Annotated in this window: 49 protein-coding genes (2 of these 49 only partly in view); 23 read left to right on the top strand and 26 right to left on the bottom strand. The window is 66.4% G+C overall.

Going from position 1 to position 57,081, the window contains the following annotated elements:
• From N5D45_RS04025 to N5D45_RS04000, 6 genes are all read right to left on the bottom strand, one after another.
• Positions 1–91: the 5' end (the start) of a hypothetical protein gene (locus tag N5D45_RS04025; protein ID WP_010480403.1), read on the bottom strand. The gene continues 335 nt to the left of window position 1, outside the view; the window shows 91 of its 426 coding nt (coding positions 1–91); the start codon lies at positions 89–91; its stop codon lies off the left edge, out of view.
• Between the two features lie 106 nt (positions 92–197).
• Positions 198–803, bottom strand: coding sequence for a hypothetical protein (locus N5D45_RS04020; RefSeq protein ID WP_279938479.1), 606 nt, complete (start codon positions 801–803; stop codon positions 198–200).
• 30 nt (positions 804–833) lie between these two features.
• Positions 834–1,721, bottom strand: a complete 888-nt coding sequence (locus N5D45_RS04015) for a DUF2807 domain-containing protein (RefSeq protein ID WP_010480407.1) — start codon at positions 1,719–1,721, stop codon at positions 834–836.
• A 25-nt stretch (positions 1,722–1,746) separates the two neighbouring features.
• Complete coding sequence (locus tag N5D45_RS04010) at positions 1,747–2,775, bottom strand: ABC-2 transporter permease (protein ID WP_019337361.1); 1,029 nt, start codon at positions 2,773–2,775, stop codon at positions 1,747–1,749.
• Positions 2,772–3,647, bottom strand: coding sequence for an ABC transporter ATP-binding protein (locus N5D45_RS04005; protein ID WP_049455479.1), 876 nt, complete (start codon positions 3,645–3,647; stop codon positions 2,772–2,774). The genes N5D45_RS04010 and N5D45_RS04005 overlap by 4 nt, the downstream gene beginning before the upstream one ends.
• On the bottom strand, positions 3,647–4,006 hold the full coding sequence (locus tag N5D45_RS04000; RefSeq protein ID WP_006453095.1) for a GntR family transcriptional regulator: 360 nt from the start codon (positions 4,004–4,006) through the stop codon (positions 3,647–3,649). The genes N5D45_RS04005 and N5D45_RS04000 overlap by 1 nt, the downstream gene beginning before the upstream one ends.
• A gap of 612 nt (positions 4,007–4,618) precedes the next feature.
• Between N5D45_RS04000 and N5D45_RS03995 the strand changes: the two genes are divergently transcribed.
• The 5 genes from N5D45_RS03995 (at position 4,619) to N5D45_RS03975 (ending at position 8,582) form a co-directional block, all read left to right on the top strand.
• The gene (locus N5D45_RS03995) at positions 4,619–5,206 is read left to right on the top strand and encodes a glutathione peroxidase (RefSeq protein ID WP_019337359.1); all 588 of its coding nucleotides are present in this window, start codon (positions 4,619–4,621) and stop codon (positions 5,204–5,206) included.
• 96 nt (positions 5,207–5,302) lie between these two features.
• Entirely contained in the window at positions 5,303–6,280 is a 978-nt protein-coding gene (locus tag N5D45_RS03990) for an FKBP-type peptidyl-prolyl cis-trans isomerase (protein ID WP_010480420.1), read from the top strand.
• 23 nt (positions 6,281–6,303) lie between these two features.
• Entirely contained in the window at positions 6,304–7,653 is a 1,350-nt protein-coding gene (locus tag N5D45_RS03985; protein ID WP_279938478.1) for a UDP-glucose/GDP-mannose dehydrogenase family protein, read from the top strand.
• Positions 7,646–7,885, top strand: coding sequence for a SlyX family protein (locus tag N5D45_RS03980; protein ID WP_019337356.1), 240 nt, complete (start codon positions 7,646–7,648; stop codon positions 7,883–7,885). The genes N5D45_RS03985 and N5D45_RS03980 overlap by 8 nt, the downstream gene beginning before the upstream one ends.
• Positions 7,886–7,895: 10 nt before the next feature.
• Positions 7,896–8,582 (top strand): DUF2058 family protein, encoded by a 687-nt coding sequence (locus N5D45_RS03975; RefSeq protein ID WP_010480426.1) that lies wholly within the window; start codon positions 7,896–7,898, stop codon positions 8,580–8,582.
• Positions 8,583–8,630: 48 nt separating this feature from the next.
• Here N5D45_RS03975 and N5D45_RS03970 read toward each other — a convergent pair whose 3' ends face one another.
• The 4 genes from N5D45_RS03970 to N5D45_RS03955 all read right to left on the bottom strand — a co-directional run bounded on the left by N5D45_RS03970 (position 8,631) and on the right by N5D45_RS03955 (position 14,615).
• Complete coding sequence (locus N5D45_RS03970; RefSeq protein WP_049455476.1) at positions 8,631–9,818, bottom strand: MFS transporter; 1,188 nt, start codon at positions 9,816–9,818, stop codon at positions 8,631–8,633.
• Positions 9,819–9,897: 79 nt separating this feature from the next.
• Positions 9,898–12,582, bottom strand: coding sequence for a methionine synthase (gene metH / locus N5D45_RS03965; protein ID WP_279938477.1), 2,685 nt, complete (start codon positions 12,580–12,582; stop codon positions 9,898–9,900).
• Positions 12,579–13,673 (bottom strand): homocysteine S-methyltransferase family protein, encoded by a 1,095-nt coding sequence (locus tag N5D45_RS03960; protein ID WP_010480431.1) that lies wholly within the window; start codon positions 13,671–13,673, stop codon positions 12,579–12,581. Before N5D45_RS03960 ends, metH begins: the two co-directional genes overlap by 4 nt.
• A 12-nt stretch (positions 13,674–13,685) precedes the next feature.
• The gene (locus tag N5D45_RS03955) at positions 13,686–14,615 is read right to left on the bottom strand and encodes a metalloregulator ArsR/SmtB family transcription factor (RefSeq protein ID WP_010480432.1); all 930 of its coding nucleotides are present in this window, start codon (positions 14,613–14,615) and stop codon (positions 13,686–13,688) included.
• A 153-nt stretch (positions 14,616–14,768) separates the two neighbouring features.
• On the opposite strand from N5D45_RS03955, the gene N5D45_RS03950 reads away from it, so the two are divergent.
• Together N5D45_RS03950 and N5D45_RS03945 are read left to right on the top strand one after the other, a co-directional pair.
• On the top strand, positions 14,769–15,917 hold the full coding sequence (locus N5D45_RS03950; RefSeq protein ID WP_010480433.1) for an acyl-CoA dehydrogenase family protein: 1,149 nt from the start codon (positions 14,769–14,771) through the stop codon (positions 15,915–15,917).
• A 157-nt stretch (positions 15,918–16,074) separates the two neighbouring features.
• Entirely contained in the window at positions 16,075–16,338 is a 264-nt protein-coding gene (locus N5D45_RS03945) for a hypothetical protein (protein WP_019337351.1), read from the top strand.
• A gap of 183 nt (positions 16,339–16,521) precedes the next feature.
• Here N5D45_RS03945 and N5D45_RS03940 read toward each other — a convergent pair whose 3' ends face one another.
• From N5D45_RS03940 to N5D45_RS03930, 3 genes are read right to left on the bottom strand one after another with little or no spacing between them, the layout of a single operon-like run.
• Positions 16,522–19,695: a multidrug efflux RND transporter permease subunit gene (locus tag N5D45_RS03940; protein WP_197617287.1), complete on the bottom strand. Its 3,174-nt coding sequence runs from the start codon at positions 19,693–19,695 to the stop codon at positions 16,522–16,524.
• A gap of 15 nt (positions 19,696–19,710) precedes the next feature.
• Positions 19,711–20,979 carry an efflux RND transporter periplasmic adaptor subunit gene (locus N5D45_RS03935; protein WP_010480436.1) on the bottom strand — a complete coding sequence of 423 codons (1,269 nt, stop codon included), beginning with the start codon at positions 20,977–20,979 and terminating at the stop codon, positions 19,711–19,713.
• Entirely contained in the window at positions 20,979–21,635 is a 657-nt protein-coding gene (locus N5D45_RS03930) for a TetR/AcrR family transcriptional regulator (RefSeq protein WP_010480437.1), read from the bottom strand. Before N5D45_RS03930 ends, N5D45_RS03935 begins: the two co-directional genes overlap by 1 nt.
• A 250-nt stretch (positions 21,636–21,885) precedes the next feature.
• Here N5D45_RS03930 and N5D45_RS03925 point away from each other — a divergent pair, with 250 nt between their 5' ends.
• The 3 genes from N5D45_RS03925 (at position 21,886) to N5D45_RS03915 (ending at position 28,923) form a co-directional block, all read left to right on the top strand.
• Entirely contained in the window at positions 21,886–26,862 is a 4,977-nt protein-coding gene (locus N5D45_RS03925) for an NAD-glutamate dehydrogenase domain-containing protein (RefSeq protein ID WP_010480438.1), read from the top strand.
• Between the two features lie 295 nt (positions 26,863–27,157).
• Positions 27,158–27,931, top strand: a complete 774-nt coding sequence (locus N5D45_RS03920; RefSeq protein WP_010480442.1) for an NAD kinase — start codon at positions 27,158–27,160, stop codon at positions 27,929–27,931.
• A 47-nt stretch (positions 27,932–27,978) separates the two neighbouring features.
• Positions 27,979–28,923 carry a 5'-nucleotidase gene (locus N5D45_RS03915; protein ID WP_010480444.1) on the top strand — a complete coding sequence of 315 codons (945 nt, stop codon included), beginning with the start codon at positions 27,979–27,981 and terminating at the stop codon, positions 28,921–28,923.
• A 136-nt stretch (positions 28,924–29,059) separates the two neighbouring features.
• Here N5D45_RS03915 and N5D45_RS03910 read toward each other — a convergent pair whose 3' ends face one another.
• From N5D45_RS03910 to asnS, 12 genes are all read right to left on the bottom strand, one after another.
• The gene (locus tag N5D45_RS03910; protein ID WP_279938476.1) at positions 29,060–29,611 is read right to left on the bottom strand and encodes a DUF2939 domain-containing protein; all 552 of its coding nucleotides are present in this window, start codon (positions 29,609–29,611) and stop codon (positions 29,060–29,062) included.
• Positions 29,612–29,653: 42 nt separating this feature from the next.
• Complete coding sequence (locus tag N5D45_RS03905; protein WP_164191377.1) at positions 29,654–30,634, bottom strand: aldo/keto reductase; 981 nt, start codon at positions 30,632–30,634, stop codon at positions 29,654–29,656.
• Complete coding sequence (locus N5D45_RS03900; protein ID WP_049436750.1) at positions 30,634–31,320, bottom strand: DUF2461 domain-containing protein; 687 nt, start codon at positions 31,318–31,320, stop codon at positions 30,634–30,636. The genes N5D45_RS03905 and N5D45_RS03900 overlap by 1 nt, the downstream gene beginning before the upstream one ends.
• A complete protein-coding gene (gene sbcB / locus N5D45_RS03895; RefSeq protein WP_164191380.1) occupies positions 31,317–32,756 on the bottom strand; it encodes an exodeoxyribonuclease I in 1,440 nt (479 codons plus the stop codon). Before sbcB ends, N5D45_RS03900 begins: the two co-directional genes overlap by 4 nt.
• Positions 32,756–34,123, bottom strand: a complete 1,368-nt coding sequence (locus tag N5D45_RS03890; RefSeq protein ID WP_049412943.1) for an NAD(P)/FAD-dependent oxidoreductase — start codon at positions 34,121–34,123, stop codon at positions 32,756–32,758. The genes sbcB and N5D45_RS03890 overlap by 1 nt, the downstream gene beginning before the upstream one ends.
• Positions 34,124–34,155: 32 nt before the next feature.
• Complete coding sequence (gene kynU, locus N5D45_RS03885; RefSeq protein WP_010480455.1) at positions 34,156–35,430, bottom strand: kynureninase; 1,275 nt, start codon at positions 35,428–35,430, stop codon at positions 34,156–34,158.
• 138 nt (positions 35,431–35,568) lie between these two features.
• Positions 35,569–36,090 carry a 3-hydroxyanthranilate 3,4-dioxygenase gene (locus N5D45_RS03880; RefSeq protein WP_029379697.1) on the bottom strand — a complete coding sequence of 174 codons (522 nt, stop codon included), beginning with the start codon at positions 36,088–36,090 and terminating at the stop codon, positions 35,569–35,571.
• Between the two features lie 19 nt (positions 36,091–36,109).
• Positions 36,110–36,772, bottom strand: coding sequence for a carbonate dehydratase (can, locus tag N5D45_RS03875; protein WP_010480460.1), 663 nt, complete (start codon positions 36,770–36,772; stop codon positions 36,110–36,112).
• 72 nt (positions 36,773–36,844) lie between these two features.
• Positions 36,845–37,483: an FMN-binding negative transcriptional regulator gene (locus N5D45_RS03870; RefSeq protein ID WP_279938475.1), complete on the bottom strand. Its 639-nt coding sequence runs from the start codon at positions 37,481–37,483 to the stop codon at positions 36,845–36,847.
• A 7-nt stretch (positions 37,484–37,490) separates the two neighbouring features.
• On the bottom strand, positions 37,491–37,805 hold the full coding sequence (locus N5D45_RS03865) for a hypothetical protein (protein WP_164191385.1): 315 nt from the start codon (positions 37,803–37,805) through the stop codon (positions 37,491–37,493).
• 7 nt (positions 37,806–37,812) lie between these two features.
• Positions 37,813–38,112, bottom strand: coding sequence for a hypothetical protein (locus N5D45_RS03860; RefSeq protein WP_010480464.1), 300 nt, complete (start codon positions 38,110–38,112; stop codon positions 37,813–37,815).
• A 29-nt stretch (positions 38,113–38,141) separates the two neighbouring features.
• The gene (gene asnS, locus N5D45_RS03855; RefSeq protein ID WP_043398473.1) at positions 38,142–39,536 is read right to left on the bottom strand and encodes an asparagine--tRNA ligase; all 1,395 of its coding nucleotides are present in this window, start codon (positions 39,534–39,536) and stop codon (positions 38,142–38,144) included.
• A gap of 128 nt (positions 39,537–39,664) precedes the next feature.
• Between asnS and N5D45_RS03850 the strand changes: the two genes are divergently transcribed.
• The 6 genes from N5D45_RS03850 to zipA all read left to right on the top strand — a co-directional run bounded on the left by N5D45_RS03850 (position 39,665) and on the right by zipA (position 46,019).
• Positions 39,665–40,003 carry an iron-sulfur cluster assembly accessory protein gene (locus N5D45_RS03850; protein ID WP_049428383.1) on the top strand — a complete coding sequence of 113 codons (339 nt, stop codon included), beginning with the start codon at positions 39,665–39,667 and terminating at the stop codon, positions 40,001–40,003.
• Positions 40,004–40,237: 234 nt separating this feature from the next.
• On the top strand, positions 40,238–40,675 hold the full coding sequence (gene rpsF / locus N5D45_RS03845) for a 30S ribosomal protein S6 (RefSeq protein ID WP_006452997.1): 438 nt from the start codon (positions 40,238–40,240) through the stop codon (positions 40,673–40,675).
• Positions 40,676–40,686: 11 nt separating this feature from the next.
• Positions 40,687–40,917 (top strand): 30S ribosomal protein S18, encoded by a 231-nt coding sequence (gene rpsR, locus N5D45_RS03840; RefSeq protein WP_002804494.1) that lies wholly within the window; start codon positions 40,687–40,689, stop codon positions 40,915–40,917.
• A gap of 105 nt (positions 40,918–41,022) precedes the next feature.
• Positions 41,023–41,472: a 50S ribosomal protein L9 gene (gene rplI / locus N5D45_RS03835; RefSeq protein WP_043398478.1), complete on the top strand. Its 450-nt coding sequence runs from the start codon at positions 41,023–41,025 to the stop codon at positions 41,470–41,472.
• Between the two features lie 259 nt (positions 41,473–41,731).
• Positions 41,732–45,235 (top strand): chromosome segregation protein SMC, encoded by a 3,504-nt coding sequence (gene smc / locus N5D45_RS03830; protein ID WP_164191387.1) that lies wholly within the window; start codon positions 41,732–41,734, stop codon positions 45,233–45,235.
• A 46-nt stretch (positions 45,236–45,281) separates the two neighbouring features.
• A complete protein-coding gene (zipA, locus tag N5D45_RS03825) occupies positions 45,282–46,019 on the top strand; it encodes a cell division protein ZipA (protein ID WP_010480476.1) in 738 nt (245 codons plus the stop codon).
• 118 nt (positions 46,020–46,137) lie between these two features.
• Here the strand turns inward: zipA and N5D45_RS03820 are convergent, their stop codons facing one another.
• Complete coding sequence (locus tag N5D45_RS03820; protein WP_279938474.1) at positions 46,138–47,268, bottom strand: pyridoxal phosphate-dependent aminotransferase; 1,131 nt, start codon at positions 47,266–47,268, stop codon at positions 46,138–46,140.
• Positions 47,269–47,498: 230 nt separating this feature from the next.
• On the opposite strand from N5D45_RS03820, the gene ligA reads away from it, so the two are divergent.
• From ligA to N5D45_RS03785, 7 genes are all read left to right on the top strand, one after another.
• On the top strand, positions 47,499–49,970 hold the full coding sequence (gene ligA / locus N5D45_RS03815) for an NAD-dependent DNA ligase LigA (RefSeq protein ID WP_193390886.1): 2,472 nt from the start codon (positions 47,499–47,501) through the stop codon (positions 49,968–49,970).
• A gap of 50 nt (positions 49,971–50,020) precedes the next feature.
• A complete protein-coding gene (locus tag N5D45_RS03810) occupies positions 50,021–50,506 on the top strand; it encodes a GNAT family N-acetyltransferase (RefSeq protein ID WP_057503335.1) in 486 nt (161 codons plus the stop codon).
• Positions 50,503–51,459, top strand: coding sequence for an EF-P lysine aminoacylase EpmA (gene epmA, locus N5D45_RS03805; RefSeq protein ID WP_164191392.1), 957 nt, complete (start codon positions 50,503–50,505; stop codon positions 51,457–51,459). The genes N5D45_RS03810 and epmA overlap by 4 nt, the downstream gene beginning before the upstream one ends.
• 142 nt (positions 51,460–51,601) lie before the next feature.
• Entirely contained in the window at positions 51,602–52,330 is a 729-nt protein-coding gene (locus N5D45_RS03800; RefSeq protein ID WP_010480486.1) for a DUF3011 domain-containing protein, read from the top strand.
• A gap of 47 nt (positions 52,331–52,377) precedes the next feature.
• Positions 52,378–53,442, top strand: a complete 1,065-nt coding sequence (mtnA, locus tag N5D45_RS03795; protein ID WP_010480489.1) for an S-methyl-5-thioribose-1-phosphate isomerase — start codon at positions 52,378–52,380, stop codon at positions 53,440–53,442.
• 261 nt (positions 53,443–53,703) lie between these two features.
• Positions 53,704–56,418, top strand: a complete 2,715-nt coding sequence (gene gyrA / locus N5D45_RS03790) for a DNA gyrase subunit A (protein ID WP_279938473.1) — start codon at positions 53,704–53,706, stop codon at positions 56,416–56,418.
• Positions 56,419–56,549: 131 nt separating this feature from the next.
• On the top strand, positions 56,550–57,081 hold the beginning of the coding sequence (locus tag N5D45_RS03785) for a membrane-bound PQQ-dependent dehydrogenase, glucose/quinate/shikimate family (RefSeq protein ID WP_197656971.1). 1,997 nt of this gene lie beyond the right edge of the window; 532 of the gene's 2,529 nt are visible here — the first part of the coding sequence; its start codon is at positions 56,550–56,552; its stop codon lies beyond the right edge, outside the window.

Genomic DNA, 57,081 nt, shown 5'->3' with positions numbered 1-57,081 from the left:
CGCGCTCGGCACGGTGGTTGCGGTATTCCTGGTCACAGCCGACCAGGCCGAGGCAGAGCAGGGCGGTCAGCAGCAGAAACAGCTTCTTCATGACATTCGGTTCGGGGGCGTCCGGGGCCGCCATTGTAAGCCGGACGGCGCACTACGGCCGGCAGCCGGACGCCGCTGCCGGCCGGGTGCGCTGATCTGTCACAGGCCTAGCGCTGGACCACGGTGTCCTTGCCGCAGTCGTCCACGTCGCCCTGGTCCATGGTCGCGTAGGGCTTGAACGCCGGCAGTTCGCGTGCGAGCGCCTGCTGGCTGGCCAGCATCGCCGGAAGGCGGTCGCAGATGCGCTTGGCCTGGGCTTCGATCTTCTCGGCTTCGGCATTGATGCGCTTTTCGACACCTTCGCTGTCGCCGCTGAAAATGCCCTTCAGCGCTTCGCCGGCCGCGCTGGCACCCAGTTTGGCGCCTGCCAGACCGACATCCATGCCGTCCATCGCGATGGCGACCACGTGGCCGCGGTAGTCCTGCAGATGGCGGCGCTGGATATCGTTGGCAGCGATCTCCTTGCCCGCGATCAGCAGGCGGCCATCCGGGGTGATCTCCGCACGCGGCTGCTTGTCCGCCGAGATCTTGATGTTGCCCTGGGCGATATCCTTGCGGGCATCGTCCATGGCGTTTCTGACGGCCTCGCCAACGCCACCTGTGGCTTCGGCGACGCTTTTGCCGACGGTCTTGTCGGGCGCGGACGACGTGCCGCCGCAGGCGATCAGCGGCAGGGACAGCAGCACAGCGGGCAACAGGCGCAACAGGTTCATGGTGTTCCCCTGATAGTGTCTGGAAGAGGGTTACTTGCTGCGCGGCAGAGTGACCCGCCCGCTGACGTTGCGATGATCGACGTCACCGCTGCCGCTGTGATCGACGGTCAGGGTGCCGCGCACGCCGTCGACGTGGATGTCGCCCGAGCCGTGGCTGCGGACGTGCACATTGCCGCCGATGTCGGCCAGGTCGACGCCGCCGGAGCCGACCACGCCCACTTCAACGTTGCCCTGCACGCGCTTGAACTCGATGTCACCCGAGCCCACCGTGTCCAGCCGCGCGTTGCCACGTACATCGGTGATCTTCAGGTCACCGGAGCCGACGGTACCGGTGCTGGCGTCGCCGCTGATGTTGCGTACGGTGACGTCGCCGGAACCCAGCGACAGCAGGTTCAAGGAACTTCCGCCATCGATGTTGAGGTCGCCGGAACCCACTGCAGCGTGGATGCTGCCGCGGGTGCCGCGGGCCACCGCGTCACCTGAGCCGACGTCCACGCTGAGGGACTGTGCGTTTTCCACGCTGGCATCGCCCGAGCCGACCTTGAACTGCAGCGGCAGGTTGTCCGGCACGCTGCCGCGGATATCCAGCCAGGCGTAGCTGTTGCCCAGACTGATGCCACTTTGGCGGCCGTCGCGGCGCAGGCTCACCACCAGCTTGTCGCCCACCTTGCGCTGGTCCAGTACCAGCTGGTCCAGCCATTCCTGGCTGGACGCGCAGGCGCGGCCGTCCAGCTGGCCGCCGCCAGCGCTGGCGACCACCTTCAGGTCATGCTGGTTGACCTCGAACACCACCGTCTTGGCACCGGCCACGTCCAGCTTCAGCGCGCGGGCAGCAGTGAACTTGCAGTTCGGAGCATCGGCGGCCAGCGCCGACAACGGCAACAGCAACAACGCAGAACAGGCGAGCAGGGAACGCATGGGTAATGCCTCCGGATGAATGGGATCAGATCTCGCCGGCGCGCTTGCGCAGGCGGATGGCAAGGAAGATGAACACTGCACCGACGACGGCGCCGATCCACAGTTCCGGCATCGCCAGCGACTTCAGCTGCGAGGCGGGGGACATCAGACTGACGACCGAGTCCAGATCGCGGCGCGAGGCTTCGTCGGCGCCGAGGCGATACAGCAGGTCCATGCCGGGTACGCCCCCCAGCAGCAGGCGGCCGACGATGTTCTGCCAGAACCAGCCGGTGGTCAGGCCGAACAGCGGCATCATCTTGGTGGAGCTGACAATGATGCCGGCAAACAGCGGCAGCATCACCGCCCACAGGAACGGCTTGCTCCTGGCCCATGCCGAGCACAGCAGCAGCCAGCCGGCGGTGGGCAGGGCCCACAGGGCATAGACCGGAATCCAGGCCAGGTGCCCAGCGGCAAGGGTCAGCGGGCTGGCCGGGCCCCAGATCAGGGTCATCGGGCTGCCACCGTGCAGCAGCGCGACGGCACTGATGATCAGCATGAAACCGAACATGGTGAGGATGCCAGCGATCACCGCGATCAACGGTGCCACGATCAGTGCGCTGATCACCTTGGACAGCACGGTCTGCGTGTCCGACAGCGGCAACGACTTCCAGAACAGGATGCTGCGGTCGCGGCGATCGTCGTACAGGGCGCCCAGGCAGTAGAAGAACACCACGAAGGCCAGCACCAGGAAGGGCCAACTTGAACTGAGCACCAGGGTCAGGTCCAGGCCGTTGCCAAGATCAGCAAGGTCCTTGGCACTGATGTCACGGGTGAGCAGGGCCAGGTCCAGGCCATTGATGTTCACGTTCTCGCCATCGATGTGCAGGCCACCGTCGCGCGCTGCACGGTTCAGTGCGAAGAGGCCGAAGGCAATGCCGGCGATGCTCATCACCAGCGAGATCAGGCCGGCGATCAACGGGGCATACAGGAAACCGCCGCGGTTCTCCCAGTACTCGCGCTTGAGCAGCCAGCGCAGGGTGCCGATCGGGCTGACGGGGTGGTTGACGGCATTCATGCGTAGGTCCCCTTCATGATGGCGACGAACAGGTCGGCCAGGCCCGGGATGCGGGTCTCGCCGAGGGAGGAAAGCTGGGCGCGCGGCACGCCATCGAACAGCATCACGGTCTTGCCGAACGCCAGGCTGCGCTCGTCGATCGGCTTCAGGGCGCGGGCGGTGTCCAGCTGGTCGGCATTGACCAGCAGCTCGGTGTAGCGCTGGCCGATGTCGTCCATTTCCGCGTCGAGCACGATGCGGCCGTCGCGGATGAACATCACGTCGCTGAGGATGTGCTCGATCTCCTCCACCTGGTGGGTGGTGACGATGATGGTCTTCTGTTCGTCGAAGTAGTCTTCCAGCAGGCGCTGGTAGAACTCCTTGCGGTACAGGATGTCCAGGCCCAGGGTCGGTTCGTCCAGCACCAGGATGCGGGCATCGATGGCCATCACCAGCGCCAGGTGCAGCTGCACGATCATGCCCTTGGACAGCTCGCGCACGCGCTGCTTCGGCTGCAGCTTGGTGTTGGCCAGGAAGCGCTCGCAACGGGCGCGGTCGAAGCGCGGGTGGACGCCGGCGACGAAGTCGATCGCCTCGCGGACCTTCAGCCAGCGCGGCAGTACGGCGACGTCGGCGATGAAGCAGATGTCGTTCATCAGTTCGTCGCGGTGCAGTCGCGGGTCGCGGCCGAGCACGCTCAGTTCACCCTCCACCGAGGTCAGGCCCAGAAGGGCCTTCAGCGCGGTGGTCTTGCCGGCGCCATTGGGCCCGATCAGGCCGACGATACGCCCGCTTGGAATGCTGAAACTGGCATTGTCGAGGGCGACCGTGGTCTTGTAGGCCTTGCGCAGGCCTCGGGCGGTGATGACCGACTCACTTGCAGTGCTATTCATCAGACTTTCCCCTGGGGCAGCAATTCGTCGAGGCTCAGGCCCAGGCGCTGGATGCGCTCCAGAACCGCGGGCCATTCTTCGTTGAGGAAACGGTCGCGCTCGCTGCTGCGCAGCTGCGTGGCCGCCTGCTCGGTCATGAACATGCCCAGGCCGCGGCGCTTCTCGACCAGGCCTTCGTCGGCCAGTTCCTGGTAAGCGCGCGAAACGGTGATGGGATTGAGTTGATAGTCGGCGGCCACCTGGCGCACCGAAGGCAGGGCATCGCCCGGCTTGAGGATTCCGTCGAGCATCATGGCGATCACGCGCTCCTTCAACTGACGATAGATGGGAGCGCCGTCGCTCCACTGGATGTCGCTCATATTCAGCTCCGTGGGGTCAGCGGCTGGGCGAACGAGAAGTACGGCATGGACAGCGCGCTGTGCAGCCGACGCGGGGGAGGGGGGGAGGAGGGGGCGTTCCCTGCCGGGGAGAGCGTCGCGTCCTGCGCGCTTTCAGCAGCGGCAGAAGCAGGGGCGGTGGGCGTGGCCCACCAGGCCAGCACGAGCAGGGTCGAAACAGCGACGGCCGCAGGTGCGGTGAGGTTGCGACGGATCCGGACGTTCATGGCTTCCCCCTGTCTCAGGTGACTGGTGTTGTATGCAACTATAACACCGGCACGCCTACGTGCAACCCCTTGCCGCCCCCAACTGATGGCAGGGGTGGTCAGATTGCTGAAATATCCCTTTATTTGATTGATTTAAAAGGGAAATAAAACTGGCGCAGGGGTCTTCCCGGGGCCGCCTTCCATTCAGTGATGTCCATGCTATGTCATCGCTGCGCCATCGATGGCGCCCGGGCAGCGCATCCGCCACGCAGCGCAAAGCCCGTGTGGGCCTGTGCCATCAGGGGTGCCGGAGCCCGGTGCTATAGTTCGGCCGATTCCCGGCCAGCGCTGGCCGGGCCTTGTGAATGGCTACCGCGGACCGCCTCTGATGCCCCTGCCGACCGTTTCCCCGTGCCGCCTGCGCGGCCTGTCCCTGCTGGCCCTGATGGTGGCCGGTGCCGCCGGTTCCGCCAGTGCGCTGGCGGCCGACCTGCTCGATCTGGAATACCGGCCGTTGGCCAGCAAGCAGCAGGTGAATCTGCAGCAGCGCTATCACGGGCAGGTGCTGCTGGTGGTCAACACCGCCAGCAAGTGTGGCTACACGCCGCAGTACGAAGGGCTGGAGGCGCTGCAGAAGCGCTATGCCGGCCGCGGTTTCGCGGTGCTGGGCTTCCCTTCCAATGACTTCAAGGGCCAGGAACCGGGTGACGAGAAGCAGATCCAGGACTTCTGCACCCTGACCTATGGCGTCAAGTTCCCGATGTTCGAGAAGGTGCATGTGGTCGGTACCCAGGCCACGCCGCTGTACCAGCGCTTGACCGCAGCGACCGGCGTTGCGCCGGCCTGGAACTTCCACAAATACCTCGTGGGCCGCGATGGCAAGGTCATTGCCCAGTTCGCCAGCAAGGTGACGCCGGACGATCCGCAGCTGACCGCGGCCATCGACAAGGCGCTGGCGGCAGCCGCCACGCATTGATATCCGGCACGCATGCCTCGACATCGACGGCATGCGTGCGACAATGCTTCTTTTCGCGCCGACGTCGGCGCCCAGACACTTCCAGGAATGCAGCGAATGAAGATGGGAATGCGCGGCGCCGCGGCGTCGGTTCTGATTCTGGCGATGGGCACTTCGGGTGTCGCTCTGTCGCAACAACCGGCTGCCCCCGCAGCCGCCAAGGAGACCGCAACCTTGAATTCCCCCAAGCAGAAGCTCGGCTATGCCATCGGCCTGGACGTGGCCAAGTCGTTCACCCCGATCGCCGAAGAGATCGATGTGGCCGCCCTGCGCACCGCCGTTGAGCGCTCGTTCGAGGGCCTGCAGCCGCAGATCACCCAGGAACAGGCCAAGGCCACCGATGCCGCCCTGCGCCAGGTCGTGATGGCCCGCAGTGGCCAGCAGGTGCCGGGCGTGGCACCGGGTTCGCAGCCGCCGAAGGTCGACCGCGTCAAGGTGTCGCAGATGATCGGCTCCTACTCGGTGGGCCCGTCGCTGGCGCAGCTGAAGGACGATATCGATGTCGCCTCGCTGTTTGACGCGATCAGCACCGGCCTGACCAAGGGCCAGCCGAAGATGACGGAAGCTGACGCGACCGCCACCATCCAGGCCTTCATGGGTGCCAAGCAGGCTGAAATGCAGGCCAAGGCCGCCCAGGCTGCGCAGACCAACCGCACGGAAGGCAACGCATTCCTGGCCAAGAACAAGACCCAGCCGGGCGTGGTGACCACCTCGTCGGGCCTGCAGTACCAGGTGATCCGCCCGGGTAGCGGCGAGCGCCCTCTGCCGAGCAGCAAGGTGCGCGTGAACTACGAAGGCAAGCTGCTCAACGGCACCGTGTTCGACAGTTCCTACGGCCGCCAGCCGGCCGAGTTCGGCCTGGACCAGGTGATCAAGGGCTGGACCGAAGGCGTCGCGCTGATGCCGGTCGGTTCGAAGTACCGCTTCTGGATCCCGGGCGAACTGGCCTACGGCGAGAACGGCACCCCGGGCGGCCCGATCGGCCCGAACGCGACGCTGACGTTCGACGTCGAGCTGCTGGGCGTTCTGCCGTAAGTCATTCAGGAGCGAATACGGATATGCGCGTTGCGATTTTTGGTACCGGTTACGTTGGACTGGTGACCGGTACCTGCCTGGCCGACGCAGGCCACCAGGTGGTCTGCGTGGACATCGATCAGGCCAAGGTCGATGGCCTCAACCAGGGCATCATCCCGATCTATGAGCCGGGCCTTGAGCCGATGGTGAAGGCCAACCATGCCGCCTCGCGGCTGGCGTTCACCACCGATGCGGCGGCCGCCATCGAGCATGGCCAGGTGGTGTTCATCGCCGTTGGCACGCCACCGGACGAGGATGGCAGCGCCGATCTGCAGTACGTGCTGGCCGTGGCCCGCACCATCGGCCGGCACATGAGCGTGCCGACCGTGGTGGTCAACAAGTCGACGGTGCCGGTCGGCACCGCTGACAAGGTGCGTGCAGCCATCGCTGAAGAGCTGGCCGCGCGGGGCGCGGACATCGCCTTCGACGTGGTGTCCAACCCGGAATTCCTGAAGGAAGGCGACGCAGTCGCCGACTGCATGCGCCCGGACCGCATCATCATCGGTGCGACCAGCGAGGAGTCGGTGGCGGTGATGCGTCGCCTGTACGCGCCGTTCAACCGCAACCACGACCGTGTGGTGGAAATGGACGTGCGCTCGGCCGAGCTGACCAAGTACGCCGCCAACGCGATGCTGGCGACCAAGATTTCGTTCATGAATGAAATCGCCAACATCGCCGAACGCGTGGGTGCCGACGTCGAGCAGGTCCGCCGGGGCATCGGCTCGGACCCGCGCATCGGCTGGCACTTCATCTATCCGGGCGCCGGCTACGGTGGCTCGTGCTTCCCGAAGGACGTGCAGGCACTGGCCCGTACCGCCCAGCAGTATGGCCTGGAGCCGAAGCTGCTCAATGCGGTTGAAGCGGTCAACGATGCACAGAAGGGCCACCTGTTCGCCCTCATCCAGCGCCATTACGACAAGGGCGAGGACGAAGGCGTGCGCGGCAAGACGTTCGCCGTATGGGGCCTGGCCTTCAAGCCGAACACCGACGACATGCGTGAGGCCTCCAGCCGTCGCCTGCTGGCCCAGCTCTGGGAAGGCGGTGCCATGGTGCGTGCCTACGACCCGGAAGCGATGCATGAATCGCAGCGCATCTTCGGTGAGCGCGACGACCTCACGTTCTGCAGCACGGCAGGCGAAGCACTGCAGGGCGCCGATGCACTGGTGGTGGTCACCGAGTGGAAGCAGTTCCGCAGCCCCGACTTCCAGAAGCTGCGCGAGCAGTTGAAGGACGCAGTGGTGTTCGACGGCCGCAACCTGTATGAGCCGGGCGAAGTGGAAGCTGCAGGTCTTGCGTACTACGGCATTGGCCGGGGGCGCTCGTTGCATGTCTGATATGCCCACTGAACGCGAGCAGGCGCTGGAAGCGCGCCTGGTCGAGCTGGAAATGCGCGTGTCCTTCCAGGAACAGGCGCTGGCCGAACTGAGCGATGCGCTGGCTGATGCCCGCATGCAGGGCATGCGCAACGCCGATGTGCTGCGCGTGCTGCTGGAAGACCTGGGCAAGGTCCGCAACGCACTGAATTCTTCTGATCCGGCGAGCGAACCGCCGCCGCCGCACTACTGATCCGAATCCTATGAGCGATACCCTCCGCGACCAGCTGATGGGCCTGGGCTTCAAGCCCGCGCCCAAGCCCGAGCGCAAGAATGATGGCCCCCGTCGTGATGGCCGCCCGCAGGGCAAGGGTGGCAACGGCAATGGAAAGCCGCAGGGCGCAGGCAAGGGCGAACACAAGCCCGGCGAGCGTCGCGGGCACGGTCATGGTGGCGCGGGCAAGCCCGGCGGGCATGCGCGTGGTGGCCAGGGACAGCAGGGCCCGCGCAAGCCGCGCAGCGCCGAAGAGATGGACCTGGCCAAGGCCTATGCCATCCGCGCGCAGCGGGAGAAGGAAGAGCGCATCGAGACCGAGCGCCTGAAGCAGGAAGAAGCACGCGTTCGCCGTGAGGCGAAGGCCAAGCTGGAAGAACTGCTGAAGGACAAGAGCCTCAACGCCGAGGCGGCGGACATCGCCCGCCACTTCCCGTACGGCGGCAAGATCAAGCGCATCTACGTGACCGCCGAACAGCTGACCGCGCTCAATGCCGGTGAGCTGGGCGTGGTGCAGCTCAATGGCCGTTACCTGCTGGTGACTGCCGAGGTGCTGGCACAGTCCGAAGCGGTGTTCGCCGCCTCGGTGGCGCTGAAGGTCGATCCGGATGCGCCGACCGAGGAAGATCCGTACGCGGACCCGCAGTACCAGGTGCCGGACGACCTGGTCTGGTAACTACACCTGCTGCACGATGAAAACGCCGGGCATTGCCCGGCGTTTTCGTTACCGGGCGCGCGCAATGCTACGGCGTGCACGGATCAACGGCAGGCTCAGTGCGAAGAAGCACAGCAATGCGCCGACCAGGGCAAACCCGCTCCCCGCCAGGAATGCGGTGCGGCCATCGTCGATCTTCCACAGCTGGCCGGCAATGAGTGCGCCCAGCACGCCGCCGACACCGGACGAGAAACCGTACAGCAGGCCCTGGCCATGGCCGTTGAGGCGGCCCGGGAAATAGGTCGCCAGCATCTGCATGGCTGCGGCGAAGAAAGCAGCAAAGCCGAGCGCATGCGCGGTCTGGGCCAGCAGCATCACCGGCAGGTTCTCCGGGAACAGCGCGGTGACCGCCCAGCGCAGGCAGGAACTGACCAGCGCGATCAGCAGCATCCAGCTGGCGTCGTAGCGACGGAAGAAACGGCCGATGGTGAAGAACACGCCGACCTCGAACACCACGCCGATGGTCCACAGCAGGCCGAGCGTGGATGTGCGGTAGCCGTGATGGTCCATGTAGACCGAGAAGAACGTGTAGTACGGTCCGAACGAAAGCTGCTCCATGAAGGCAGCGAGGAAGAACGCGAGTACCGGAGGGCGGCGCACGATCTGCCAGAAGCCGCTGGCGTCGCCTTCGGTCCGGCCGATGCCGCGCGCGTAGTGATTGCTGAAGGCGGAAGCGACCAGCAGGACGAACAGCGGCAGCATCATCCACGGCAGCAGCCCGGCGCGGCTGGAGGTGCCGTCACCTTCGATCAGCCAGCCGAACAGGGTCACGATGGCGATGAAGCCCAGTGAGCCCCAGACCCGGATCAGGCCGTAGCGATGGCTGTCGCTGCCGAGATGGGTGAGAGTGATCGACTCGAACTGTGGCATTACCGCGTTGTAGAAGAAGCAGAACACCACCATTGCCGGATACATCCACGGCTGCGGCAGAGGAAGCAGGAACGCGGCGAAGCTGATCAGGGTCAGCAGGCAGCCGATACGCAGCAGGCGGATCGGCCGTGGCGAGGCCGCCGCCAGCGAGGTCCAGGTGCTGGGCGCAACCACGCGCGTTGCATACCACAGGCCCATCATCACGCTGATCGCGGTCACGCTCATGCCGCGCGCAGTGAGGAACAGGCTCCAGTACGGAGTGAACGCACCGAGCGCTGCGTAGTAGAACAGGTAGAAGCTGGAGAGGCGGGCAACGGGGACAGTCATCGCGGGAATCATGCACGGTAGCGCCGGGCCATGCCCGGCGGACGGGAGATGACGCCGGGCATGGCCCGGCGCTACCGCCTCATTCGGGATCGTAGTCGAGGTTGGAGGCCAGCCAGCGCTCGGCCTGGGCGCGGTCCACGCCCTTGCGGCGTGCGTAGTCGCCGACCTGTTCGCGGCTGAGCCGGCCGACCACGAAGTACTGGCTCTGCGGGTGGCTGAAGTAGTAACCCGATACCGCTGCGGTGGGCAGCATCGCGAAGCTCTCGGTCAACGCCATGCCGGCGTTCGCTTCGGCTTGCAGCAGGTCGAACAGGCAGCGCTTTTCGCTGTGCTCCGGGCAGGCGGGATAGCCCGGCGCGGGGCGGATACCGCGATACTGTTCGTCGATCAGTGCCTCGTTGTCCAGCGTCTCGGCGTGGTCGTAGCCCCAGAATTCCGTGCGTACGCGCTGGTGCAGCCGCTCGGCCAACGCTTCGGCGAAGCGGTCGGCGAGGGCCTTGAGCAGGATCGCGTTGTAATCGTCATGGTCGGCCTCGAAGCGCGCCACGTGGGCGTCGATGCCGATGCCGGCGGTCACCGCGAAGGCGCCGATCCAGTCCTGCTGGCCACTGTCGGCCGGCGCGATGAAATCGGCCAGGCAGAAATCGGGGCGCTCGGCCGGCTTGTCCACCTGCTGGCGCAGGAAGTGCAGCGTGGTCTCGCCCTGCGGGTGCTGCACGCGCACGTCGTCGCCGACGCTGTTGGCCGGCCACAGGCCGAACACGGCCTTGGCGGTCAGCCACTTTTCGCCGACGATGCGCTCGAGCATCGCGCGGGCATCCTTGTACAGATCGCTGGCCTGAGTGCCGACGATCTCGTCGGTGAGGATCGCCGGGAACTTGCCGGCCAGCTCCCAGGCCTGGAAGAACGGCGTCCAGTCGATGTAGTCGACCAGTTCGGCCAGCGGGTAGTCGTCGAATACGTGCAGGCCGGGCTGGTTCGGGGCCGGCGGCGTGTAGCTGTCCCATCCTCCCTGGAATTTCTGCCCGCGTGCATGTTCCAGCGTGACCAGGCGCTTGGCATCGCCGCGATTGCGGTGGCGCGCGCGGATCTCGGCATAGTCGGCCTCGTTGGCGGCAACGAAGGCGTCACGCAGGTCACGCGAGATCAACGACTGGGCCACGCCGACCGCGCGCGAGGCATCTTTCACCCACACCGTGGGCGCCTTGTAATGCGGGTCGATCTTCAGCGCGGTATGCGCACGCGAGGTCGTGGCGCCACCGATCAGCAGCGGCAGCTCGAAGCCCTGGCGCTGCATCTCGCGGGCGACGTGGCTCATCTCCTCCAGCGACGGAGTGATCAGCCCGGACAGACCGATCAGGTCGGCGTTGTGTTCACGGGCGGCATCGAGAATCTTCTGTGCCGGCACCATCACGCCAAGGTCGACTACTTCAAAGTTGTTGCAGGCCAGGACCACGCCGACGATGTTCTTGCCGATGTCATGCACATCGCCCTTCACCGTGGCCATGATGATCTTGCCGTTGCTCTTGGCGGTGTCGCCGCTGCGCGCCTTTTCCGCTTCGATGTACGGCAGCAGGTAGGCCACCGCCTTCTTCATCACGCGCGCGGACTTCACCACCTGCGGCAGGAACATCTTGCCGGCGCCGAACAGGTCGCCGACCACGTTCATGCCGTCCATCAGCGGGACTTCGATCACATCCAGCGGGCGGCTGGAGGCCTGGCGGGCCAGTTCGGTGTCCTCTTCCACATAGGCGTCCAGGCCATGCACCAGCGCGTGCGCCAGGCGCTGCGCCACCGGCTTCTCGCGCCAGGCCAGGTCCTCGGTCTTTGCCGCGCCCTTCTTGCCCTTGTAGCGCTCGGCGATTTCCAGCAGGCGCTCAGTGGCGTCGCTGCGGCGGTTGAGGATCACGTCCTCCACGCGCTCGCGCAGTTCCGGCTCCAGCTCGTCGTAGATCGGCATGGCGCCGGCGTTGACGATGCCCATGTCCATGCCGGCGGCGATGGCGTGGTACAGGAACACCGAGTGGATGGCCTGGCGTACCGTTTCGTTGCCACGGAACGAGAACGACACGTTGGAGACACCGCCGGACACATGGCAGTGCGGCAGCGTCTGCTTGATGATGCGGGTGGCTTCGATGAAGTCCACTGCATAGTTGTCGTGCTCTTCGATGCCGGTGGCGACGGCGAAGATGTTCGGGTCGAAGATGATGTCCTGCGGCGGGAAACCGATCTCGTCGACGAGGATGCGGTAGGCGCGGGTGCATATCTCGACCTTGCGCGCGCAGGTGTCGGCCTGCCCGCTTTCATCGAAGGCCATCACCACCGCGGCGGCGCCATAGCGCAGGACCTTGCGTGCGTGTTCGCGGAACAGTGCCTCGCCTTCCTTCAGCGAGATCGAGTTGACCACGCTCTTGCCCTGCAGGCATTTCAGGCCGGCCTCGATCACGCTCCACTTGGAGGAGTCGACCATCACCGGGATACGCGCGATGTCCGGCTCGGACATGATCAGGTTGAGGTAGCGGGTCATCGCCGCTTCCGAATCGATCAGGCCCTCGTCCATGTTGACGTCGAGGATCTGCGCGCCGCTGGCCACCTGCTGGCGGGCCACGTCCACCGCTTCTTCGTAGCGGCCTTCCTTGACCAGCTTGCGGAACTGCGCGCTGCCGGTGACGTTGGTGCGTTCGCCGACGTTGATGAACAGCAGATCCGGAGTAATGACCAGCGGTTCCAGCCCGGACAGGCGGGTGTAGGGCGAGGTGCTCATGCGGCCTGCTGCTCCTGGGAACCGGGCAGGGCGCGCGGCGGCAGCCCGGCCACGGCCTCGGCAATTGCACGGATATGGTCCGGGGTGGAACCGCAGCAGCCGCCGACCAGGTTCAGCAGGCCATCTTCGGCGAAGCCTCGCAGGGTACTGGCCATGTCCTCCGGCGTTTCGTCGTACTCGCCGAAGGCATTGGGCAGGCCGGCATTGGGGTGTGCGCTGACATAACAGCCGGCGACCTGTGCAAGGGTTTCCACGTGCGGGCGCATGGCATCGGCACCCAGCGCGCAGTTCAGTCCGATCGACAGCGGTCGTGCATGCGCCAGCGAGGCATGGAAGGCTTCCGCTGTCTGCCCGGACAGGGTGCGTCCGGACGCGTCGGTGATGGTGCCGGAGATCATCACCGGCAAGCGCGCGCCACGCGCATCAAAAGCCTCTTCCAGCGCATACAGCGCCGCCTTGGCGTTGAGCGTGTCGAAGATGGTCTCGACCATGAGGGTGTCGGCACCGCCGTCGATCAGGCCCTCGATCGCTTCGCGGTAGGTGTCGCGCAGCTCGTCGAAGCTGGTGTTGCGGAAGCCCGGATCATTGACGTCGGGACTGATCGAGGCGGTGCGGCTGGTGGGGCCGATCACCCCGATCACGAAGCGGGGCTTGCCCGGCGTGGTCGCAGCCACTGCATCACAGCAGGTTCGCGCAACTGCGGCACCGGCCTTGTTCAATTCGTACACCAGGTGTTCGAGGTGGTAGTCGGCCTGGCTGACCGACGTGGCGTTGAAGGTGTTGGTCTCGACCAGATCCGCGCCCGCTTCCAGGTAGGCGGTGTGGATGTCGGCGACGATCTGCGGCCGGGTCAGCAGCAGCAGATCGTTGTTGCCCTTCAGGTCATGGCCTTCCGGTGTTGCGTGATCGCAGCCGGGGCCATGCAGATGGTCGTAGCCATCGGCGAAGCGCTCGCCACGGTAATCGTCTTCCTGCAGGCCATGGCGCTGGATCATCGTACCCATCGCGCCGTCGATGATCAGGATCCGCTCGCGCAGGGCGTCGAGCAGGGCGTTGGCACGATCAGGATGCAACCAGGGCAGGGCAGGCATGGCGGTCTCGGCTCAGGGCTTGTTGGCGATCAGTGAAATCACTTCAAAGTGCGGCGGACGCTTTTCGCGGGTGACCGTCTCCAGGCTGGACACCTGCAGGCCGGCCTTGTCGACGAACCTGCGCAGTTCCTTGTCACTGAAACCGAGGTTGACGTGGCCGTAAGCCTCCACTGCTGCCTTGTGCTCGTGGCGGGCGAGGCTGCACAGCAGCAGGCGGCCACCGGGGCGCAGCACGCGTGCGGCTTCGGTCACCGCCTGCGCCGGTTTGCTGGCGTAGGTCAGCGCATGCATCAGCACCACCAGGTCGAAGCTGCCGTCCTTGAACGGCAGGGCGTGCATGTCGCCCTCGCGCACTTCCACATTGGGCAGGCGGCGCAGGCGCTCGCTGGCGGCGGCGACCACGCGTGCGCTGGTGTCGATACAGATGTAGCGCTTGGCATGCGGGGCGACGAGTTCGGCCAGCACGCCATCACCGGAGGCAATGTCCAGCACGTCGCCGGTTTCCAGCAGTGGCAGCGCGGTGCGCGCAAGGGCCTCCCAGGTCCGGCCTGGAGAATAGTGGCGCTCCATGTCGCCGGCCACGCTGTCGGCCCAGTTCTGGTCGGAGGCGCGGTGGGCCAGCACGGCGGCGACGCGTTCGGCGTCCTGGCGAAGCAGCGGGTCGTCGCTTCCATTGCTCAAGGCATGCCACAATGCACGCTGCGCCGGGTCCAGCTGGGCCTCGTCGAAGCGGTAATAGGCCGACACGCCGGCACGGCGGTCGCGAACCAGGCCGGCTTCCTTCAGGCGCGCCAGATGGGTGGACACCCGCGGCTGTGCCAGCCGGGTGATCGCCGACAGTTCGGCCACGGTCAGTTCCTCCTGCTCCAGCAGCGCCAGCAGGCGCACGCGGGTCGCATCGGCGAACACCTTCAGGCGGGTCGACCAGTCTTCAAGATCCATAAATATCTACCTATCGCGATATAGAGATATATTCGCTGAGAAGGCCTGCCGCGGTCAAGTCGCTGGCGTACGGAAGCCGCCGGGCCCCGGTACAATCGGGGCACCTGGGCACGCCGTGCGCGGCCCATAACATCATGTACCCGGGAGGGTGTTGTGGATTTCAGCTTTACTGAAGAGCAGTTGATGTTGCAGGACGTGGCGCGGCGGATCGCGCAGGAGAAGATCGCTCCGAGCGCGGAGCACCATGACCGCACCGGCGAGTTCCCGCTGGACAACATCCGCCTGCTCGGCGAGAACGGCCTGATGGGCATCGAAGTGCCGACCGAATACGGCGGCGCGGGCATGGACCCGATCGCGTACGTGCTGGCGATGGTGGAGGTCGCCGCCGCCGACGCAGCCCATTCGACCATCATGTCGGTGAACAACTCGCTGTTCTGCAACGGCATCCTCACTCACGGTACCGAAGCGCAGAAGCAGACCTACGTGCGTGCGATCGCCGAAGGCGAGGCCATCGGTGCATTCGCGCTGACCGAGCCGCAGTCCGGCTCGGACGCGACCGCCATGCGCTGCCGCGCGGTGAAGCAGGCTGACGGCACCTTCGTGATCAACGGCAAGAAAAGCTGGATCACCTCCGGCCCGGTGGCCAAGTACATCGTGCTGTTCGCGATGAGCGAGCCGGACAAGGGCGCGCGTGGTATCACCGCCTTCATCATCGATACCGACAAGGCGGGTTTCGGCCGCGGCAAGACCGAGCCGAAGCTGGGCATCCGTGCTTCGGCCACCTGCGAGATCGAGTTCAACGATTACGTGGCGCAGGCCGAAGACGTGCTGGGCCAGGAAGGCGAGGGCTTCAAGATCGCCATGAGCGTGCTTGATGCTGGCCGCATCGGCATCGCCTCGCAGGCCATCGGCATCGCCCGTGCCGCCTATGAAGCGACCCTGGAATACGTGAAGGAGCGCAAGGCGTTCGGCGCGGCCATCGGTACCTTCCAGATGACCCAGGCCAAGATCGCCGACATGAAGTGCAAGCTGGACGCAGCGCTGCTGCTGACCCTGCGCGCCGCATGGGTGAAGGGCCAGGGCAAGCGTTTCAGCACCGAAGCCGCGGTGGCCAAGCTGACCGCTTCGGAAGCCGCGATGTGGATCACCCACCAGGCGGTGCAGATCCATGGCGGCATGGGTTATTCGAAGGAAATGCCGCTGGAGCGCTACTTCCGTGATGCCAAGATCACCGAGATCTACGAAGGCACCTCGGAAATCCAGCGCTTGGTGATCGCCCGCAACGAGACCGGACTGCGCTGAGTGGCAAGGGCCGCGCCGCTGCAACGGCGGCGCGGCCGGTAGATCCACGCCATGTGTGGATCTACACGGTCTTCCTGGCCGGGCGATACCCGATCTGTTCCAATACAGGTCGTTTATTACGCGGTCTGCAAAGATGATCTATCGAGGTTGGGGATTCATGACGCTGGTGACGCCGATCGCAGCCATCCTGCTGCTGGCGTACTTCTTCCCGCATGAAGGCTCCAAGGGCAACACTCCACTGCCCCAGGTGCTGCTGGGTGCAGGCATCGGCGCAGCGGTGAACGTACTGCTGGGCCTGTGGCTCAATCGTGTGCCCCGGCAGAAGGGCGAGGCCGCACCCCATCACTTCTTCTTCCTGCCGATGCAATGGCCTGCGCTGGCTCTCGTGGTGGTGTGCGTGGTGATTGCGCTGCTGCGCTGAGACGTGGCCCGAACGGCGCCAACCAAGGTTGGCGGCTACCGGGCATGCCGCAGCTCTGGTGATTGCCAGCCGTCGGGCATGTCGTTGCTCTGGTAGATGCCAACCTTGGTTGGGATGCATTCAAAAGCAGAAAAAAGGCCCCGGATCGCTCCGGGGCCTTTCTCGTTTCAGCTCACCACCGGATCAACGATCCGGGCGGTGTGCAGCATCCGCATCACGCTGGCGTTCCATGAACTCCTTGGACGGTTGATCCAGCTTGTCGCCCAGCATGCGGCGCACGACCACGAAGAACACCGGGATCATCAACAGGCCGAGCAGGGTGGCGAACAGCATGCCGCCGATCACGCCGGTACCGATGGCGTGGCGGGAGTTGGCGCCGGCGCCGGTGGAGATCGCCATCGGGATCACGCCCATGATGAACGCGAACGAGGTCATCAGGATCGGTCGGAAACGCAGGCGTGCCGCCTCGATGGTGGCATCACGCAGGGTCTTGCCAGCTGCGCGCTGCTCCACCGCGAACTCGACGATCAGGATCGCGTTCTTCGCCGCCAGGCCGATCACGGTGATCAGGCCGATCTTGAAGAACAGGTCGTTCGGCAGGCCACGCAGCATGGACAGGCCGAGGGCGCCGAGCACGCCCAGCGGCACTACCAGCAGCACCGCCACCGGGATCGACCAGCTTTCATACAACGCGGCCAGGCACAGGAACACCACTACGATCGACAGCACCAGCAGCAGCGTCGCCGCGTTGCCGGCCAGGATTTCCTGGTAGGACATGCCGGACCAGTCGTAGCCGAAACCGGCCGGCAGGTCGTCGTTGACGATCGCCTCCATGGTCTGCATCGCTTCACCCGAGCTGGTGCCCGGTGCCTGCGAACCGACGATGTTGATCGCCGAGTAGCCGTTGTAGCGGCTCAGCGACGGCGGTGCCGACACCCATTCGGACTTGACCACCGTGTTGAGCGGGATCATCGCGTTGGTACCGTCGGCATTGGTGGTCAGGCTGGACGGGCTGTAGAAGCTCTTCAGCGACTCCTGGCCGGTGCGGTACGGGCCATCGGCCTGCATGGTCACGCGCTTGATGCGGCCTTCATAGAAGAAGTCATTGACGTACACCGGGGCCAGCATCAGCTGGATGGTGCTGTACACGTCCGACACCGACATGCCCATCGACTGCGCCTGCACGCGATCCACGTGCAGCTGCAGCTGCGGCGCGTTTTCCAGGCCGTTCGGGCGCACACCGACCAGGTGGTCCGGTTTCTGCGCGGCCTGGCCGAGCAGGATGTTGCGGGCCTGGGTCAGCTGCTCGTAACCGGCACCGCTACGGTCCTGCAGCCACATGTCGAAGCCACCGAACTGGCCAAGGCCCTGCACGGTGGGCAGGTTGACCACGAAGATCTGCGCTTCCTTGATGCCATAGAACGCGCCGTTCATGTTCTGGATGAACTCCGGCGCGGTGAACTTGCGTTCCTCCCACGGCTTCAGGCGGATGAAGCCCATGCCCACGTTCTCGCCGGAACCGACGAAGCTGAAACCGGCCACCTGCAGCATGCCTTCATAGCCATCCTGCTTTTCCAGGATGCCACGCATCTGCGCGAACACTTCGTTGGTCTGGCCCTTGGTCGAGCCCGGCGGCAGCTGCACGATCGCCAGCGCATAGCCCTGGTCTTCTTCCGGCAGGAAGCTGCCCGGCATGCGGGTGAACAGGAAACCGCACAGAGCGGTCAGCACCACGAACAGGATCATCCAGCGCGGCGCATGCCGCACCGCCGAGGTGATGTGCCCCACGTAGGTGTGGCTGATCTTGTCGTAGTACTTGTTGAAGGTGCGGTAGACGATGTTCGGGTTGTCGTTGTGCGTCGGCTTGAGGAAGGTCGCGCACAGCGCCGGGGTGAAGCCCAGCGCCAGGAACGCCGAGAACGCCATCGAGATGGCGATGGTCAGCGCGAACTGCTTGTAGATCTCGCCGGCGGCACCGCCCTGCAGGGCGGACGGGATGAACACCGCGGCCAGCACGACGGTGATCGCCACCACCGCGCCGGTGATCTGGGTCATCGCCTTCTGCGTGGCCGGCTTCGGCGCCAGGCCCTCCTCGGTCATGATGCGTTCGACGTTCTCGATCACCACGATCGCGTCGTCGACCACGATGCCGATCGCCAGCACCATCGCGAACAGGGTCAGCTGGTTGATCGTGAAGCCGATCATCCACATGCCCAGGAAGGTACCGAGCAGGGCCACCGGGATGACCAGGGTCGGGATCAGGGTGGCGCGGAAGTTCTGCAGGAAGATCAGCATCACCAGGAACACCAGGAACACCGCCTCGAACAGCGTCTTGACCACTTCCTGGATCGAGATCTTGACGAAGGTGGTGCTGTCGTACGGCGAGAACCAGGTGACGCCGGCCGGGAAGCTGGGCTGCAGTTCGTCCATCTTGGCGCGCACCGCATCGGCCACGTTCAGGGCATTGGCGCCCGGCAGCAGCTGGATGGCGAAGGCGCCGGTCGGCTTGCCGTTGTACTGGGTGTCGAAGCCGTAGTTGTTGGCACCGAAGGCAACGCGGGCGATGTCCTTCAGCAGCACGCGCGAACCGTCAGCATTGGCGCGCAGGATGATGTTCTCGAACTCCTGCGGCGAACTGAAGCGGCCTTCGGCCGAGACCGTGGCGGTGAAGTGCTGGCCTTCCGGCGACGGGTCCGAACCCAGCGCACCGGCGGCGAACTGCACGTTCTGCGCGCGCACCGCCGCCAGCACCTGGCTGGCCGACAGGCCATAACCCTGCATCTTTTCCGGGTTCAGCCAGATGTTCATGGCGTACTCGGAACCGAACTGCTGCGTGCTGCCGACGCCGGGGATACGCGAGACCTGGTCGAGCACGCGCGAACCGACGATGTCGTTCAGGGCGTCACGGTTGATGGCGGGGGTATCGGACTGCAGCGCCACCACCATCAGGAAGCCGGCGTTGGCCTTGGCCACCACCACGCCCTGCTGGGTGACTTCCGAGGGCAGGCGTGGCGTGGCCAGCGAGACCTTGTTCTGCACCTGCACCTGGGCGATGTCCGGATCGGTACCGGTCTCGAAGGTCAGGGTGATCTGTGCACGGCCGTTGGAGGCGGACGAGGAGCTGAAGTACAGCAGGTGATCGATACCGGTCAGCTGCTGCTCGATCACCTGGGTGACCGACTTCTCCGTGGTGTCGGCACTGGCACCCGGGTAGGTGGCCGAGACGGTGACCTGCGGCGGGGCGATGTTGGGATAGGACTCCACGCCCAGGTTGAGGATCGCGATCACGCCGCTGAGCGAGATCAGGATCGCAACCACCCAGGCGAAGACTGGATGTTCGATGAAAAATTTAGGCATGACGGAAGGTTCCCGTTACTGCTTGTTCGAATCGGTGGCTGCCGGCTTGGCCGCATCGGCCTGCTCGGGCTTGGCCGCGTCGGCCGGTGCCTTGCCTGCGGCCGGTGCCGCGCCCGCCGGAGCGGCGCCGCCTGCGGCAGGCTTGCCGTTGGCGTCCTGCCCCGGGGTCCACGGCTTGGCGACTGCCGGTGCGCCTTCCTTGACCTTCTGCACGCCGGCCACGATCACCTTGTCACCGGCGGCCAGGCCGTCGCTGACCAGCCAGTTGCCGTTCTGTGCACCGTCGGTCTTCACGTTCTTGCGGATGACCTTGCCGTCGGCACCGACCACCATCACGTAGCCGCCGGTGGTGTCACGCAGCAGTGCCTGCTGCGGCACCAGGTAGGCGTTGTTGCGCTCGCCCAGGTTGGCCTGGAAGCTGACGAAGGCACCCGGCAGCAGGATCTGCTGCGGGTTCGGCAGCAGCGCACGCAGCGACACCGCGCCGGTGGCCGGGTCGACCGTGGTCGAAGAGAAGTCCAGCGTGCCCGGCTCGCTGTAAGTGGTGCCGTCGGCCAGCTTGACGTTGACCGTGGCCTTGCCGTCACCCGACAGCGCCAGCGCGCCCTTGGCCTGCTGCGCACGCAGCTGGGTCAGCTCATCCACGCTCAGCGAGAAGTTCACGTACAGCGGGTCGAGCTGGTCGACGGTGGTCAGCAGGGTCACATCGCCCTGGCCGACCAGTGCGCCCTCGGTGACCTGCTGCTTGTTGGCCACGCCACTGATCGGTGCGGTCACTTCGGTATAGCCCAGGCTGATGCGCGAGGAGGTCACCGCCGCTTCGGCCTGCTTGACCGCGGCCAGCGCGGTGCGTTCGGCCGATTCGGCGTTGTCCAGGTCGGACTTGGAGACGAACTGCTGCGGCGCCAGCGAACGGGCGCGGTCGGCGGCCACCTTGGCATTGGCGTAGGTGGCGCGGGCCGAAGCCAGCTGGGCCTCGGAGGCGTTGAGCGAGGCACGCAGCGGCGCCGGGTCGATCAGGAACAGGGGTTGCCCCTGCTTGACCTGGGAGCCTTCCTGGTAGACGCGCTTGAGCAGTACGCCCGGCACGCGCGCACGCACGTCGGCGCTGCGGAACGGCGACAGGCGGCCGACCAGCTCACGCTGCAGCGGCAGGGTCTGCGGCTTGGCGTCGATCACGCCCACCTCCGGCGGCGGGGGCGTCTGCTGTTCCGGCTTCTTGCAGGCAGCCAGCGCGACAGCAACGGCGCACGTCAAGGCAAGGGTGCGGAGTGGGGCGGTCATCAGGAGGAACTCCGGGGTTGGTTTGAAGACGGGGCCGGCGACGGCTGAGGCGCGAAGGCGCGCAGGAAGCTGTCGACGGAGAACTCTGCCCAGCGCCGACGCAGCTGCGCGTCATCACGATGGGGGGTATGGAAGCGCTGTTTGTCGAAATCCTGACCGGCGATCATGCTCAGCAGCAGTTCGGCCATGAAGTGCGGGTCGTCATGCCGGAGCTGGCCTCGCATGCAAACGGTTTCAATCCATTCAGCAAGATGAAGCGTCAGCGCGCCGGCACCATGCCGGTACAGCGTACGCGCCTCTTCGGGAAACTGGGATGCATCGGCGGCGATCAGCCGACAGGCCTGGCCCACGTGCGGTTGGTTGAAGTGCTCCAGAAAGTCGGTGGCGAACTGGAGCAGGCTGGCACGCAGGTCGTCAGTGCGGAGTGCACGAACCATGGCGCCGGTGGCGTGGCCGACGTGGCGCTGCATCACCCGGCGCAGCAGTTCCTGCTTGCTGCCGTAACGCGAGTACAGGGTCTGCTTGGAGCAGCCGGCGTGCTGGGCTACCGCATCCATGCTCATCTGCATGCCCTGCTGGGCCAGCAGCTCGCGCACGGCATCGAACACGCGCTCATCGCGTGCGTCGAGGGCAACGGGGAGGTAGGCCGGATTCACGCGGTGGACTATACCGTCCAGTTCAGGATTGTGGAATCGAATCGGTGTCGCCGCGTGTGTCTTCCGGTAACACGCTTTGCCGATCCTGTTGGCAGTGCTGAAGCGGGCGCCAGCACCATACCGGTGCGAACTGAATAGGCGTCTAAACCGCAGCAAACCCGAATCTGGTTATTCCGTCCTGCAGCAAGGCCTTTTCGTGCGGTAGGGCTACAATTTCATTTTCCCAACTGAGCAAGCGCATCGCTCTGCCATGAAACCGCAAAAAACCGCAGCCAAGACCGTGAAAAACAAGACCAAACCAGCAGAAGCGGAGGTCGCAGTGACCGCTGGTTTCTCCCTGGAGCCGGTGTACACGGCCTTGCGCAAGCGCTACCCCGCGGCCGCACAGGCCGAAGCAGTGGCATTTGCCACTGACTTCTACAAGCGCATGGAGTCGGACGAGTTCCCGCACCACAGCGCTGAAGAGTGGGCCGCTCTCGCGGCTGAGACGCTGGAATTCGCCCGTGCCCGCAAGGCCGGCAAGGCCAACGTCCGCGTGTTCAATCCGACCGCGAAGGCCAACGGTTGGGAGTCGCCGCACACCGTGCTGCAGATCGTCAACGACGACATGCCGTTCCTGGTCGACACCGTCACCATGTCGCTGGCCGAACAGGGCGTGGGTGTCCACGTGCTGGGCCACCCGGTGCTGCGTTTCACCCGCGACAAGGCCGGCAAGCTGGTCAAGGTCGGCGAAGGCGATGCCGAGTCGGTGATGCTGCTGGAGATCGACCGCCAGCCGGCCGACGCCATGGCCGCCATCGAACAGGCCATCAACAAGGCGCTGGACGAAGTGCGTGCGATCGTGCGCGACTGGCAGCCGATGAAGGACAAGGCGCTGGCACTGGCCGACGACCTGGGCAGCCGCCAGCTGCCGGTCGACGACGCGTCGCGCAAGGAAGCACAGGAGTTCCTGCGCTGGGCCGCCGACAACCACTTCACCTTCTTCGGCTACCGCGAGTACCGCGTCGAGAAGCAGGGCAAGGAAGACGTGCTGGCGCCGCTGAACGACACCGGCCTGGGCCTGATGCGCGGCAAGGACAAGTCCGCCGCCCGTCCGGTCAAGACCCTGGCCGCGCAGGGCCTGAACACCACGTCCGGGCTGAAGGACGCGCTGATCCTGACCAAGACCAATGCCCGTTCGCGGGTGCACCGCGCTGGCTACATGGACTACATCGGCGTGCTGGAATTCGACGCCAAGGGCAAGATCATCGGCGAGCAGCGCTTCCTCGGCCTGTTCACCTCCAGCGCCTATAACCGTCGCCCGTGGGAAATCCCGCTGGTGCGCCAGCGCCACGAGCACGTGATGAAGCAGTCGGGCCTGGCCCCGGCCAGCCACAGCGGCAAGGCCCTGCGCCACATCCTGGAAACCCTGCCGCGCGAAGAACTGTTCCAGTCCAGCGAGGACGAACTGTTCCGCACCGCGATGGGCGTGCTGGGCCTGCAGGAGCGCGTGCGCAGCCGCCTGTTCCTGCGCCGCGACAAGTACAGCCGTTTCATTTCCGCGCTGGTCTACCTGCCGCGCGAGCGCTTCAACACCGACGTGCGCCTGCGCATCGAAGCGATGCTGAAGGAAGCGCTGCACGGCGAGTACGTGGACAGCTCGGTGGTGCTGGGCGAATCGCCGCTGGCCCAGGTGCACCTGATCGTGCGCCCGAAGCCGGGTGAAATGCTCGACGTCGATACCGCCGAACTGGAGCAGAAGCTGGCCCAGGTGCTGCGCAACTGGCAGGACGACCTGCGCGAAGCGCTGGTGTCCCGCCATGGCGAGACCGAAGGCCTGCGCATCGCCGCCCGCATCGGCAAGGCGTTGCCGGCCGGCTACATCGAAGACAACAGCACCGCGGTTGCCGCCAACGATGTCAGCCAGCTCGACGCCCTGACCGGCCCGGACGACCTGCGCCTGAGCCTGCAGGCCGTGCCGCGCGAAAGCGGCGATGGCCTGCGCCTGAAGCTGTATCGCCAGCTGGACGACATTCCGCTGTCGGATGCGCTGCCGATGATGGAAAACATGGGCCTGCGCGTGATCGCCGAGCGTCCGTACCGCCTGTCGGTCGACAACGCGCCGGTGTACGTGCAGGACTTCGAGGTCGAATCGACCGCCGGCGCGATCGATGCCGCCAGCGTCGATGAAGCCTTCGGCGAGACCTTCGCCCGCGTCTGGCACGGCGATGCCGAGAACGATGGCTTCAACCGCCTGGTGCTGGCTGCCGGCCTGCATTGGCGCCAGGTCGCCATGCTGCGTGGCTACTGCAAGTACCTGCTGCAGACCGGCGTGCCGTTCTCGCAGGCCTACGTGGAAGGCACCTTCGCGCGCTACCCGCTGCTGGCCCGCTTGCTGGTCGAGCTGTTCGAAGCACGCTTCGATCCGGCCACCGGCCACGAGAGCAAGGACGACATCGCTGCCGGCCAGGCCCAGCTGAAGGCCCACTTCGATGTGCTGGCTGCTGGCGACGACGCCACCCTGAAGGTGCTCAAGACCGTGGTCGACGCCCGCAAGGGTGACCGCGACGCACAGATGCAGGCTGCGCGCGATGCGCTGCTGAAGCTGATGGACCGCGTGTCCAGCCTGGACGAGGACCGCATCCTGCGCTCGTTCATGGGTGTGATCGACGCGACCCTGCGTACCAGCTACTACCAGACCGATGCCAACGGCCAGCACGGCCATGTCATCAGCTTCAAGTTCGATTCGGCGCTGGTGCCGGACCTGCCGAAGCCGCGCCCGTACCGCGAAATCTTCGTCTACGGCCCGCGCGTGGAAGGTACCCACCTGCGCTTCGGCGCCGTGGCCCGTGGTGGCCTGCGCTGGTCGGATCGTCGCGAAGACTTCCGTACCGAAGTGCTGGGCCTGGTCAAGGCGCAGATGGTCAAGAACACCGTCATCGTGCCGGTCGGCGCGAAGGGTGGCTTCTTCGCCAAGATGCCGCCGGTGAATGGCGATCGCGATGCGATCTTCGCCAACGGCGTGGCCTGCTACAAGCTGTTCATCCAGGGCCTGCTGGACATCACCGACAACATCGTCAACAACAAGATCGTGCCGCCGGTGGATGTCGTGCGCCACGACATGGACGATCCGTACCTGGTGGTGGCGGCCGACAAGGGCACCGCGACCTTCTCCGACATCGCCAACGGCCTGGCCATTGCGCACGGCTTCTGGATGGGCGATGCATTCGCCTCCGGTGGTTCGGTCGGTTACGACCACAAGGGCATGGGCATCACCGCACGCGGTGCGTGGGAGTCGGTCAAGCGCCACTTCCGTGCGCTGGGTCGTGACAGCCAGAGCCAGGACTTCACCGCGGTCGGCGTCGGCGACATGTCCGGCGACGTGTTCGGCAACGGCATGCTGCTGTCGCGCCACATCCGCCTGGTCGCTGCATTCGACCACCGCCACATCTTCCTGGACCCGAACCCGGATGCGGCCACCACGTTCGTCGAACGTGAGCGCCTGTTCACCGTGCCGCGTTCGAGCTGGGCGGACTACGATGCCAAGCTGATCAGCAAGGGCGGCGGCATCTATCCGCGCAGCCTGAAGTCGATCGAGATCACCCCGCAGGTGCGTGAAGCGCTGGGCCTGGACGACAACGTCAAGGCGCTGTCGCCGAACGATCTGATGAGCGCGATCCTGAAGGCACCGGTCGACCTGCTGTGGAACGGCGGCATCGGTACCTACGTGAAGGCTGCCAGCGAGCAGCACAGCGATGTCGGCGACCGCGCCAACAACGCGCTGCGCGTGAATGGTGGCGAGCTGCGCTGCAAGGTAGTGGGCGAGGGCGGCAACCTGGGCATGACCCAGCTGGGCCGCATCGAAGCCGCGCAGGCCGGCGTGCTGCTCAACACCGACTTCATCGACAACTCGGCCGGTGTCGACACCTCCGACCATGAAGTCAACATCAAGATCCTGCTCAATGATGTGGTGCGGGCCAAGAAGCTGACCGTCGAGCAGCGCAACAAGCTGCTGGCCTCGATGACCGATGAAGTCGCAGAGCTGGTGCTCAACGACAACTACCGCCAGAACCAGGCGCTGAGCCTGATGGAGCGGATGGCGGTCAAGCGCCTGGGTTCCAAGCAGCACTTCATCCGTACCCTGGAACAGCAGGGGCTGCTCGACCGCCAGATCGAGTTCCTGCCGTCCGACGCCGAGCTGTCCCAGCGCAAGGCACGTGGCCAGGGCCTGACCCGTCCGGAACTGTCGGTGCTGCTGTCCTACTCCAAGCTGGTGGCGTTCGCCCAGCTGCTGGATTCGGACATCCCGGAAGATCCGTACCTGTCCAAGGAACTGCAGCGCTACTTCCCGACCCCGCTGCAGAAGAAGTACGCCGACGCGATGGAGCGTCACCGCCTGAAGCGCGAAATCATCGCCACGGCCGTGACCAACCAGACCATCAACCGCATGGGCGCTACCTTCCTGATGCGCATGCAGGAAGACACCGGCCGTTCCATCGCCGAGGTCGCCAAGGCCTACACCATCAGCCGCGAAACGCTGGATGCACGCGCGCTGTGGGCGCAGATCGATGCCCTCGACGGCAAAGTGCCGGAGTCGGTGCAGATCGATGCGCTGGAAGTGATCTGGAAGCTGCAGCGCTCGTTCGTGCGCTGGCTGCTGTCGCGCCCGGGTGCGATGCCGGGCATCACCGAAGCGGTCAACCGCTACCAGGGTCCGTTCAACGACATCCGCGTTGCTTCGGGTGTGCTGCCGGATTCGCAGCGTCCGACCTACGAAGCCCTGGTGGCCGAGTGGAAGGAAAAGGGCCTGCCGTCCGCGCTGGCGCAGCAGCTGGCCGAACTGCACTTCCTGGAGCCGGCGTTCGACATCATCGAACTGGCCCGCACCCGCAAGCTGAAGCCGGTGGACGTGTCCAAGGTCCACTTCCGCCTGGGCGATGCCCTGCAGCTGCCGTGGCTGTTCGAGCAGGTCGACGCGCTGGAGGTCAACGGTCGTTGGCACGCCGTGGCACGTGGCGTGCTGCGTGACGAACTGGCGGCCAACCACCGCAACCTGGCCGGCCAGGTGCTGGGCACCAAGGGCAGCAGCGCGGAGGCCAAGGTCGCAGCCTGGATGGGCCGTGACGACAACAGCCTGCGCTTCACCCTGGCGATGCTGGCCGAACTGGCCGAGCAGAAGACCCTGGACTACCCGACCGTTTCGGTCGCAGTCCAGCGCCTGGGCCAGCTGGCCGCGCACGGTGCGTAAGTGATGTAACGCCGGGCGCTGCCCGGCATGCGTGAAACACAGCGGCCCCGCGAAAGCGGGGCCGTTCTGTTTTTGCCTGTCTATTCTGCGATCACTGACCCGACGCCGGCCGTCGACCTGTCAGGTGGATGTCCGGCCCGTCCGCCGGGACCGTGAGCGCCATGGATGGCGCGACCGAGCCCCCAGGGATGGGTTTACGGCGTGTCCCGGCGGACGGGCCGGTCATCCGCCCAGCGGAGTCCAACCTCCGGCGCTCGGTTATGCTCTCCCTCATGCCTTCCCCCCGGATCCACCGATGAGCGACACCCCCCGCATCGCTTTCCTGGCCAGCACCACCGAACCTGCGCAGATGGCTCGCGCGGCGATGATTTCGCGTTATGGCGATCACACGCCGGAGCAGGCCGACGTACTGTGCCCGCTGGGTGGCGACGGCTTCATGCTGCAGACCCTGCACCGGCACGGGCACCTGGGCAAGCCGGTGTTCGGCATGAAGCTGGGCACGGTCGGTTTCCTGATGAACCAGTACCGTGGCGACGATGACGTGCAGGCCCGCATTGCGCGCGCCGAACCGGCCAACCTGCGCCCGCTGGAAATGGTCGCGCTGACCGAATCGGGCACCAGTACCGGTTCGCTGGCCTACAACGATGTCTCGCTGCTGCGGCAGACCCGGCAAGCCGCGCATATCGGCATCGACCTGAACGGCCAGGAGCGCGTGGCTGAACTGATCGGCGACGGCGTGCTGGTGGCCACCCCGGCCGGCAGCACCGCCTATAACTATTCCGCGCATGGCCCGGTGCTGCCGCTGGGCTCGCACACCATCGCGCTGACGCCGTTGGCGCCCTATCGCCCACGGCGCTGGCGCGGCGCGATCCTGAAGGCGGATACCGAAGTGCGCTTCCGCGTGCTTGATCCGTACAAGCGTCCGGTCAGCGTGACCGCCGATTCGCACGAGACCCGCGACGTGGTCGAGGTGACCATCCGCGAGTCGAAGGACCGCCGCGTGACCCTGCTGTTCGACCCGGAGCACAATCTGGAAGACCGGATCCTGAGCGAACAGTTCGTTTTTTGAGGACAATAGGCGGCCGGCCATGCCGACCGCTTGAAGGACCCCCACCGATGGGCGACAACTCCCCCCGTTTGCTGACCGTCGCGGTGACCTCGCGCGCGCTGTTCGACCTCGAGGAAAGCCACGCGTTGTTCGAGAGCGATGGCGTGGCGGCCTATGCCGAGTTCCAGCGTCAGCACGAAGACGACATCCTCGGCCCGGGTGTGGCGTTCCCGGTGGTGCGCAAGCTGCTGGCGTTGAACCAGGGCGCCAGCCCGGAGAACCCGCGGGTCGAGGTCATCCTGCTGTCGCGCAACTCGGCCGATACCGGCCTGCGCATTTTCAACTCGATCCAACACTACGGCCTGGGCATCATCCGCGCGACGTTCACCGCCGGCGAGCCGACCTGGCCCTACGTGAAGCCGTTCGGCACCGACCTGTTCCTGTCGGCCAACCCGGAATCAGTGCGCAGCGCGCTGCGCCATGGCATCGCTGCGGCCACCATCCTGCCCAAGCCGCCCGGCGAAACCGCCGCGGCGGCAGCCGATCAGATCGACATCACCCGCCCGGCCGGGCAGCTGCGCATCGCCTTCGACGGTGATGCGGTGATCTTCGGTGATGAGAGCGAGCGCATTTCGCGCGAGCAGGGCGTGGAAGCGTTTGGTCGCCACGAGCGCGAACGTGCCCGGGAACCGCTCAGTGGCGGCCCGTTCCGTGGCTTCCTGTCGGCCCTGCATACGCTGCAGGAAGTCTTCCCGGCCGGCGAAAGCGCACCGATCCGCACCGCATTGGTGACCGCACGCTCGGCACCGGCGCACGAGCGGGTGATCCGCACCCTGCGCGAGTGGGGCGTGCGCCTGGACGAGGCGCTGTTCCTCGGCGGCCGCCACAAGGGCCCGTTCCTGCAGGCGTTCGGCGCCGACATCTTCTTCGATGATTCGCAGCACAACATCGACAGCGCCCGCGAGCATGTGGCCGCCGGCCACGTACCGCACGGCGTCGCCAACGAAGGCTGAAGCCATGCCGGGTAGGTGCCGACCGTCGGTTGGCACTGCTTTGGATCCATGCCCACCAAGGTGGGCATCTACCAGAGCCGCATGCCCCGGTAGTTGCCAACCTAGGTCGGCATCGCCCTCAGGCCCCCGGGTGCGATCAAGGGCTGCCCGACATCCCCAGCTGCAGGTCCACCAGCTTCCAGCGCAGGCCCTGCGGCTCCAGCACGACCTTCATCGGCGGCTGGCCGGGGCCGCGATCGACATCGATCACGAAGCGGTCCAGCGCTTCGAAATGATGCTCGGCATGCTTCAGCGGTCGCGCCGGCTCGGTCGGGCCGAAGGCATCGCCGCCCTGCAGTTCATTGCGGCCGCGCTTCCACAGCACGTGGCCCTGCAGCATCGCGCCGATACCGGTCGGGGTCACCATGGTGTCCACCGCGGCACCGCCTAGCTGGTCGCCCAACCCATACAGCAGGGCACCGAAGGGACTGGCCGCCACATCCGGGCCGGCCTGGCGCACCAGGTAGTCGTTGAGCTGCGCCCGCAGGCTGCTGCGCACGCGCGGGAAATCCACGTAGCGCTCCAGGCGCGCGGTGTCGCGCTGTTCAATGGCCTGGGACAGCCCGCGCACGGTCATGTAGGGGCCACCGAACCACCAGGCGGCCAAGGCCAGGACCAGCAGCACAACGAGTACAGTGAGTTTCTTCATGCCGCACAGACTGCCGCAACCGCAGCGGCATGGGGTGAAGACTCAATGACTGGGTGATCCGCGCCCATCACCGAAGGCGTTCACCAGCTGCTGGCGTTCGGCTGCGGTCAGTGCCTCAAGCCGCGTCGCCAGTACTTCGTCCAGGCTGACGGTGCGGGTGGTGCCGAGGATGCCGCTGGCCACGCCGGGATGGCCCAGGGCGTAGGCAAACGCGGTCTGGGCGGGGCGCTGGCTGCGGATGGTAGCGATGGCGTGGCGCATCCGGCGTGCACTGTGCATCAGTGCGCGGCTGCTTGGCTTGAGCCAGGCTCTGGCCAGGTACCAGGCGTCGGCCGGGCGCGGCAGGCGGGCGCGTGACGGCAGCAGATGGCCCTGCGCCAGCACGGTGCCGGCCAGCACGCCGATGCCCGCCGCGTGCAACTGGTCGATCAGCGGTTCACGGTCCTGCTGCAGGGCGTTGTAGTCCAGAAGCACCACATCGAACAGCATGGGATGGTCGATCATCCAGCACAGGGTCGACGCCGTGTGCGTATTGATGCCGGTGTGCCGGATCAGCCCGCGTTCGCGCAGTCGCTGCAGTGCGGCCAGCAGGTCATCGTTGATGTCGTGCTGGCTGGCACCGTGCAGCTGGTAGATATCGAGGTAATCCAGGCCGAGGTTGCGCAGCGAGGCTTCGCAGCTGGCGGTGATGGCGGCGGGCGAGAAATTGCGCTGCTCGGCGCCGCTGGTGCCGGCCTGGCCGGTCAGCGTGCCGCCCTTGCTGGAGATCACCAGCGACTCGCGCGGGTATCGCTTCAGCAACGGGCGCAGGATGCGGCCCAGCCGCGGCTCGGCGTGGAAACCGGAGTAGTTGTGACCGGTGTCCAACAGGTTGACGCCCTGTGCCAGTGCATGCCCGACCACGTGCGCGGCCGACTGTTCCGGGAACCGGCGATGCCCCCAGAAGCCGGAACAGCCCAGGCCCACCGGCGAAACCGCCAGCCCGGTGCGGCCCAGCGTGCGGCGTTGGTGCGCCAACGGCATCAAAATTCCAAGTCCAGTGCCGCGCACAGATAGTCGACGAACGGGCCCAGCCCTGCCAGATCCCTGCCGAGCGTGGACAGCAGGCGAGGGCCGGTCATGGTGGCGTCGTCCAGCGAGCGCCACATCACCCAGTTGCGATGCTTGAGGTCGTCGATGAACTCGAAATCGGCCGGGAAGCCGCGCGGTGGACGCACCAGTTTTTCGCTCTCCTCGAAGTCGAAGCGCTTGCGCAGCGCGGGAGCATGCGCGGCCGCCTTCCAGCTGCCCGGGTTGTCGAGGATGAAGTGGCGCACGCGGCGCTGGGTCTCCGGTTCTGGATGCCACAGGCCGGCGCCAACGAAGCTCTCGCCCGGTTGCAGGTGCACGTAGAACGAAGGCGCGGCCACTTCGCGGCGGCGCTCATGGAACAGGCGCGCACCCTGCCAGGTTTTGTACGGGGATTTGTCGTTGGAGAAGCGCGCGTCGCGGTGGATGCGGAACAGCGAGCCACCTACGCCACGGGTATCGGCGCGGAAGTGGTCGCTGATCTCCGCCAGCGCTGGCTGCAGGTCACCCAGCAGGCGCAGGAACGGCTGCCGGACGTGGTCTTCATACTGCTGGCGGTGATCGTTGAACCACGCCTTTTCGTTATGCCGCGCCAGGCTGCGCAGGAACTTGAAGCTGGCGTCCGAGAAATAGGTACTCACAAGGTCTCCTGCAGCTGCTGGCCCCAGTCGCGCAGCGCTTGCAGCAGGGCCTGGCGCCGGGTGTCATCGGGCGCTTCGGCGGCCAGTGCATCGAGCTGCTGCTGGTACTGGGGCAGGTTGAGTTCGCCCAGGCCGCCGTCTCCGAGCAGGCGCTGGCGGCGGTAATCCTGCCAGCGCTGGTGTTCAGGCGGCGCGAGGCTGTCGGGATGATTGCGCGCGCGGTAGCGGAACAGCAGTTCGGGCAGGCGCGGGTCGCGGAAGCGGCCTTCCAGCGCGGCCAGCTGTTCCGGCGCTGTGGTGCGGGCCAGCGCCAGCAGCGGCTTGTCGCCATTGCCGAGGAAGCCGTCGTACAGCGAGGCATCGACGTCGGCCACGGTGGCCGCACGGGGCTGGTTGTAGACCTGGCGCGCCTTCTCGGCCAGCTGCGGGGCGAACGCGCGCAGGCGCTCGACCTTGGCCTCGATCGCGGCCACGTCCAGGCCGAGTCGCGCGTGGTCATCGGCGCGCAGGTGGTTCCAGGCGATCAGTGCTGGCACCTTGTTCAGATGCACTTCCTTCAGTGGCACCCGCGCCGCGCCTTCGGGCAGTTCGCTGGCGCGCATGTACAGGCGCTGTGCGATCACCTCGGCCGGCAGTGCCAGCAGGTCGTCGATGTCGCCATCCAGGTCGAACACGATCACGCGGTTGCTGATGGTGGGATGCACGGCCAAGGGCAGCACCGGCGCCGCGCACAGGCGACTGGCGGGGTAGCGCATGGAAATGTGCAGCACGGGTTTCATCGCGGTCACGTCCAGCAGGCTGCCGACGAAGCGCTTGTCGCGCAGCTTCAGCGCGTACTCCCACAGCCGCGGCTGCGACTGCTTGAACAGGCGTGCCATGCCGATGGTGGCGCGCACGTCGGACAGCGCTTCGTGCGCATCGCCTTCGCGCACGTTGTTGGCCTCGGCCAGGTGCTCGAGCTTGAACGAGGTGGCGCCGTCCTCGCGCAGCGGCCACTGGATGCCGTCCGGACGCATCGCGCGCATGAGTCGCAGCATGTCCAGCAGGTCCCAGCGCGAATTGCCGTTGCGCCACTCGCGTTCGTAGGGGTCATGGAAGTTACGGAACAGGCCGTAGCGAACGAATTCATCGTCGAAGCGCAGGGTGTTGTAGCCCAATGCGCAGGTGCCGGGACGCGATAGCTGCTCGTTGATACGGTCGAAGGCTTCGGCCTCGCTGATGCCCTCGGCCAGGGCCTGCTGCGGGGTGATGCCGGTGACCAGGGTGGCCATCGGCGAGGGCAGCAGGTCGTCGGCCGGGCGCACGAAGAAACTGACCGGGGTATCGATTTCGTTGAGGTCGGCGTCGGTACGGATGGCGGCGTACTGGGAGATGCGCGTGCGTCGCGGGTCCTGGCCGAAGGTTTCCAGATCGTAGAACAGGAAGCTGTCAGCCATCAGTGCGCGCCCTCCAGGATCGGCAGCTGCGCGTGGATCTGCGCTTCCAGTGCCGTCCAGTCGATGTTGTCCAGTGAGTGGTGACCTGCAGTGGCCGCCGCCAGCATCTCGCGCTGCAGTTCGGTACGGCGCAGCGCCTCGGCGTAGGGCGTGTGCAGGAAAGTGACCATCGTGTAATGCGGTACGAAGCGGGTCGGCCAGCGCCGCTGCAGTTCCTGCTCCAGGTCGCGCTGCAGAAGGAACGCAGGATCGGCCACGCGGTCGCGCATCTCCAGGTAGTTCTCCAGCGCCATCTGCTGGATGGCACGTGCATTCGGCTTGCGCTCGGCTTCGAAGGCTTCGAACGCGCCTTCCAGATCGTCCGCTTCCATCAGATGACGGGCCAGAGACACGCAATCCTCGAATGCGCAGTTCATGCCCTGGCCGTGGAACGGCACCATCGCATGCGCAGCATCGCCGATCAGTACGGCGCGGCCCTGCTGATGCCATCGGTCCAGGGTGAGCGTGCCGAGCAGGCCCGGCGGGTGTTGTTCCCAGTCCGCGCGCAGGTTCGGGATCAACGGCAAGGTGTCGGCGAACTCCCGCGCGAACAGCGCCTCGGCCTGTACGCCGGTGTTGACCGTGGCGAAGCTGGGCTCGCCCTGGTTGGGCAGGAACAGGGTGACGGTGAAGGTGCCTTCGTGGTTGGGCAGGGCGATGCACATGTAGTGGCCGCGCGGCCAGATGTGCAGTGCGTTGCGCTCGATGCGGAAGCTGCCATCTGCGGCCGGCGGGATCTCCAGCTCCTTGTAGGAGTGGTCGAGGAAGGCGATGTCCTCGCCCAGCGGCGCACGGCGGTTCATCGCCGCGCGCAGCGCCGAGCCGGCGCCGTCCGCACCGATCAGGGTGTCGAAGCGGATGTCGTGCGGGCTGTCGTCGCGATCATCGATGAAGCGCGCGTAGCCGGCATCGAAATCGACGGTGTGCAGGCGGCGATGGAAGTGCACGGTGGCGCCGGCCTGTTCGGCCAGTTCCAGCAGCGTGGTGTTCAGGTCGCTGCGGTGGATCGACCAGATCACTTCGCTGTCATCACGGCCATAGCGCTGCAGCTGCGGTTCGCCTTCGCGCGGGTGCACCATGCGGCCGCGCATCATCACCGCGCGCGCCATCACCTCGTCTTCCACGCCGGCCTGGCGCAGCGCATTGCGCCCACGCTCGGCCAGCGCCAGGTTGATCGAGCGGCCGCTCTCGTAGTCGGCCACGCGCGGATCGCCGCGGCGCTCGTACAGGGTGATGCGCCAGCCCTGGCGTGACAGCAGGATGGCCAGCAGGGACCCGGCAAGGCCGGCACCGATAATGCTCAACGAGCGGGAAGCGTGTGCGATCAACGAACTGTCCAGCAGTAGGGGAAGGGACCGGCTTAGAGGCCGGCCCAGGCTTCCACTTCCTCGACGAAGTGGTGCACGTCCAGGTAGCGGTTGTAGAGCGGGGTGGGCGAAATACGGATCACGTCGGGTTCGCGCCAATCGCCGAGCACGCCGATGCCGCGCAGGTGTTCGAACAGTGCGCGGCCACGTTCGCGGCCCCCGATCACGCGCAGCGACAACTGGCAGCCGCGACGCTGCGGGTCGGCCGGGGTGATGATGTCCAGCACCTGCGGCAGGCGCGCGCGTACGAGTGCTTCGAGCATGCCGGTGAGTGCCAGCGATTTGCTGCGCAGCGCCTCCATGCCGGCACGCTCGAACAGCTCCAGCGAGGCACGCAGCGGTGCCAGGCCGAGGATCGGCGGGTTGCTCAGCTGCCAGCCTTCGGCGCCGATGGCCGGGGTGAACTGTGGTGCCATCTGGAAGCGGGTGGACTCTTCATGGCCCCACCAGCCGGCGAAACGCGGAAGGCTGGTGTCGCGATGGTGGCGCTCGTGCACGAAGGCGCCGGCAACCGCGCCAGGGCCGCTGTTGAGGTACTTGTAGTGGCACCACACGGCGAAGTCGGGTGCGATGTCATGCAGGCGCAGCGGCAGGTTGCCGACCGAGTGCGCCAGGTCGAAGCCGATGCGTGCGCCCTGCAGGCGGGCGGCACGGGTGATCGCATCCAGGTCGAAAGCCTGGCCGGTGCGGTACTGCACGCCGGGCCACAGCACCAGCGCCAGGCGCGGGCCGTGTTCGGCAATGGCGTGCTCGATCGCGGCCAGCGAGATCGTGCCGTTGGCCTCGTCCGGCTGCACTTCCACCAGGCACTCGGTCGGGTCGAAACCATGGAAGCGGATCTGTGCTTCCACCGCATGACGGTCGGTCGGGAATGCACCGGCCTCCATCAGGATCACCGGGCGCTCGGCCGTTGGCCGGTAGAAGCTGACCATCATCAGGTGCAGGTTCACGCTCAGCGTGTTCATCGCCACCACTTCGCTGGGCAATGCTCCGACCACGCGGGCCAGCTGCGCGCTCACCAGACGGTGGTAGGACAGCCACTGCGTCGGGCCGGTGAAGTGGCCTTCCACGGCCAGCTCGCCCCACTGCTTCATCACTTCCTGCACGGCCGCCTGTGCGCCACGCGGCTGCAGCCCCAGCGAGTTGCCGACGAAGTAGGTCTGCTCGCCGCCACCATGGCGCGGAATCAGGAATTCATTGCGCAGCGGGCGCAGCGGATCGGCGGCGTCCAGGGCGATGGCGTGGGTGCGGCTGAGCAGGTCGGACATGGTCGGGCAACAGGCTGCAACGGGGCTGCCAGTGTAGCGCTTGGCGGCGTGCCTGCCGCCGAACCTGTAGAGCCGAGCCCATGCTCGGCTGCCGGGCCACGAAGCCGAGCATGGGCTCGGCTCTACAGGGGCAGGTGCTCAGCCCGCCGCAGGCACCGGCAGCGGATCCACGTGCCCGCACTGGCTGCAGGTACGCAGCTCCAGGCTGGCGTGGTAACGCGCGAACACCTTGGGCAGGTCGGTTTCGATGTTCTGCAGCGGGAAGTACTCTTCGTGCAGCTTGTGGTTGCAGTGTTCGCAATGCCAGATCACACCGTCCATCTCATGCGGCAGGCGCTTGCGCTCGACCACCAGGCCGATGCCACCGGGCGGACGCCGCGGCGAGTGCGGCACCTTCGCCGGCAGCAGGAAGATCTCGCCGGCGCGGATCGGAATGTCGCGCACCGCGCCGTCTTCCTGCACCTTCAGCACCATCTCGCCTTCGAGCTGGTAGAACCACTCCGGGCCTTCGTCGTAGTGGAAGTCGGTACGCGAGTTCGGCCCGCCCACCACCATCACAATGAAGTCGCCATTGTCGATCATCTTGTTGCCCACCGGTGGCTTCAGCAGGTGGCGGTTTTCTTCGATCCAGGCGTGCAGGTTGATCGGCGAAGCGAGCATGGTGGTCATCCGTAAGGGATCAGTCGCGCTTGCCCTTGCGCGGAATGTAGGACAGGGCCTTTTCATACGCCGGCTGCAGCTCTTCCTGCGAACCGACGTCGATGCCCATCTCGCGCACGCGTCCGTCCTTCAGACTGTAGACCCAGCCATGCACCATCAGCTTCTGGCCGCGGGCCCAGGCGTCCTGCACGATGGTCGAGCGGCACAGGTTGGCAACCTGCTCGATCACGTTCAGTTCGCACAGGCGAGCGTGCTTGAGCTCATCGGTCTCGATCGCATCGAGGATGCCGGTGTGCTTCTGCATCACGTCGCCCACATGGCGCAGCCAGTTGTCGGCCAGGCCGACGCGGGTGTTGTGCAGGCAGGCATGCACACCGCCGCAGCCGTAGTGGCCGACGATCAGGATGTGCTTCACCTTCAGCTGGTCCACCGCGTACTGCACCACGCTCAGGCAGTTCAGGTCGGTGTGGGCGACCACGTTGGCGACGTTGCGGTGCACGAACACTTCACCCGGGGCCATGCCGATGATCTGGTTGGCCGGCACGCGCGAATCGGAGCAGCCGATCCACAGGTATTCCGGGTGCTGCTGCTTGGCCAGCTGGTGGAAGAACTCGGGGTCTTCCTTCTCGATGCGGTCGGCCCAGTCGCGGTTGTTCTGCAGCAGCTTGTGGATGTCTTTCATGTACGGGTCCCTGGCGTCGGGTGGGGGCGCGCCGCAGCCATCCGGCTGCGTCGTCGCGGGAATCTGGGGCGTTCAGTCGCTGCGGGCAGCCTGTTCGCGGTGCCAGCGCATCCACTGCGCCAACTCGGTGGAAGAGGGGGTGCCGAGCTGTTCCAGTTCGGCGATCACGGCGCGCTGGTTGGCGTCGGGATGGTTCTGGCTCAGCTTGAGCTTGAGCTGCACCTGCTCGACCTGGAAACGGAAGCCGACGATGGCCCGCAGCTCCGGGCCGTGTTCGGCACGCGTGGCATCGAACTGCCAGGCCTGGCCGATACTGGCTTCGAAACGGTCGCTGATCGTACCGACCAGTTCGGCCAGCGCATCAGTGTCGTCGAAGGTCTGCAGCTGGCCACGCAGTTCGGCAGCGGCGTAGTTCCAGGTCGGCACCCGCGCCGCAGGTTCCTTGTCCGGGTACCTGCTGGCCGAGACATAGCCGTGCGGGCCGTCGACCAGCACCTTGGTCGCGCCGCTGTGGCGCGACTGCGGGTTGGCGCGGGCCCAGTGGCCGCGCAGTTCGATCTGTTCGCCGTCACGCCGGTACAGTATCGGCATCCGGGTCAGCTCCGGCAGACCATCGCGACCGGGCGTGAGCACGGTAACGAACGGGTCGCGCGCCAGCAGGCGGTCCAGCCAGAGCAGGTCGGTCTCGGCGAAGGCGCGCGGGGTGAACATGCTGGGTTCAGGCGCTCCCGCCCAGCGACTGGATCATGCGGCCACGCAGGCCCTCGTCGCTGTCGGCCTGCGGCGGCTGCACTTCGTGCAGGCTGAAGCCGCGCACCAGCGCGTCCTCTTCGTCCAGGCCGTCGTACTCGACGAACTCGGCGTCGAACAGCTGCGAACGGGCGGTGTCTTCGCTGTCATAGCTCAGCGTGTTGCCATCGCTGTCGAGCACTTCGGCGGTGCCGGCCGGGCGCACGCGCAGGCGCGCCCAGATCAGGGTGTTGCCGAGGCTGGCCAGCCACCAGCTGTCGCGCGAGGCGGTGATGTCATTCATGGGTGTGTTACCAGAGCGAGGCCAGCCAGAGCAGGGCGGCCATGCCCAGTCCGGCCAGCAGGGTCAGCAGCGATACCCAGGCCGGCGTCGCCAGCCCGGACAGCGAGCGGTCCGGCTGATTGCGATAGTCGCGGCGCAGCAGCCAGGCCAGGGCATCGGGCTTGAGGAAGGCGCCGCTGCCGAAGCGCTCGGCGAGCGCCGGATGGCGGTCGCGCACATGCACCAGGGTCAGCGGCCAGAAGATCACGAAGGCACTGAACCCGGCCACTGCAACGCCGACGAAACAGAGGGCGAAGAACAGGGTCATGGGGCAGTACCTCCGTGGTCGTGTGGGGCTTAGAAGTCCGCGCTGCCGGGGGCGCGCGGGTAGGGGATCGCATCGCGGATGTTGGACAGCCCGCAGACGTAGACCACCAGGCGCTCGAAGCCCAGGCCGAAGCCGGCGTGCGGCACCGAACCATAGCGGCGGAAATCGCGGTACCAGCTGTAATGCTCGCGATCCAGGCCGAACTGGGCCATGCGCGCATCCAGCACGTCCAGGCGCTCTTCGCGCTGGCTGCCGCCGATGATCTCGCCGATGCCCGGGGCCAGCACGTCCATCGCGGCGACGGTCTTGCCGTCGTCGTTCAGGCGCATGTAGAAGGCCTTGATGTGCTCCGGATAGTTGGTCACCACCACCGGGCGGCCGACGTGTTCCTCGGTCAGCCAGCGCTCGTGCTCGGTCTGCAGGTCCAGGCCCCATTCGACCGGGAAGTCGAACTTCCTGCCGGACTTCTGCAGCAGGGTGACCGCATCGGTGTAGTCGATGCGCTCGAACGGTGCGTTGATGAAGTCTTCCAGCTTGGTGATTGCGTTCTTGTCCACGCGCTCGGCGATGAAGGCCAGGTCGTCGCTGCGCTCGTTCAGCACCGCGCGGAACAGGTACTTCAGGAACTCTTCGGCCAGGCGTGCGTCTTCAGCCAGGTCGGCGAAGGCGATTTCCGGCTCGATCATCCAGAATTCCGCCAGGTGGCGGGTGGTGTGGCTGTTCTCGGCGCGGAAGGTCGGGCCGAAGGTGTAGACCTTGCTCAGCGCCAGGCAGTAAGCCTCGACGTTCAGCTGGCCGGACACGGTCAGGAAGGTTTCCTTGCCGAAGAAGTCACGGCTGAAATCGATCGCGCCCCTCTCATCGCGCGGCAGGTTCACCATGTCCAGGGTGGACACGCGGAACATCTGGCCGGCGCCTTCGGCGTCGGAGGTGGTGATGATCGGGGTGCTGATCCAGTTGAAGCCGTTCTCGTGGAAGAAGCGGTGCACGGCCTGGGCCAGGCAGTTGCGGATGCGGGTGACCGCACCGAACAGGTTGGTGCGCGGGCGCAGGTGTGCCACTTCGCGCAGGAACTCCGGCGACATCGGCTTGGGCTGGATCGGGTAGGTGAGCGGGTCTTCGACCCAGCCGACCACTTCCAGCGCGCTGGCCTGGATCTCGAACGACTGGCCCTTGCCCTGCGACTTCACCAGGGTGCCGGTGGCGATGACCGAGCAGCCGCTGGTCAGGCGCTTGATCTCGTCGAAGTTGGCCAGGCCGTCGCCGGCCACGACCTGGATCGGGGCGAAGCAGGAGCCGTCGCTCACATTCACGAAAGCCAGATTCGCTGAACCGCGCACCGTGCGCACCCATCCGCGTACCGTGACTTCGCCGCCTTCCGGGATCTTCCCGGCAAGCGCATGTTCAACGCTGACCACCGTCATGACTTGAATCCTCTGCTGATCGACTCGATCTGTGAACACGGGAGTTTACCGGTTGCAGCGTTCTGCTTGCGAGGCATTTTTCGCGGCAACGGCTCCTTATAATGTCCCCGTACCTCTGGAGTAGCCCCATGGCCGTCAGCCTGACCCCCATTGCCTTCGAGCGCGTGCAGCGCTTCGTCGCCCAGACCCCCGGCGCGCTGGGCCTGCGTTTCGGCGTGACCAAAACCGGTTGCTCCGGCTGGGGCCACGTGACCGACCTGGCCCGCGACGAGCGCGAGGGCGATACCGTGTTCGAGCAGGACGGCGTGAAGATCTACGTCGATGCCAAGAGCCTGGCGCTGGTGGACGGCACGGTGATCGACTTCGGCAAGCACGGCCTGAGTGAGACCTTCACGTTCAGCAACCCGAACGCCACCGCCGAGTGTGGCTGCGGTGAAAGCTTCACCACCGACGCCGACAAGGCCTGACGGCCGGCCGCCGGGCATGGCCCGGCGCTACCCGCCTGGTGGGTGCCGACCTTGATCGGCACCGGGGCAGGGCACCCCGGTTCAGCATGTCGGGTACCCCCGGTTGCCCATCCTCCCCCATCTGCGCCATAATGCGCGGCTTCCTGCCTACCCGGCGGGAACCCTTGCCCCACCGCGGTCTCAACGGCGGGGGGCTGTCCGGCCGCAAGGCCACATCCGAAAGGTAGAAAAAACATGAGTCGTCATTACGAAATCGTGTTCATGGTCCACCCGGACCAGAGCGAGCAGGTCCCGGCCATGATCGAGCGCTACAAGTCGCTGGTCGAGAACGGCAACGGCACCATCCACCGTCTGGAAGACTGGGGCCGCCGCCAGCTGGCGTACCCGATCCAGAACCTGGTGAAGGCCCACTACGTGCTGATGAACATCGAAGCCGACCAGGCCGTTCTGAACGAACTGACCGAGAGCTTCCGCTTCAACGACGCCGTGCTGCGCAACCTGGTCATCAAGCGTGACGAGGCTGACACCGAGCAGTCGCTGATCATGAAGAGCAAGGACGAGAAGGGTGACAAGCCGGAGCGCGGTGAGCGCCGTCGTCGTGACGACGAAGAAGGCGAGTCCACCACCACCGCTGACAACGAAGCCGGCGACGACGCCGCTTCTGCCGCCTAAGGAGCCTTCCCATGTCCAAGTTCTTCCGTCGCCGCAAGTTCTGCAAGTTCACGGCTGAAGGTGTGAAGGAGATCGACTACAAGGATCTCAACACCCTGCGCCAGTACCTGACCGAGAACGGCAAGATCGTGCCGAGCCGCGTCACCGGTACCAAGTCGAAGTACCAGCGCCAGCTGGCGACCGCCGTCAAGCGCGCTCGCTTCCTGGCCCTGATCCCGTACACCGACAACCACGACGTCTGATGCCCGGCGGGGCGGCCCGGTGCCGCCCCCGCTGTGCCAGCTATTCGGACAGCCTTTGTTGCGGGGCATCGCCTCGCTAACGAATAACTCATCTGGAGCAATACCATGCAGCTGATCCTCCTGCAGAAAGTCACCAACCTCGGCAACCTAGGCGACCTGGTCGACGTGAAGCCGGGCTACGGCCGTAACTTCCTCGTGCCGCAGGGCAAGGCCGTGCCGGCCACCGAGAGCAACAAGGCCGAGTTCGAAGCCAAGCGCGCCGAGTACGAAGCCAAGGCCCAGGCCATCCACGCCGAAGCTGACGCCCGCAAGGCCAAGCTGGACGGCGCGAGCGTGACCATCCCGGCCAACGCTTCGACCGAAGGCAAGCTGTACGGCTCGGTCGGCGCCCGCGAAATCGCCGATGCCTTCACCGCTGCCGGCCTGCCGGTCAGCAAGAGCGAAGTCATCCTGGGCGAAGGCGCCTTCCGCAACATCGGCGAGTACGACGTGCTGATCCACCTGCACGCCGACGTCGAGACCACCGTCAAGGTTGTCGTCGTCGCCGAAGCCTGATCCCACGCCGCAAGGCCTGGCATCACCGCAGAACGGGCGCCCGCAAGGGTGCCCGTTTTGTTTTATGGCTCCGTTTCGTGGTGTCGGGCCACCTCTGGCCGACGGGGTGGGGCTGGACAATGTTCCACGCCCATTCGTAGAACACGGCCACATCGGTATACTCAGGGCGTCACACCCGTTCCACGGGCATCGATCCCAACAGGATCAATGGCTTGGAGGGTAAACGCAGGCCGCTTGCCGGCCCCAGTCCGGAACCCCTATGCGTCTTTCCACGATCAAGCTGTCCGGCTTCAAGTCGTTCGTCGATCCGACCACCCTGCACCTGCCGACCAACATGACCGGCGTGGTGGGGCCCAATGGTTGCGGCAAGTCGAACATCATCGACGCCGTGCGCTGGGTCATGGGCGAGAGCTCGGCCAGCCGCCTGCGTGGCGACTCGCTGACCGACGTGATCTTCTCCGGGTCCAACGCGCGCAAGCCGGTCTCGCAGGCCACGGTCGAGCTGATCTTCGACAACTCCGACCACACGATCTCGGGCGAGTACGCCTCGTTCAACGAAATCTCGGTCAAGCGCACGGTCAGCCGCGACGGCACCAGCAATTACTACCTCAACGGCACCAAGTGCCGCCGCCGCGACATCACCGATCTGTTCCTCGGCACCGGCCTGGGCCCGCGCAGCTACTCGATCATCGAGCAGGGCATGATCAGCCAGATCATCGAGGCACGCCCGGAAGACCTGCGCGTCTACCTGGAAGAGGCGGCCGGCATCTCCAAATACAAGGAGCGCCGCAAGGAGACCGAGACCCGCATCCGCCACACCCGCGAGAACCTGGACCGGCTGGGCGACCTGCGCGACGAGATCAGCAAGCAGCTGGAGCACCTCAAGCGCCAGGCCAAGCAGGCCGAGCAGTACCAGGCGCTGCAGGAAGAGCGCCGGGTCAAGGATGCCGAATGGAAGGCGCTGGAATTCCGTGGCCTCGACGGGCGCCTGTCGAAGCTGCGCGAAGGGCTGTCGCAGGAAGAAACCAGGTTGCAACAGCTGATCGCTGACCAGCGTGATGCCGAGGCCCGCATCGAGACCTCGCGGGTACGCCGCGAAGAGGCCGCCGATGCGCTCAACACCGCGCAGGCGGCGGTCTACCAGGTCGGCAGCACGCTGGCGCGCCTGGAACAGCAGATCCAGCACCAGCGCGAGCTGTCGCAGCGCCTGCACAAGGCGCGCGATGAAACCCAGCAGGCGCTGGCTGAACTGGGCCAGCACATCAGCGGCGACGAGGCCAAACTGAGGGTGCTGCGCGAGGCGGTGGAGGCCGCCACTCCGCAGCTGGAAGCACTGCAGGAAGAAAACGAGATCAAGCAGGAAAGCCTGCGTGAGGCTGAAGAGCGGCTGGCCAGCTGGCAGCAGCGCTGGGAACAGCACACCTCGCAGAGTTCGGAAGCCTCGCGCGCCGGCGATGTCGAGCGCACGCGCGTGGACTACCTGGACAAGCAGATCCTCGACGCCGACCGGCGTCGCGAGGCCCTGGCCGCCGAACGCGCCGGCCTGGACGTGGATGCGCTGGAAGAAGCCTTCGAGCAGCTGCACCTGCAGCACGACACGCAGAAGACCGCGCTGGATGAATTGAGCGAAGACGTCGAGCTGCGCAAGCAGGGCGTGGCGGCCGTGCAGGAGCAGCAGCGGAATGGCCAGAACGAACTGGCTGAACTGCGCAAGCAGGCCAACGGCCTGCGCGGTCGCCTGGCCTCGCTGGAAACCCTGCAGCAGGCCGCACTGGGTCAGGAGCAGGGCGCGGCCGTGGCCTGGCTGAAGGCGCGCGGGCTGGATTCGGCGGCGCGCGTCGGCGAACGCCTGGACGTGGATGCCGGTTGGGAAAACGCGGTGGAAAGCGCGCTTGGCCAGTTGATCGAAGGCGTGCTGGTCGATGACCCGGCCAGCCTGGTCGACGCGCTGGGCGAACTGGGCGAGGGCCACATTGCACTGGTCGCCAACGATGGCGCGGACCTGAAGGTCGCGCCGACCTCGCTGGCTGCACGCGTGCGTGGCCCGGCAGCGATCCGGCGCCTGCTGGCGCACCTGCACGGTGCCAGGGATCTGGCCGAAGCCAAGACGCTGCAGGCCAGCCTGCCGGAAGGCGATTCGATCATCACCCAAAGTGGCGAGCGCCTGGGTCAGGGCTGGCTGCGCGTATCGCGTTCCGGCGCGGCCCAGCAGGGCGCGCTGCTGCGCGAACGTGAGATCAATGAACTGCGTGAGCAGATCGAGCAGCTGCAGGACCGCGAAGCCGAGCTGGAAGAACAGCTGGCAGGCTTCCGCGAGCAGTTGCAGGCCGCCGAACAGCAGCGCGAAGACGCGCAGCGTGCGCTGTACCAGGCCCATCGCGCGGTCTCTGAACTGGCAGGCCAGCTGCAGGGCCAGCAGGGCAAGGTGGAGGCCGCGCGCACGCGCATCGACCGCATCGAAGGTGAGCTGAAGCAGCTGCAGGACACGCTGGAAGCCAACAACGAGCAGGCGCGTGAGGCGCGCTCGCGGTTGGAGAACGCGGTCAGCAGCATGGGCGACCTGGAATCGACCCGGCAGCGGCTGGAGGGCGAGCGCCGCCAGCTGACCGAGGCCCGCGACCTGGCCCGCGACGCTGCACGTGCGGTGCGCGAGCGGTCGCACTCGCTGGCCCTGACCCTGGAATCGCAGCGGGCGCAGCTGGCCTCGTTGAGCCAGGCGTTGGAGCGCATGGGTACCCAGCGCGGGCAGTTGGATTCGCGCCTGGGCGAACTGCATTCGCAGCTGGATGAAGGTGATTCGCCGGTCGAGTCGCTGCAGGCCGAGCACCAGAACGCACTGGAAGAGCGTGTGCGGGCCGATCGCGTGCTGACCGAGGCGCGCACGCTGCTGGACGGCATCGACGCCGAACTGCGCAACTACGAACAGACCCGCCACCAGCGCGACGAACAGGCGCTGGCCCAGCGCGAACGCATTTCGCAGCGCAAGCTGGACCAGCAGGCGCTGGTGCTCAGCGCGGAGACCCTGCAGGGGGCGGTGGAGAAGGCCGGTTTCGTACTGCAGGACGTGCTCAATGCGCTGCCCGAGGATGCCCGCCTGGGCGACTGGGAGCAGGCCGTGCACCAGATCGATGGCCGCATGCGCCGGCTGGAGCCGGTCAATCTGGCTGCCATCCACGAGTACGGTGAGGCGTCGCAGCGCTCGGACTACCTGGATTCGCAGCACACCGACCTGACCACGGCGCTGGAAACCCTGGAAGATGCGATCCGCAAGATCGACCGCGAGACCCGTGGCCGCTTCAAGGACACCTTCGACCGCGTCAACGCCGGCGTGCAGGCGCTGTACCCGCGCCTGTTCGGCGGTGGCCACGCCTACCTGGAGCTGACCGGTGAAGACCTGCTCGACACCGGTGTGACCATCATGGCGCGCCCGCCGGGCAAGCGCGTGTCCAGCATCTCGCTGCTGTCCGGCGGCGAAAAGGCGATGACTGCGGTGGCGCTGGTGTTCGCCATCTTCCAGCTGAATCCAGCACCGTTCTGCCTGCTGGACGAGGTGGATGCGCCGCTGGACGAAGCCAACGTCGGCCGCCTGGCCAACATGGTCAAGGAAATGAGCGAGAAGGTGCAGTTCCTGTTCGTCAGCCACAACAAGGCGACGATGGAGGCCGCGCACCAGCTGTCGGGCGTGACCATGCGCGAGCCGGGCGTCAGCCGCCTGGTCAGCGTGGACCTGGAAGAAGCCGCGCGATTGGCGGGCGCGGCCTGACGTGCCATCCTAGTTACCTGAATGAACTAGCCGGAGAACCTATCGAATGTCCGACACGGCACTGTTGCGCATCGGCATCCTGGCCGCCGGCCTGCTGTTGATCGCCGCGATCTTCCTGTTTGGCCGTCCGAAGAAGAAGCCCCAGGGCCGCCGCGTGGAAAGCGCGGAACCGAACAGCGGCGAGCGCCGCGAGCCGGTGCTGGGCGAAGACGGCGTCACCGTGGCCGATGGCCGCGTCGAACCGGGCATGGGCACGGAAGGTGAGCAGGCCGAACTCGGCCTGGGCGAAACCGATCCGGGCGCCAGCGACCTCGGCAAGCGCGCCACACAGGACTTCGACAAGATCGTCTCGCTGTTCGTGGCCGCTCGGGCCGGCGAACAGCTGCGTGGCGAAGACATCGTGGTGGCGGCCGAAAAGACCGGCCTGGTGTTCGGCCACATGAACGTGTTCCACCGCCTGGTGGAAGGCCACCCCGAGCGCGGCCCGATCTTCTCGATGGCCAGCATCATGAAGCCGGGCAGCTTCGACATGGCCAACATCCGTGCCATGGAGACCCCGGCCATCGCCTTCTTCCTGACCCTGCCGGCGCCGCTGACCGCGCTGGATGCCTGGGAGAAAATGCTGCCGACCGTGCAGCGCATGGCCGAGCTGCTGGATGGCGTTGTGCTGGATGACAGCCGCAACGCCCTGGGGCGCCAGCGCATCGCGCACATCCGTGACGAGCTGCGCGCCTATGACCGTCAGCACCAGGCTCCGCCGTTGACCAAGACCCCGCGCTGGTAAGCGCCATGGCGTGCCGACCAACGGTCGGCACCCACCCCGACCAACGGTTGGCACCCACAACAGTAGATCCGCGCCATGCGTGGATGGGGCGAACCAAGGTTCGCCCCCACCAACAGGGTCAGGCCGGTACGCCGGCCACCTTCGCGAACGCATTGCGGAACGCGGCCATCTCCTCTTCGGTGCCGACGGTCACGCGCACGCGCTGTGGCCAGATCGGCCAGCTTCGCCCGATCACCACGCCGTTGTCGGCCATTGCCTTGGCGAACGCGCTGCCATCGCGCTGGACGTCGACCACGAAGCAGTTCGCTTCCGACCGCACGCAGCTGAAACCACGCTTGCCCAGCCACGCGATGGTGGCCTGCCGCACCTTGGCATTCTGCAGGCGGCGCTGAGGAATCAACTGCGGATCGCGCAGGCTGGCCAGTGCAGCGGCCAGAGCCGGCACCGGCAGCGGATTGTCGCCCAGGCTGGCCAGTTCGCGCAGGCGGTCGGGATGCGCGGCCGCCACGCCCAGTCGCAGGCCGGCCATGCCATAAAGCTTGGAGAACGTGCGCAACACGATCAGGTCGTCGCGCTGCGCCACCTGCGCGATCAGGCTCGGCTGCTCGCTGTACTGCAGGTAAGCCTCGTCCAGCAGCACGCGGGTGGAGGCGGGCTTGTGGGCCAGCAGCCAGGCAAGCTCATCCGGTGGGCTGATCGAGCCGGTCGGGTTGTTCGGGTTGCACACATACAGCAGTCCGGTCGGGCGTGCATGCGCGGCGGCAACCATTGCACGCAGGTCATGTGCGCCGTCGTCGCGCAGCGGCACTTTCTGCACGTGCGCACCGTGTGCGGCGGCGACCTCGCCCAGCGTTTCGAAGGTCGGGTCGGCGACTACCAGTCCCGCCAGCGGGCCGGTCCATAGCACGGCGGCACGGTTCAGCGGTTCGCTGGAACCCGGATACAACCGCGCGTGATCAGCCGGGATGCGTGCCTGTTCGATGAAGGCGTCGCGCACCTGTCCGGCCAGTGCGAAACGGTAGCGGCCGCAACCGGCGATGCTGTCGCGTGCCGCCTGCTGGGCTGCGGGCGAGTGGCCGTAGGGGCATTCGTTGAAATTCAGCAGCACCGCACCTTCGGCGGGGGCGAGGGCGGCGGCGGCGGCTGTCGCGGGTTGGGCATGGCCGAGCTGCGGCAGCCCGCTGCCGGCGACGGCGAGGCCAGCACCGGCCAGTTGCAGGAAGCGTCGACGGGAAGCGGGCAGGGGCACGGGCAGGATTCCGAAGGGCAGACCGTCGCACGCTAGCGCCGGTGAGGGTGGGCGGCAAGCTGCATTTGCAGCGTCGAGCCGTGCTCGACTACAGACGTGCCAACCAAGGTTGGCACCTGCCAGAGCGGAGGGGGGGGCAGTCGAGCATGGCTCGACGCTGCAAAAGTGGGGCCGTTACCGGGCCTGACGGCCGGGCGCGGTAGAATTCCCGGCCATCCCAGAACCACCGGATCCCGATGAGCCCCAGCCCAGCCGAACGCGCCGAAGACCTCCGCCGGCAGATCGCCCAGGCCAACCGCGCCTACCACGAGCTGGACGCGCCGGAGATCCCTGACGTCGACTACGACCGGATGGTGCGCGAGCTGGAAGCGCTGGAGCGCGAGCACCCGGAACTGGCCCGTGCCGACAGCCCGACCCAGCAGGTCGGTGCGCGGCCCTCCGGCCGTTTCCCGGAGGTGCGCCACGCGGTACCGATGTTGTCGCTGTCCAATGCCTTCAGCGATGAAGAAGTGGCCGATTTCGTGCGCCGCATCGATGAGCGCCTGGGTCGTCGCAGCCTGCGGTTCTCGGCCGAGCCGAAGATGGACGGCCTGGCGATCAGCCTGCGCTACGAAGAGGGTCATTTCGTGCTCGGCGCGACCCGTGGCGATGGCAGTACCGGCGAGGACGTGACCGCCAACCTGCGCGAGATCGGTGACATTCCCAAGCGCCTGCACGGCAAGGACTGGCCGGATGTGCTGGAGGTACGCGGCGAGGTCTACATGGCGCGCGCCGATTTCGAGGCCTACAACGAACGTGCACGCCAGCACGGTGGCAAGGTGCTGGCCAATCCGCGCAACGCCGCGGCCGGCTCGCTGCGCCAGCTCGATCCGAAGATCAGTGCGCAGCGCAGGCTGAGTTTCTTCGCCTACGGCACCGGCGAAGTGCAGGGCGGCGAACTGCCGGACACCCATTCGGGCACCCTGGCCCAGCTCGGTACCTGGGGCTTCCCGGTCAGTGAGCTGTGCAAGGTGGTGGACGGCACCGACGGCCTGCTCGGCTACTACCGCGACATCGGTGAGCGCCGCGATGGCCTGCCGTTCGATATCGATGGCGTGGTCTACAAGCTCGATGACCGTGCGGGTCAGCAGGCGATGGGCTTCGTTTCGCGCGCGCCGCGCTGGGCCATCGCGCACAAGTTCCCGGCGCAGGAACAGAGCACTACCGTGGAGGCCATCGAGATCCAGATCGGCCGCACTGGTGCGGCCACGCCGGTCGCGCGCCTGGCGCCGGTGGCGGTGGCCGGCGTGATCGTGTCCAACGCCACGCTGCACAACGCCGACCAGATCGCACGCCTGGATGTGCGCGTCGGCGACAGCGTGATCGTGCGCCGTGCTGGCGATGTCATTCCCGAAGTGGTCAGCGTCATCCTCGACCGCCGCCCGCAGGGCACGGCGCCGTGGCAGATGCCGACGCGCTGCCCGGTCTGTGGCTCGGAGATCGTGCGTGAGGAGGGGGCAGCGGCGTGGCGTTGTTCGGGCGAACTGTCCTGCCCGGCGCAGCGCAAGGAAGCCATCGCCCATTTCGCCTCGCGCCGCGCGATGGACATCGATGGCCTGGGTGACAAGTACATCGAAACCCTGGTCGACGCCGGCATCGTCAAGAGCGTGGCCGACCTGTACCGCCTCAGCCGTGACCAGCTGCTGCACCTGAAACTGGTACTGGACGCCGAGGATCCGTCAGCACTGGCCGCTGCGCTGAAGCTGCACCTGCCCGCCGAGGGCAGTGGTGCGGTGCTCAATGCGGTGCTGAAGCTGGACGGCAACGATCCGGGCTGGCGTGCGCGGGCGCTGGTGCAGCCGGCCAGCTTCGAATGGAACACGAAGAAGATCGCCACCAAGTGGGCCGACAACCTGATCGCGGCGATCGACGCCAGTCGTGATGCCACGCTGGAGCGCCTGCTGTTCGCGCTCGGCATCGAGCATGTGGGCGAAAGCACGGCCAAGGCGCTGGCGCAGTGGTTCGGTGACCTGGAGCTGATCCGCCATCTGCCGTGGCCGTTGTTCAAGCGTGTGCCGGACATCGGTGGCGAAGTGGCGCGCTCGCTCGGCCATTTCTTCGAGCAGCAGGGCAACCAGCAGGCCATCGATGACCTGTTGCAGGTTGGCCAGGTGCGCATCAGCGATGTGCACGCGCCCAGTGCCAAGCTGCGCGAGGGCCTGGATCTGGCGCAGCTGCTGGTCGAGTCGGAGATCCCCGGCATTACCCGCCTGCGCGCGGAAAAGCTGGTGGCTGCGCTGCCTGGCGCGCAGGCGGTGCTCGACGCCGAGCATGGCCAGTTCGTCAACGCCGGCCTACCGGACGACACTGCGCGCGGTCTAGCGGAGTGGCTGGACGCCGAAGGCCATGGCGCGATGCTGTTGGCCGCCGAGAAGGCGATGCAGCAGATCCTGGCCAAGGCGCCGGCGCTGGCCGAGATCGTTGCGGGCCCGCTGGACGGGCAGACCGTGGTACTGACCGGCACCCTGGCGCAGCTCACCCGCGATGCCGCCAAGGAGCGCCTGGAGGCGCTGGGCGCCAAGGTCTCCGGCAGCGTCTCGAAGAAGACCAGCTTTGTGGTGGCCGGTACCGAGGCAGGCTCCAAGCTGGACAAGGCACAGTCGCTGGGCGTGCCGGTGTGGGACGAAGACCGCCTGCTGGCCTATCTTGCCGAACACGAATGATGACCCCGCCGGGTGCCCCTGCGCCCGGCATGAAAGACAAAGGAACACCGATGCAGACCGCCCCGCTGGATTTCCGCCTGGCCACCCGAGCTGACGAGGGGCAGTTGATCGCGCTGATGCGCGAGTTCTACGCCGAAGACAGGATCGACTTCGATGACGCGCGCGTGCGTCGCGGTGTGGATGCGCTGCTGGCTGACCCGCGCAATGGCGAAGTACTGCTGTGGCTGGACGAGGCGGGCGAGGTGGTCGGCTACGCAGTGATCGCGATGGGCTTCAGCCTGGAGCAGGGCGGCCACTTCATGCTGCTGGACGAGCTGTACCTGAGCCATCGCGCGCGCGGTCGTGGCCGCGGCAAGCAGGCGCTGGCCATCTGCGAACAGCGCGCACGGGGTCGTGGCGTCAGTCGCCTGCGCCTGGAAGTGAACCACCACAACGAACTGGCCCGGCGCCTGTACCTGGCCAGCGGCTACATCGATGACACCCGCGATCTGCTGACTCTGCCGCTGGACCACCCGCGCCCGGAGGGCATCCTGTGAGCGAGGCCCTGCTGCGCATGCTGCAGCAGCGCGCCGCGCTCAATGCGCTGGTGCGCCGCTTCTTCGCCGAGCGCGATGTGCTGGAGGTCGAGACGCCGATCCTGTCGGTGGCCGGCAACACCGAGCCGAACATCGACAGCTTCCATACCGATTTCACCGGCCATGTCGATGCCGGCGGACGCCGCCGCTGGCTGCGCACCTCGCCGGAGTATCCGCTCAAGCGCCTGCTGGCGGCGGGCGTGGGTGACTGCTACGAACTGGGCCGGGTGTTCCGCAATGGCGAGGCGGGCGGCCGCCACAATCCGGAATTCACCATGCTGGAGTGGTACCGGGTCGGTTGGGACCACCATCGCCTGGTGCAGGAAACCGCCGAGCTGGTTGGCCAGGCGCTGGCCCTGGTCGGGCGCAGTGCGACGCTGCGTGTGCTCAGCTACCGCGAGCTGTTCCAGCAGTACGTGGGCGTGGATCCGTTCGATGCCGATGAGGCTGCGCTGCGTGCCGCGCTGGGCGAGGTGCACATCGACCCGGTCGGGCTGACCCGCGATGACTGGCTGGATCTGCTGATGACCCATCATATCCAGCCGCACTTCGATGACACAGTGATGACCGTGGTCCATGACTGGCCCGCCAGCCAGGCCGCACTGGCACGCATCCGTGCCGGCGCGCCGCCGCTGGCGGAGCGTTTCGAGCTGTACCTGGGGGCAGTGGAACTGGCCAACGGCTATCACGAACTGAACGACGCCCACGAGCAGCGTGCGCGTTTCCAGCGCGACCTGCAGCGCCGCCATGAGCGCGGCCAGGTGCAGCCGGCGCTGGACGAAGCATTGCTGGCCGCATTGCCCTCGATGCCTGCCTGCGCCGGCGTGGCGGTGGGTGTTGATCGGTTGCTGATGGCGATGAACCGCACGCCGCATATCGCCGATGTGCTGGCCTACGACTTTGCCCACGCGTGAGCGCGGTGCGCACGTTCCTGAACATCGAAGACTGAACGGAATTCCGCGTTTCTGCGCTTGCTTCGGTAAGCAGGATGATGCTCTTATCACGGCAGATGCCGGACACTGGCACGCAGTTCATCCATTCCTGCTGGGGAAGGCTTTGGTCAAGTGGTTTGCGGTTGTCGCTGCACCGGTGTACTCCATCGCGCTCTGGGGTGCCTGGCTGCCGTCATCGGCGTCGGCCCAGCAGGCGGGCTATGACGGCGAAGTGGTGACCTGCGAATCGCGCGACATGGGCTGGGTGCATTGCGATATCGACGTCAGCAATGGCATCGACCTTGTGCGCCAGCTGTCCAGCAACAGCTGCATCCGAGGCAGCGAGTGGGGCACCGACCGCAGTGGCGTGTGGGTCACCCTGGGCTGCCGGGCCGAGTTCCGTGCGCGTCGAGCGCAAGGTGCAGCGCCTGCGGCAACGGAAGGCAAGCGCCTGGTCCGCCGTGTGGTGCGCTGCGAATCCAATGGCCGCCCGCAGAGTTGCCCGGTGCGCCTGGACGGGGCGCCGGTGCGCCTGCTGCGCCAGCTCTCGGTGCTGCCGTGCCGCGAAGGGCAGGGCTGGGGCTACAAGCGCAATGAAGTCTGGACCAGCCGTGGTTGCCAGGGCGATTTCGAAGTGGCGGACGAGGACGGCCGTTTTGTCGACGTGCCGCGCCGCCTGACCTGCGAGTCGAAGTCGAAGAAGCGCCGCTTCTGTGGCGCGAGCATTTCGGTCGGCGCCGTCGTCACCGAACAGTTGTCCAGCACCCCGTGCGAGGAAGGCAACACCTGGGGCTGGAACCGCAACGGGATCTGGGTGGACGGCGGCTGCCGCGCCGAATTCTCGGTGAATTGAGCCGGGGCAGGCTCCAACCGCGCGGGGCGTGGCCCTACAATGGGGCCATGAACACTGCCTCCGACATCGACTACGCCCGTTACGACCACATCCGCCCGATCCTCTGGACCGGCGATGCCCTGCAACTGCTGGACCAGCGCAAGCTGCCGTTCGTGGTCGAGCACGTGGTCTGCCATGACAGTGACGAGGTTGCCGCCGCCATCCACGCGCTGACCGTGCGTGGCGCGCCGGCCATCGGCATTGCTGCGGCCTGGGGCGTGGTGCTGGCCGCACGTGACGTGCAGGCCGCTGATGGCGCGCATGCGCTGCAGCAGCTGGAGCCGGCGCTGCAGCGCTTGAACGCGTCGCGCCCGACCGCTGTCAACCTGGCCTGGGCGCTGGCGCGCATGCGCCGCTGCCTGAACGCCGCTGGCGCCGACTGGAAGGCCGCGCTGGAAGCGGAGGCGCAGGCCATCGCCGAGGAAGACCTGGCGGCCAACCGCCACATGGGCGCGCTGGGCGCCGGCCTGATCGAGGCCGGCAGCGGCGTGCTGACCCATTGCAACACCGGCTCGCTGGCCACCGCCGGCTTCGGTACCGCGTTGGGCGTGATCCGTGCCGGCATGGCCCAGCACCGCATTGCCCGCGTGTTCGCCGGCGAGACCCGGCCGTGGCTGCAGGGCGCGCGCCTGACGGTGTGGGAGCTGCAGCAGGATGGCATCGACGCCACCCTGATTGCCGATTCGGCCGCCTCGCACCTGATGAAGACCGGTGCTGTGCAGTGGGTGATCGTGGGTGCGGACCGCATCTGCGCCAATGGCGATACCGCCAACAAGATCGGTACCTACCAGCTGGCCATTGCCGCGCGCCACCACGGCGTGAAGTTCATGGTCGTGGCGCCGTCCTCGACGGTGGACATGGAAACTGTGGACGGCAGCCAGATCGAGATCGAGCAGCGCGATCCGGGCGAGCTGTACGGCGTGGGCGGTACCCGCACCGTGGCCGAGGGCATCGCCGCCTGGAACCCGGTGTTCGACGTCACTCCGGGCGAGCTGATCGATGCCATCGTGACCGAGCGCGGGGTGATCCTGAACCCGACCGCCGACAACATGCGCGCCGCCTTCGGCGGCTGAGGCGGGCAGGGTCGCGGATGTCTGGAGAGCCGAGCCCACGCTCGGCTCAGCCAGCGAATCCGCCGCAGCCGAGCATGGGCTCGGCGCTACAGGGGCGGTATGGGGCCCTAAGTTCCTGATTTGTGCCGGTAAAATCCCCGTAAAGGGAGGCGGAAAACGGCCTGTTGTGGTAGTATCCACAGGTTGAATCGAGGTTCCGGCACGACCCCCTCCCGCAGAGGGCTGCGCCGGACTGGACCGCTACCAGACAACGGAACCCGAATGGCAGAAACCGCCAAGGAAATCATCCAGGTCAACCTGGAAGACGAGATGCGCAAGAGCTACCTCGATTACGCCATGAGCGTGATCGTGGGCCGCGCGCTCCCGGATGCGCGCGACGGCCTCAAGCCGGTGCATCGCCGCGTGCTGTTCGCGATGAATGAACTGAACGCGCACAGCAACAAGCCCTACTTCAAGTCGGCGCGTATCGTCGGTGACGTCATCGGTAAGTACCATCCGCATGGCGATCTGTCGGTGTACGACACGCTGGTGCGCCTGGCACAGCCGTTCTCGCTGCGCTACATGCTGGTCGATGGCCAGGGTAACTTCGGCTCCATCGATGGCGACTCCGCCGCAGCGATGCGATACACCGAAGCGCGCATGTCGCGCCTCGCGCATGAGCTGATGGCCGACATCGACAAGGAAACCGTCGATTTCCAGCCCAACTACGACGAAAAGGAACTCGAGCCGACGGTCATGCCGACCCGGTTCCCGAACCTGCTGGTCAATGGTTCGGCCGGTATCGCGGTGGGTATGGCGACCAACATCCCGCCGCACAATCTGAGCGAATCGATCAACGCCTGCATCGCGCTGATCGACAACCCGGAAATCGACGTCGACGGCCTGATGGAATACATTCCTGGCCCGGATTTCCCGACCGCCGGCATCATCAATGGCACCGCCGGCATCGTCGCCGGCTACCGCACCGGCCGTGGCCGCGTGCGCATCCGTGCCAAGGCCGATATCGAAGTGGCCGACAACGGCCGCGAATCGATCATCGTCACCGAGATTCCTTACCAGGTGAACAAGGCGCGTCTGATCGAGAAGATCGCCGAGCTGGTCAAGGAAAAGAAGATCGAAGGCATCAGCGAGCTGCGCGATGAGTCCGACAAGGACGGCATGCGCATCTACATCGAGATCAAGCGCGGTGAATCTGCCGAGGTTGTGCTGAACAACCTGTACCAGCAGACGCAGATGGAATCGGTGTTCGGCATCAACATGGTGGCGCTGGTCGATGGCCGCCCGCAGTTGATGAACCTCAAGCAGATGCTGGAGGCGTTCGTCCGCCACCGTCGCGAAGTGGTCACCCGCCGCACCGTGTTCGAGCTGCGCAAGGCGCGTGCCCGTGCCCACGTGCTGGAAGGCCTGACCGTCGCGCTGGCCAACATCGACGAGATGATCGAACTGATCAAGACCTCGCCGAACCCGAACGAAGCACGCGAGCGCATGCTGGCGCGCGTGTGGGAGCCGGGCCTGGTCGGTGCGATGCTGGGCGCCGCCGGTGCCGAAGCCTCGCGTCCGGAAGACCTGCCCAAGGGCGTGGGCCTGATCGAGGGCGGCTACCAGCTGACCGAGATCCAGGCCACCCAGATCCTGGAAATGCGCCTGCACCGCCTGACCGGGCTGGAGCAGGACCGCCTGACCGACGAGTACAAGCAGCTGCTGGAAGTGATCGCCGGGCTGATCCACATCCTGGAAGACCCCGACCGCCTGCTGCAGGTGATCCGCGAAGAGCTGGTCAGCGTCAAGGCCGAGTTCGGCGACGAGCGTCGTACCGAGATCCGCCACAGCGAAGAAGACCTGGACATCCTCGACCTGATCGCGCCGGAAGACGTGGTGGTCACCGTGTCGCACGCCGGTTACGTGAAGCGCCAGCCGGTGAGCGTGTACCGCGCGCAGCGCCGTGGCGGCCGTGGCCGCAGTGCGGCGGCGACCAAGGAAGAGGATTTCATCGAACAGCTGTGGCTGGTCAACACGCATGACACGCTGCTGACCTTCACCAGTTCGGGCAAGGTGTTCTGGCTGCCGGTCTACCAGCTGCCCGAAGCCGGTTCCAACGCTCGTGGCCGTCCGATCATCAACTGGATCCCGCTGGAACCCGGCGAGCGCGTGCAGGCCGTGCTGCCGGTACGCGAGTACGCGGATGGCCAGTTTGTGTTCTTCGCCACGAAGAACGGTACGGTCAAGAAGACCCCGCTGGGCGAGTTCGCCTTCCGTCTGGCCCGCGGCAAGATCGCGATCAACCTCGACGAGGGCGACGCGCTGGTTGGCGTCGGCCTGACCGACGGCGAGCGCGACATCCTGCTGTTCGCCTCCAACGGCAAGACCGTGCGCTTCGGCGAGGACAAGGTCCGCTCGATGGGCCGTACCGCGACCGGCGTGCGTGGCATCAAGATGCCGGCCGGCGAGGAAGTGGTCAGCCTGATCGTGGCCGAAAGTGCCGGTGGCATCGAGGACGAGAACGAGGACGACAACGGTGTCGAAGAAGCCGCCGCCAATGGCGATGCGGTGATCGACGGCGCTGACGACGCCAGCGTGCAGTACATCCTCACCGCCACCGAGAACGGCTATGGCAAGCGCACCCCGCTGCCGGACTACCCGCGCAAGGGCCGTGGTACGCAGGGCGTGATCGGCATCCAGACCACCGAGCGCAACGGCAAGCTGGTCGCCGCGGTGCTGATGGGCTCCAGCGACGAAGTCCTGCTGATCTCCGATGGCGGCACCCTGGTGCGTACGCGTGGCTCGGAAATCAGCCGCGTCGGCCGCAACACCCAGGGCGTCACCCTGATCCGCCTGTCCAAGGACGAGAAGCTGCAGGCGGTGGAGCGCATGGATGCCTCCATCGAAGAGGACGAGGACGAGGTGGCGGCTGCCGCCCCGGCCACGACCGACGGCGCCCCGGCTGCGGCCAGCAGCGAGGACGCCGCGCAGGAGTGATCCTGCCGCGAGCCTGAAGTACCCGACGACGCCGGCCCTGTGCCGGCGTCGTCGTATCCGGACGCCACACATACGCGCGCGCTTCACGCCGGCGGTGGGATAAGGGCGCATGCTGCCCCCGGAGATCGACGATGTCCGTCACGCCGCCGTCCGATCCTGCTCCTGTCCGAACCCCGCGCCATCCGCTGGTGACCGTGCTGTCGCTGTTGCTGGTCGTGCTCGGCCTGGTCATCGGCGGGCTCGGCGCATGGCTGCTCAGCCTTGGCGGCTCGGCGTACTACGCCATCGCCGGGCTCGGCCTGCTGGCCAGCGGCCTCCTGCTGTTCGGCAACCGTCGCAGCGGCGCGCTGCTGTACGCGCTGGTGTTCATCGGCACACTGCTGTGGACCTGGTGGGAGTCAGGTAGCGACTACTGGCGTTGGGTGCCGCGCCTGGGCCTCGTTACGGCCCTGGGCATCGTGGTGGCGCTGCTGGCACCGACCCTGCGCGAACCGGTGTCAAAGCGCCTGTCGCGCAGCGTGGCGGGCGTGCTGATGCTGGTGTTCGTAGCTGCCTTCGGCCTGGCCTTTGCGCCGCATGGTGAAGTGGACGGGCACCTGCCGTTCCCGGAAGGCGCGGTCAGCGCCGGACTGGAACCTACGCGCGATACCACGGGCCTGCAGC

It is taken from the genome of Stenotrophomonas sp. GD03819 (genome assembly GCF_029841665.1).
Taxonomy (GTDB): domain Bacteria; phylum Pseudomonadota; class Gammaproteobacteria; order Xanthomonadales; family Xanthomonadaceae; genus Stenotrophomonas; species Stenotrophomonas geniculata.
This window is presented reverse-complemented; position numbering and strand designations above follow the sequence as displayed.

Excerpts from the sequence above, each read along its gene's own strand:
- N5D45_RS04020 (WP_279938479.1), bottom strand. The coding sequence starts at position 803 with ATGAACCTGTTGCGCCTGTTGCCCGCTGTGCTGCTGTCCCTGCCGCTG.
- N5D45_RS04015 (WP_010480407.1), bottom strand. The coding sequence starts at position 1,721 with ATGCGTTCCCTGCTCGCCTGTTCTGCGTTGTTGCTGTTGCCGTTGTCG.
- N5D45_RS04010 (WP_019337361.1), bottom strand. The coding sequence starts at position 2,775 with ATGAATGCCGTCAACCACCCCGTCAGCCCGATCGGCACCCTGCGCTGG.
- N5D45_RS04005 (WP_049455479.1), bottom strand. The coding sequence starts at position 3,647 with ATGAATAGCACTGCAAGTGAGTCGGTCATCACCGCCCGAGGCCTGCGC.
- N5D45_RS04000 (WP_006453095.1), bottom strand. The coding sequence starts at position 4,006 with ATGAGCGACATCCAGTGGAGCGACGGCGCTCCCATCTATCGTCAGTTG.
- N5D45_RS03995 (WP_019337359.1), top strand. The coding sequence starts at position 4,619 with ATGCCCCTGCCGACCGTTTCCCCGTGCCGCCTGCGCGGCCTGTCCCTG.
- N5D45_RS03990 (WP_010480420.1), top strand. The coding sequence starts at position 5,303 with ATGAAGATGGGAATGCGCGGCGCCGCGGCGTCGGTTCTGATTCTGGCG.
- N5D45_RS03985 (WP_279938478.1), top strand. The coding sequence starts at position 6,304 with ATGCGCGTTGCGATTTTTGGTACCGGTTACGTTGGACTGGTGACCGGT.
- N5D45_RS03980 (WP_019337356.1), top strand. The coding sequence starts at position 7,646 with ATGTCTGATATGCCCACTGAACGCGAGCAGGCGCTGGAAGCGCGCCTG.
- N5D45_RS03975 (WP_010480426.1), top strand. The coding sequence starts at position 7,896 with ATGAGCGATACCCTCCGCGACCAGCTGATGGGCCTGGGCTTCAAGCCC.
- N5D45_RS03970 (WP_049455476.1), bottom strand. The coding sequence starts at position 9,818 with ATGACTGTCCCCGTTGCCCGCCTCTCCAGCTTCTACCTGTTCTACTAC.
- metH (WP_279938477.1), bottom strand. The coding sequence starts at position 12,582 with ATGAGCACCTCGCCCTACACCCGCCTGTCCGGGCTGGAACCGCTGGTC.
- N5D45_RS03960 (WP_010480431.1), bottom strand. The coding sequence starts at position 13,673 with ATGCCTGCCCTGCCCTGGTTGCATCCTGATCGTGCCAACGCCCTGCTC.
- N5D45_RS03955 (WP_010480432.1), bottom strand. The coding sequence starts at position 14,615 with ATGGATCTTGAAGACTGGTCGACCCGCCTGAAGGTGTTCGCCGATGCG.
- N5D45_RS03945 (WP_019337351.1), top strand. The coding sequence starts at position 16,075 with ATGACGCTGGTGACGCCGATCGCAGCCATCCTGCTGCTGGCGTACTTC.
- N5D45_RS03940 (WP_197617287.1), bottom strand. The coding sequence starts at position 19,695 with ATGCCTAAATTTTTCATCGAACATCCAGTCTTCGCCTGGGTGGTTGCG.
- N5D45_RS03935 (WP_010480436.1), bottom strand. The coding sequence starts at position 20,979 with ATGACCGCCCCACTCCGCACCCTTGCCTTGACGTGCGCCGTTGCTGTC.
- N5D45_RS03925 (WP_010480438.1), top strand. The coding sequence starts at position 21,886 with ATGAAACCGCAAAAAACCGCAGCCAAGACCGTGAAAAACAAGACCAAA.
- N5D45_RS03920 (WP_010480442.1), top strand. The coding sequence starts at position 27,158 with ATGAGCGACACCCCCCGCATCGCTTTCCTGGCCAGCACCACCGAACCT.
- N5D45_RS03915 (WP_010480444.1), top strand. The coding sequence starts at position 27,979 with ATGGGCGACAACTCCCCCCGTTTGCTGACCGTCGCGGTGACCTCGCGC.
- N5D45_RS03910 (WP_279938476.1), bottom strand. The coding sequence starts at position 29,611 with ATGAAGAAACTCACTGTACTCGTTGTGCTGCTGGTCCTGGCCTTGGCC.
- N5D45_RS03905 (WP_164191377.1), bottom strand. The coding sequence starts at position 30,634 with ATGCCGTTGGCGCACCAACGCCGCACGCTGGGCCGCACCGGGCTGGCG.
- sbcB (WP_164191380.1), bottom strand. The coding sequence starts at position 32,756 with ATGGCTGACAGCTTCCTGTTCTACGATCTGGAAACCTTCGGCCAGGAC.
- kynU (WP_010480455.1), bottom strand. The coding sequence starts at position 35,430 with ATGTCCGACCTGCTCAGCCGCACCCACGCCATCGCCCTGGACGCCGCC.
- N5D45_RS03880 (WP_029379697.1), bottom strand. The coding sequence starts at position 36,090 with ATGCTCGCTTCGCCGATCAACCTGCACGCCTGGATCGAAGAAAACCGC.
- can (WP_010480460.1), bottom strand. The coding sequence starts at position 36,772 with ATGAAAGACATCCACAAGCTGCTGCAGAACAACCGCGACTGGGCCGAC.
- N5D45_RS03870 (WP_279938475.1), bottom strand. The coding sequence starts at position 37,483 with ATGTTCACCCCGCGCGCCTTCGCCGAGACCGACCTGCTCTGGCTGGAC.
- N5D45_RS03865 (WP_164191385.1), bottom strand. The coding sequence starts at position 37,805 with ATGAATGACATCACCGCCTCGCGCGACAGCTGGTGGCTGGCCAGCCTC.
- N5D45_RS03860 (WP_010480464.1), bottom strand. The coding sequence starts at position 38,112 with ATGACCCTGTTCTTCGCCCTCTGTTTCGTCGGCGTTGCAGTGGCCGGG.
- asnS (WP_043398473.1), bottom strand. The coding sequence starts at position 39,536 with ATGACGGTGGTCAGCGTTGAACATGCGCTTGCCGGGAAGATCCCGGAA.
- N5D45_RS03850 (WP_049428383.1), top strand. The coding sequence starts at position 39,665 with ATGGCCGTCAGCCTGACCCCCATTGCCTTCGAGCGCGTGCAGCGCTTC.
- rpsF (WP_006452997.1), top strand. The coding sequence starts at position 40,238 with ATGAGTCGTCATTACGAAATCGTGTTCATGGTCCACCCGGACCAGAGC.
- rpsR (WP_002804494.1), top strand. The coding sequence starts at position 40,687 with ATGTCCAAGTTCTTCCGTCGCCGCAAGTTCTGCAAGTTCACGGCTGAA.
- rplI (WP_043398478.1), top strand. The coding sequence starts at position 41,023 with ATGCAGCTGATCCTCCTGCAGAAAGTCACCAACCTCGGCAACCTAGGC.
- smc (WP_164191387.1), top strand. The coding sequence starts at position 41,732 with ATGCGTCTTTCCACGATCAAGCTGTCCGGCTTCAAGTCGTTCGTCGAT.
- zipA (WP_010480476.1), top strand. The coding sequence starts at position 45,282 with ATGTCCGACACGGCACTGTTGCGCATCGGCATCCTGGCCGCCGGCCTG.
- N5D45_RS03810 (WP_057503335.1), top strand. The coding sequence starts at position 50,021 with ATGCAGACCGCCCCGCTGGATTTCCGCCTGGCCACCCGAGCTGACGAG.
- mtnA (WP_010480489.1), top strand. The coding sequence starts at position 52,378 with ATGAACACTGCCTCCGACATCGACTACGCCCGTTACGACCACATCCGC.
- gyrA (WP_279938473.1), top strand. The coding sequence starts at position 53,704 with ATGGCAGAAACCGCCAAGGAAATCATCCAGGTCAACCTGGAAGACGAG.